Origin of the sequence: Neisseria sp. Marseille-Q1983 (assembly GCF_018224585.1) — a bacterium.
Taxonomy (GTDB): domain Bacteria; phylum Pseudomonadota; class Gammaproteobacteria; order Burkholderiales; family Neisseriaceae; genus Neisseria; species Neisseria polysaccharea.
In genome coordinates this window covers 1-47,438 of sequence record NZ_JAGTUI010000003.1, presented here as the reverse complement: position 1 = coordinate 47,438, position 47,438 = coordinate 1, and the positions used below count along the sequence as shown (strand labels likewise).

The 47,438-nt window shown below is 52.6% G+C and carries 42 protein-coding genes, 2 tRNA genes and 1 pseudogene; 36 read left to right on the top strand and 9 right to left on the bottom strand.

All coding sequences use genetic code 11. The features are described from left to right. Positions 1-1,210, top strand: a 1,210-nt coding sequence (locus tag KEM39_RS01335; RefSeq protein ID WP_249182557.1) for a toprim domain-containing protein, incomplete at its 5' end; no start/stop codon positions are given. Positions 1,211-1,471: 261 nt separating this feature from the next. After that, positions 1,472-2,089: pseudogene (locus tag KEM39_RS01330) on the top strand (serine dehydratase beta chain); the annotation flags it as partial. Positions 2,090-2,173: 84 nt separating this feature from the next. Here the strand turns inward: KEM39_RS01330 and KEM39_RS01325 are convergent. Further along, positions 2,174-2,605 (bottom strand): EamA family transporter, encoded by a 432-nt coding sequence (locus tag KEM39_RS01325; RefSeq protein WP_118997974.1) that lies wholly within the window; start codon positions 2,603-2,605, stop codon positions 2,174-2,176. Between the two features lie 174 nt (positions 2,606-2,779). On the opposite strand from KEM39_RS01325, the gene KEM39_RS01320 reads away from it, so the two are divergent. Together KEM39_RS01320 and ychF are read left to right on the top strand one after the other, a co-directional pair. Then, a complete protein-coding gene (locus KEM39_RS01320; RefSeq protein WP_118997975.1) occupies positions 2,780-4,456 on the top strand; it encodes a formate--tetrahydrofolate ligase in 1,677 nt (558 codons plus the stop codon). A gap of 113 nt (positions 4,457-4,569) precedes the next feature. Further along, positions 4,570-5,661, top strand: coding sequence for a redox-regulated ATPase YchF (ychF, locus tag KEM39_RS01315; protein WP_002225667.1), 1,092 nt, complete (start codon positions 4,570-4,572; stop codon positions 5,659-5,661). A gap of 14 nt (positions 5,662-5,675) precedes the next feature. Here ychF and KEM39_RS01310 read toward each other — a convergent pair whose 3' ends face one another. Further along, complete coding sequence (locus tag KEM39_RS01310; protein WP_170314416.1) at positions 5,676-5,954, bottom strand: hypothetical protein; 279 nt, start codon at positions 5,952-5,954, stop codon at positions 5,676-5,678. A gap of 255 nt (positions 5,955-6,209) precedes the next feature. Between KEM39_RS01310 and tyrS the strand changes: the two genes are divergently transcribed. From tyrS to porB, 6 genes are all read left to right on the top strand, one after another. Beyond that, positions 6,210-7,505, top strand: a complete 1,296-nt coding sequence (tyrS, locus tag KEM39_RS01305) for a tyrosine--tRNA ligase (RefSeq protein WP_211709496.1) — start codon at positions 6,210-6,212, stop codon at positions 7,503-7,505. A 16-nt stretch (positions 7,506-7,521) separates the two neighbouring features. Next, positions 7,522-7,653, top strand: a complete 132-nt coding sequence (locus KEM39_RS11805; protein ID WP_265094121.1) for a hypothetical protein — start codon at positions 7,522-7,524, stop codon at positions 7,651-7,653. 317 nt (positions 7,654-7,970) lie between these two features. After that, the gene (gene truA / locus KEM39_RS01300) at positions 7,971-8,774 is read left to right on the top strand and encodes a tRNA pseudouridine(38-40) synthase TruA (protein ID WP_211709495.1); all 804 of its coding nucleotides are present in this window, start codon (positions 7,971-7,973) and stop codon (positions 8,772-8,774) included. Positions 8,775-8,896: 122 nt separating this feature from the next. Next, positions 8,897-9,136 carry a hypothetical protein gene (locus KEM39_RS01295; RefSeq protein ID WP_002218169.1) on the top strand — a complete coding sequence of 80 codons (240 nt, stop codon included), beginning with the start codon at positions 8,897-8,899 and terminating at the stop codon, positions 9,134-9,136. Beyond that, entirely contained in the window at positions 9,124-9,447 is a 324-nt protein-coding gene (locus KEM39_RS01290) for a type II toxin-antitoxin system PemK/MazF family toxin (RefSeq protein WP_002234378.1), read from the top strand. Before KEM39_RS01295 ends, KEM39_RS01290 begins: the two co-directional genes overlap by 13 nt. A 532-nt stretch (positions 9,448-9,979) precedes the next feature. Then, complete coding sequence (gene porB, locus KEM39_RS01285) at positions 9,980-11,047, top strand: trimeric porin PorB (protein WP_211709494.1); 1,068 nt, start codon at positions 9,980-9,982, stop codon at positions 11,045-11,047. Between the two features lie 559 nt (positions 11,048-11,606). Here porB and putA read toward each other — a convergent pair. From putA to KEM39_RS01270, 3 genes are all read right to left on the bottom strand, one after another. Next, complete coding sequence (putA, locus tag KEM39_RS01280) at positions 11,607-15,212, bottom strand: bifunctional proline dehydrogenase/L-glutamate gamma-semialdehyde dehydrogenase PutA (RefSeq protein WP_118997676.1); 3,606 nt, start codon at positions 15,210-15,212, stop codon at positions 11,607-11,609. Positions 15,213-15,462: 250 nt separating this feature from the next. Beyond that, complete coding sequence (gene putP / locus KEM39_RS01275) at positions 15,463-16,989, bottom strand: sodium/proline symporter PutP (RefSeq protein WP_002222020.1); 1,527 nt, start codon at positions 16,987-16,989, stop codon at positions 15,463-15,465. 158 nt (positions 16,990-17,147) lie between these two features. Further along, positions 17,148-17,417: a hypothetical protein gene (locus tag KEM39_RS01270; RefSeq protein ID WP_249182556.1), complete on the bottom strand. Its 270-nt coding sequence runs from the start codon at positions 17,415-17,417 to the stop codon at positions 17,148-17,150. Between the two features lie 54 nt (positions 17,418-17,471). Here KEM39_RS01270 and KEM39_RS01265 point away from each other — a divergent pair, with 54 nt between their 5' ends. From KEM39_RS01265 to KEM39_RS01240, 6 genes are all read left to right on the top strand, one after another. After that, entirely contained in the window at positions 17,472-17,792 is a 321-nt protein-coding gene (locus tag KEM39_RS01265) for an accessory factor UbiK family protein (protein WP_115119588.1), read from the top strand. Between the two features lie 13 nt (positions 17,793-17,805). After that, complete coding sequence (locus KEM39_RS01260; RefSeq protein ID WP_211709493.1) at positions 17,806-19,302, top strand: YifB family Mg chelatase-like AAA ATPase; 1,497 nt, start codon at positions 17,806-17,808, stop codon at positions 19,300-19,302. 110 nt (positions 19,303-19,412) lie between these two features. After that, positions 19,413-20,276, top strand: a complete 864-nt coding sequence (gene ftsN / locus KEM39_RS01255; RefSeq protein WP_192886329.1) for a cell division protein FtsN — start codon at positions 19,413-19,415, stop codon at positions 20,274-20,276. 2 nt (positions 20,277-20,278) lie between these two features. Next, complete coding sequence (locus KEM39_RS01250; protein WP_118997666.1) at positions 20,279-20,923, top strand: thiol:disulfide interchange protein DsbA/DsbL; 645 nt, start codon at positions 20,279-20,281, stop codon at positions 20,921-20,923. Positions 20,924-20,955: 32 nt separating this feature from the next. Then, complete coding sequence (locus tag KEM39_RS01245) at positions 20,956-21,777, top strand: undecaprenyl-diphosphate phosphatase (RefSeq protein WP_118997665.1); 822 nt, start codon at positions 20,956-20,958, stop codon at positions 21,775-21,777. A 234-nt stretch (positions 21,778-22,011) separates the two neighbouring features. Further along, on the top strand, positions 22,012-22,278 hold the full coding sequence (locus KEM39_RS01240; protein WP_118997675.1) for a hypothetical protein: 267 nt from the start codon (positions 22,012-22,014) through the stop codon (positions 22,276-22,278). Between the two features lie 357 nt (positions 22,279-22,635). Here the strand turns inward: KEM39_RS01240 and KEM39_RS01235 are convergent. From KEM39_RS01235 to KEM39_RS01225, 3 genes are all read right to left on the bottom strand, one after another. Next, positions 22,636-22,711 (bottom strand) — tRNA-Ala (locus KEM39_RS01235). 6 nt (positions 22,712-22,717) lie between these two features. Beyond that, a tRNA-Met gene (locus KEM39_RS01230) sits at positions 22,718-22,794 on the bottom strand. 131 nt (positions 22,795-22,925) lie between these two features. Further along, positions 22,926-24,074 carry a class I SAM-dependent methyltransferase gene (locus tag KEM39_RS01225; RefSeq protein ID WP_211709492.1) on the bottom strand — a complete coding sequence of 383 codons (1,149 nt, stop codon included), beginning with the start codon at positions 24,072-24,074 and terminating at the stop codon, positions 22,926-22,928. A gap of 349 nt (positions 24,075-24,423) precedes the next feature. On the opposite strand from KEM39_RS01225, the gene mraZ reads away from it, so the two are divergent. From mraZ to KEM39_RS01125, 20 genes are all read left to right on the top strand, one after another. Next, positions 24,424-24,879 (top strand): division/cell wall cluster transcriptional repressor MraZ, encoded by a 456-nt coding sequence (gene mraZ, locus KEM39_RS01220; protein ID WP_211709491.1) that lies wholly within the window; start codon positions 24,424-24,426, stop codon positions 24,877-24,879. Next, positions 24,876-25,835: a 16S rRNA (cytosine(1402)-N(4))-methyltransferase RsmH gene (rsmH, locus tag KEM39_RS01215; protein WP_118997663.1), complete on the top strand. Its 960-nt coding sequence runs from the start codon at positions 24,876-24,878 to the stop codon at positions 25,833-25,835. Before mraZ ends, rsmH begins: the two co-directional genes overlap by 4 nt. Positions 25,836-25,858: 23 nt before the next feature. Continuing rightward, positions 25,859-26,122 carry a cell division protein FtsL gene (gene ftsL / locus KEM39_RS01210; protein ID WP_002220363.1) on the top strand — a complete coding sequence of 88 codons (264 nt, stop codon included), beginning with the start codon at positions 25,859-25,861 and terminating at the stop codon, positions 26,120-26,122. Between the two features lie 60 nt (positions 26,123-26,182). Beyond that, positions 26,183-27,928 carry a peptidoglycan D,D-transpeptidase FtsI family protein gene (locus KEM39_RS01205; RefSeq protein ID WP_211709490.1) on the top strand — a complete coding sequence of 582 codons (1,746 nt, stop codon included), beginning with the start codon at positions 26,183-26,185 and terminating at the stop codon, positions 27,926-27,928. 24 nt (positions 27,929-27,952) lie between these two features. Then, the gene (locus tag KEM39_RS01200; RefSeq protein ID WP_211709489.1) at positions 27,953-29,431 is read left to right on the top strand and encodes a UDP-N-acetylmuramoyl-L-alanyl-D-glutamate--2,6-diaminopimelate ligase; all 1,479 of its coding nucleotides are present in this window, start codon (positions 27,953-27,955) and stop codon (positions 29,429-29,431) included. Positions 29,432-29,527: 96 nt separating this feature from the next. Further along, the gene (locus KEM39_RS01195; RefSeq protein ID WP_211709488.1) at positions 29,528-30,541 is read left to right on the top strand and encodes a hypothetical protein; all 1,014 of its coding nucleotides are present in this window, start codon (positions 29,528-29,530) and stop codon (positions 30,539-30,541) included. A 30-nt stretch (positions 30,542-30,571) separates the two neighbouring features. Then, entirely contained in the window at positions 30,572-31,930 is a 1,359-nt protein-coding gene (locus tag KEM39_RS01190) for a UDP-N-acetylmuramoyl-tripeptide--D-alanyl-D-alanine ligase (protein ID WP_211709487.1), read from the top strand. 2 nt (positions 31,931-31,932) lie between these two features. Further along, positions 31,933-32,109, top strand: a complete 177-nt coding sequence (locus KEM39_RS01185) for a hypothetical protein (protein WP_211709486.1) — start codon at positions 31,933-31,935, stop codon at positions 32,107-32,109. A 93-nt stretch (positions 32,110-32,202) separates the two neighbouring features. Further along, positions 32,203-33,285, top strand: coding sequence for a phospho-N-acetylmuramoyl-pentapeptide-transferase (mraY, locus tag KEM39_RS01180; protein ID WP_003689450.1), 1,083 nt, complete (start codon positions 32,203-32,205; stop codon positions 33,283-33,285). Positions 33,286-33,410: 125 nt separating this feature from the next. Further along, the gene (locus KEM39_RS01175) at positions 33,411-34,223 is read left to right on the top strand and encodes a tetratricopeptide repeat protein (protein ID WP_118997657.1); all 813 of its coding nucleotides are present in this window, start codon (positions 33,411-33,413) and stop codon (positions 34,221-34,223) included. Between the two features lie 85 nt (positions 34,224-34,308). After that, on the top strand, positions 34,309-35,646 hold the full coding sequence (murD, locus tag KEM39_RS01170; RefSeq protein ID WP_118997656.1) for a UDP-N-acetylmuramoyl-L-alanine--D-glutamate ligase: 1,338 nt from the start codon (positions 34,309-34,311) through the stop codon (positions 35,644-35,646). Positions 35,647-35,825: 179 nt separating this feature from the next. Then, positions 35,826-37,097: a putative lipid II flippase FtsW gene (ftsW, locus tag KEM39_RS01165; protein ID WP_192886332.1), complete on the top strand. Its 1,272-nt coding sequence runs from the start codon at positions 35,826-35,828 to the stop codon at positions 37,095-37,097. A gap of 3 nt (positions 37,098-37,100) precedes the next feature. After that, the gene (murG, locus tag KEM39_RS01160; protein ID WP_118997653.1) at positions 37,101-38,168 is read left to right on the top strand and encodes an undecaprenyldiphospho-muramoylpentapeptide beta-N-acetylglucosaminyltransferase; all 1,068 of its coding nucleotides are present in this window, start codon (positions 37,101-37,103) and stop codon (positions 38,166-38,168) included. 154 nt (positions 38,169-38,322) lie between these two features. Beyond that, positions 38,323-39,732 carry a UDP-N-acetylmuramate--L-alanine ligase gene (murC, locus tag KEM39_RS01155; protein WP_192886326.1) on the top strand — a complete coding sequence of 470 codons (1,410 nt, stop codon included), beginning with the start codon at positions 38,323-38,325 and terminating at the stop codon, positions 39,730-39,732. A 147-nt stretch (positions 39,733-39,879) separates the two neighbouring features. Beyond that, entirely contained in the window at positions 39,880-40,794 is a 915-nt protein-coding gene (locus KEM39_RS01150; RefSeq protein WP_118997651.1) for a D-alanine--D-alanine ligase, read from the top strand. Continuing rightward, positions 40,784-41,512 (top strand): cell division protein FtsQ/DivIB, encoded by a 729-nt coding sequence (locus KEM39_RS01145; protein WP_211709485.1) that lies wholly within the window; start codon positions 40,784-40,786, stop codon positions 41,510-41,512. The genes KEM39_RS01150 and KEM39_RS01145 overlap by 11 nt, the downstream gene beginning before the upstream one ends. A gap of 85 nt (positions 41,513-41,597) precedes the next feature. Beyond that, positions 41,598-42,842: a cell division protein FtsA gene (gene ftsA / locus KEM39_RS01140; protein WP_107863061.1), complete on the top strand. Its 1,245-nt coding sequence runs from the start codon at positions 41,598-41,600 to the stop codon at positions 42,840-42,842. 118 nt (positions 42,843-42,960) lie between these two features. Continuing rightward, entirely contained in the window at positions 42,961-44,139 is a 1,179-nt protein-coding gene (gene ftsZ / locus KEM39_RS01135) for a cell division protein FtsZ (RefSeq protein ID WP_118997649.1), read from the top strand. Positions 44,140-44,274: 135 nt separating this feature from the next. Then, positions 44,275-45,585, top strand: coding sequence for an NCS2 family permease (locus tag KEM39_RS01130; protein WP_118997648.1), 1,311 nt, complete (start codon positions 44,275-44,277; stop codon positions 45,583-45,585). Positions 45,586-45,683: 98 nt separating this feature from the next. Further along, entirely contained in the window at positions 45,684-46,304 is a 621-nt protein-coding gene (locus tag KEM39_RS01125) for an L-threonylcarbamoyladenylate synthase (RefSeq protein WP_118997647.1), read from the top strand. Between the two features lie 171 nt (positions 46,305-46,475). On the opposite strand, the gene purH is transcribed toward KEM39_RS01125, so the two are convergent. Continuing rightward, a partial coding sequence (gene purH / locus KEM39_RS01120) for a bifunctional phosphoribosylaminoimidazolecarboxamide formyltransferase/IMP cyclohydrolase (RefSeq protein WP_211709484.1) occupies positions 46,476-47,438 on the bottom strand: 963 nt, incomplete at its 5' end.

Genomic DNA, 47,438 nt, shown 5'->3' with positions numbered 1-47,438 from the left:
TACCCGCCGCAAAGGCGTGATGGACGGCTTGGGACTGCCCGGCAAACTCGCCGACTGCCAAGAAAAAGACCCTGCCTTGTCAGAACTTTATCTGGTCGAGGGCGATTCCGCAGGCGGTTCTGCCAAACAAGGCCGCGACCGCAAATTCCAAGCCATTTTGCCGCTCAAAGGCAAAATTTTGAACGTCGAAAAAGCCCGTTTTGAAAAAATGCTCGCCAGCCAAGAGGTCGCCACCCTGATTACCGCGCTGGGTGCAGGCATCGGCAAAGAAGAGTTCAACCCTGAAAAACTGCGCTACCACCGCATCATCATCATGACCGATGCCGACGTGGACGGTGCACACATCCGCACTCTGCTCCTGACCTTCTTCTACCGCCAAATGCCCGAACTGGTCGAGCGCGGCTACATCTATATCGCCCAGCCGCCTTTGTATAAAGCGAAATACGGCAAACAGGAACGTTACCTCAAGGACGAGTTGGAAAAAGACCAATGGCTGCTCGGTCTTGCCTTGGAAAAAGCCAAAATCGTTTCAGACGGCCGCACCATCGAAGGCGCAGAACTTGCCGACACCGCCAAACAATTCCTGTTGGCGAAAACCGTCATCGAACAGGAAAGCCGCTTCGTGGACGAACTCGTCCTGCGTGCCATGCTGCACGCGTCGCCCATCGATTTGACGTCGTCTGAAAACGCCGATAAAGCCGTTGCCGAACTTTCCGGTTTGCTTGACGAAAAAGAAGTCGCCCTCGAACGCATCGAAGGTCATGAAGGACACCAGTTCATCAAAATCACGCGCAAGCTGCACGGCAACGTCATGGTCAGCTACATCGAACCCAAGTTCCTCAACAGCAAAGCCTACCAAACCCTTACCCAAACCGCCGCCGCGCTCAAAGGCATGGTCGGCGATGGTGCCAAGCTTTACAAAGGCGAAAACGGGTACGACGTGGACAGCTTTGAAGCCGCTTTGGACATCTTGATGAGCGTTGCCCAAAAAGGTATGTCCATCCAACGATACAAAGGCTTGGGCGAGATGAACCCCGAGCAGCTTTGGGAAACCACGATGGATCCCGCCGTGCGCCGCCTGTTGAAAGTGCGCATCGAAGATGCCATCGCCGCCGACGAAGTATTCGTTACGCTGATGGGCGACGAGGTCGAACCGCGTCGCGCCTTTATCGAAAACAACGCGCTGATTGCCCAAAATATCGACGCATAAGTGCCGTTTTAAAAAGGAGACGGGCAGCTTGCCGCGTCTCCTTTTGGTTTGTCAAACGGAAGCCATGCCGTCTGAAACCGCCTTTCGGAGCAAAACCATGATCAGCATTTTTGATATAGTGGATTAAATTTAAATCAGGACAAGGCGACGAAGCCGCAGACAGTACAAATAGTACGGAACCGATTCACTTGGTGCTTGAGCACCTTAGAGAATCGTTCTCTTTGAGCTAAGGCGAGGCAACGCTGTACTGGTTTAAATTTAATCCACTATATTTTCAAAATCGGTATCGGCCCTTCTAGTTCGCATACGGTCGGCCCGATGAAGGCCGCCGCCGCCTTTGCCGCAGGCTTGGACGCGCAAACCGCCCACATCGCCATCGACATTTACGGCTCGCTCGCACTGACGGGGCGAGGGCACGGTACGTTTGACGCGCTGATGCTCGGTTTGGAAGGCAGCCTGCCGCACGACATCCCGCTTGCCGGCATTCCCGACCGCCTCGGACGCATCCGCACGCAGCACATCCTCTGCCTCAACGGGCAAGAAATCCGCTTCATCCCCGACCGCGACCTGAACATACTCGGCAATCAAGTGCTGCCCAAACACCCCAACGGCCTGCGATTTACCGCCTATGCTTCAGACGGCACGGTATTGAAGGAACAGGTTTATTATTCGGTCGGCGGTGGATTTGTCGTTACCGAAGAAGATTTCGAGCGGCAGTCGGAAACGGAAAAAGCCGTTCCTTATCCTTACAACAGTTGTGTCGAGCTGCTTGCCCGATGCCGTCTGAACTGGCTCGACATCTCCGAAGTCGTGTTGGCAAACGAAGCCGCGTTTGCCGGACTCGCTGCCACGCTCCGGAAAAAAGCCGTCCCCGTATCCGTGTCGAGTGCTGAGGATGGACAGAAACGGAAATGCCGTCTGAAAACAGTTTTTCAGACGGTATTTCATTTATTTCTTGCGGCTTTACCGTTTCAGTGCCAGCGTCAACACGCCCGCCGTTACCAGCCCCAAGCCTACCCATTCCTGCGTACTGGGGCGTTCGTCGAGGAAGACTACTGCCATCAGGGCGACCAGAACCAGGCTGAATTTATCGACGGGGGCGACTTGCGAGGCGTCACCCAGTTGCAGGGCTTTGAAGTAGGCGAGCCAAGATGCGCCGGTAGCAAGGCCGGATAGGATGAGGAATGTCCAGTTGCGCCCCGTAAAGCCGTTCACACCCTGCCATTTGCCGGTGTAGGTTAAAAACAATATCAAAGCGGCGAGGATGACCAAGGTGCGGATAAAGGTGGCGAAATCCGAATCTATACCCTGTAAACCCATTTTGGCGAAAATGGCGGTCAATGAGGCGAAGCCTGCCGATGCCAATGCCCAAAACAGCCATGCGTTGCTGCCCATGTTTTCTCCTTGGATTGTGAACAATATGAACGGTATTTTTGTTGCTGCGTCAAAAATTTCACTGCGGGTTTGGTGTGGATAACGTTATAATATGCCTGATATTATTTTCAATCCACCTGTTTGTCGCCTGATGCTTTCAGACGGCATCTCCCTCCTCATTTCTAAAGGAAAATCATGAGCTTCAAAACCGATGCCGAAATCGCCCAGTCTTCCACCATGCGCCCGATTGGCGAAATTGCCGCCAAGCTGGGTCTGAACGCCGACAACATTGAGCCTTACGGTCATTACAAAGCCAAAATCAATCCTGCCGAAGCGTTCAAGCTGCCGCAAAAACAAGGCAGGCTGATTTTGGTAACCGCCATCAACCCGACTCCTGCCGGCGAAGGCAAAACCACCGTAACCATCGGTTTGGCGGACGCGTTGCGCCACATCGGCAAAGATGCCGTGATTGCCCTGCGCGAACCTTCTTTAGGGCCGGTGTTCGGCGTGAAAGGCGGCGCGGCAGGCGGCGGCTATGCCCAAGTTTTGCCGATGGAAGACATCAATCTGCACTTTACCGGCGACTTCCACGCCATCGGTGCGGCGAATAACCTGCTCGCCGCCATGCTCGATAACCATATCTACCAAGGCAACGAGTTGAACATCGATCCGAAACGTGTGCTGTGGCGTCGCGTGGTCGATATGAACGACCGCCAGTTGCGCAACATCATCGACGGCATGGGCAAGCCTGTTGACGGCGTGATGCGTCCTGACGGTTTCGACATCACCGTCGCCTCCGAAGTGATGGCGGTATTCTGTCTTGCCAAAGACATCAGCGATTTGAAAGAGCGGTTGGGCAACATCCTTGTCGCCTATGCCAAAGACGGCAGTCCTGTTTACGCCAAAGATTTGAAAGCGAATGGCGCGATGGCGGCATTGCTTAAAGATGCAATTAAGCCTAACTTAGTGCAAACCATCGAAGGCACTCCGGCCTTTGTACACGGCGGCCCGTTCGCCAACATCGCCCACGGCTGCAACTCCGTTACCGCCACACGTTTGGCGAAACACCTTGCCGATTATGCCGTAACCGAAGCAGGCTTCGGCGCAGATTTGGGCGCGGAAAAATTCTGCGACATCAAATGCCGTCTAGCGGATTTGAAACCTGATGCGGCTGTTGTCGTCGCCACCGTCCGCGCTTTGAAATACAACGGCGGCGTGGAGCGTGCCAACCTCGGCGAAGAAAACCTCGACGCTTTGGCAAAAGGCCTGCCTAATCTGCTGAAACACATTTCCAACCTGAAAAACGTATTCGGCCTGCCTGTGGTGGTTGCCATCAATCGCTTTGTGTCCGACTCCGATGCCGAGTTGGCGATGATTGAAAAAGCCTGTGCGGAACACGGCGTTGAAGTTTCCCTGACCGAAGTGTGGGGCAAAGGCGGCGCGGGCGGCGCGGATTTGGCGCGCAAAGTCGTCAATGCCATTGAAAATCAAACCAATAACTTCGGTTTCGCCTACGATGTCGAGTTGTCCGTCAAAGACAAAATCCGTGCGATTGCCCAAAAAGTGTACGGCGCGGAAGATGTCGATTTCAGCGCGGAAGCGTCCGCCGAAATCGCCTCTCTGGAAAAACTGGGCTTGGACAAAATGCCGATCTGCATGGCGAAAACCCAATACTCTTTGAGCGACAACGCCAAACTGTTGGGCTGCCCCGAAGGCTTCCGCATTACCGTGCGCGGCATCACTGTTTCTTCCGGTGCGGGCTTCATCGTCGCGTTGTGCGGCAATATGATGAAGATGCCGGGTCTGCCGAAAGTTCCGGCTGCCGAGAAAATCGATGTGGACGCAGAAGGCGTGATTCACGGCTTGTTCTGAACGGTTTTTGAAACCGGATGCCGTCTGAAGCCGTTTCAGACGGCATTTTTTCGGAACGCGGACGGCGGTATGCTATAATCCGCCGTTAAATTTCTCTATTTTCAGGAAAAAACATGAGTTTGAAATGCGGCATCGTCGGTTTGCCCAACGTCGGCAAATCCACCCTCTTTAACGCGCTGACCCAATCGGGTATCGAAGCGGCAAACTATCCTTTCTGTACCATCGAACCCAACGTCGGCATCGTCGAAGTGCCCGACCCGCGTATGGCCGAATTGGCGAAAATCGTTAATCCGCAAAAAATGCAGCCCGCCATCGTCGAGTTCGTCGATATTGCCGGCTTGGTTGCAGGCGCGAGCAAAGGCGAAGGCTTGGGCAACCAGTTCCTTGCCAACATCCGCGAGACTGACGCGATTGTTAACGTTGTACGTTGCTTTGACGACGACAACATCGTTCACGTTGCAGGCCGCGTCGATCCGATTGCCGACATCGAAACCATCGGTACAGAGTTGGCACTTGCCGACTTGGCAAGTGTGGAAAAAGCCATCGTCCGCGAAGAAAAACGCGCCCGTTCCGGCGACAAAGACGCGCAAAAACTGGTCGATTTGTGTAAAAAACTGCTGCCGCATCTGGACGAAGGCAAACCCGTGCGTTCCTTCGGTTTGGACGCGGAAGAACGCGCGATGCTCAAGCCGCTGTTCCTGCTGACAGCCAAACCTGCGATGTATGTGGGCAACGTCGCCGAAGACGGTTTTGAAAACAATCCGCACCTCGACCGCCTGAAAGAATTGGCGGCAAAAGAAAACGCCCCCGTCGTCGCCGTATGCGCCGCGATGGAAAGCGAAATCGCCGAATTGGAAGACGACGAAAAAGCCGAATTCCTCGCAGAAATGGGTTTGGAAGAACCCGGCCTGAACCGCCTCATCCGCGCGGGTTACGACCTCTTGGGGCTGCAAACCTACTTCACCGCCGGCGTGAAAGAAGTCCGCGCGTGGACGATACACAAAGGCGATACCGCCCCGCAAGCCGCCGGCGTGATTCACACCGACTTTGAACGCGGCTTCATCCGCGCCCAAGTCATTTCTTACGACGACTTTGTCTCGCTCGGCGGCGAAGCCAAAGCCAAAGAAGCCGGCAAAATGCGTGTGGAAGGTAAGGAATATGTCGTGCAGGATGGGGATGTGATGCACTTTTTGTTTAACGTGTAAACCATGCCAAGCAGTTACATAGTATATTCTTTGCTAATATTCATTGGTTTATCATTATTATTCATATTGATTTCTTTGGCTTTTTTAGCAATCTCAAGCCATAAATCATTTAGAGAAATAAAATCAACATCCTTATGGATGTTGATTGGCTCATTTTTATTAATAACCATTGAGCTCATGCTAAGTTTGACTGACGACTCCTTACAATTTCTTTCAAAACCATGTATAGGAGCACAACTTGGGATTTTCTTTTGCTTATTAATAAATTGCGGCCTATTAATATACTGTTTCAATAAGTATCAGAATAATAAAAAATATGCTTCTTTGAATGAATCTGTGCTTATACTAGGCATTATGCAAGTTACTATTTGCATGCGTATTACTTCTGCCTTCCAAAATGCAATCTTTATTTTACAAATAGCAGCAGACTCTGTTTATTTGTTGTTACCCGCTTTGGTAATCTATGAATTTAGTAAAACATCTTCCATCTCCCCAAAAGGGAAATATTTACTGAATCAAGCGAAAAAGAGAAAGGACAAAGATTTCTAATGAGCGTCATCCAAGACCTGCAATCGCGCGGCCTTATCGCGCAAACTACCGACATCGAAGCCTTAGACGCTTTGTTAAACGAACAAAAAATCGCTCTCTACTGCGGTTTCGACCCGACTGCCGACAGCCTGCACATCGGACACCTGCTGCCCGTATTGGCATTGCGCCGCTTCCAACAGGCGGGGCATACGCCGATTGCACTGGTGGGCGGCGCGACCGGTATGATTGGCGATCCCAGTTTCAAAGCCGCCGAACGCAGCTTGAATTCCGCCGAAACTGTTGCCGGCTGGGTAGAAAGCATCCGCAGCCAATTAACCCCTTTCTTGAGCTTTGAAGGCGGAAACGCCGCCATTATGGCGAACAACGCCGACTGGTTCGGCAAAATGAACTGCCTCGACTTCCTGCGCGACATCGGCAAGCATTTCTCCGTCAACGCCATGCTGAACAAAGAATCCGTCAAACAGCGCATCGAGCGCGACGGCGCAGGCATTTCCTTCACCGAGTTCGCCTATTCCCTGCTGCAAGGCTACGACTTCGCCGAGTTGAACAAACGCCACGGCGCGGTTTTGGAAATCGGCGGTTCCGACCAATGGGGCAACATCACTGCCGGTATCGACCTGACCCGCCGCCTGCACCAAAAACAAGTGTTCGGACTGACCCTGCCTTTGGTAACCAAATCAGACGGCACCAAATTCGGCAAAACCGAAGGCGGCGCGGTATGGTTGAACGCGAAGAAAACTTCTCCGTATCAGTTCTACCAATTCTGGCTGAAAGTGGCCGATGCCGATGTGTATAAATTCCTGAAATACTTTACCTTCCTGTCGGTTGAAGAAATCGATGCCATCGAAGCCAAAGACAAGGCAAGCGGCAGCAAGCCCGAAGCGCAACGCATCCTCGCCGAAGAAATGACCTGTCTGATTCACGGCGAAGCCGCCCTGCAAGCCGCACAGCGCATTTCCGAAAGCCTGTTTGCCGAAGACCAAAGCAGCCTGACCGAAAGCGACTTCGAGCAGCTCGCCCTCGACGGCCTGCCCGCATTTGAAGTTTCAGACGGCATCAATGTCGTCGAAACCTTGGTAAAAACCGGTTTGGCATCCTCCAATAAAGAAGCGCGCGGCTTTGTGAACAGCAAAGCGGTTTTGCTCAACGGCAAACCTGCCGAAGCCAACAACCCCAACCACGCCGCCGAACGCCCCGACGATGCCTATCTGCTGACCGACGAACACAAACGTTTCGGCAAATACACCATCCTTCGGCGCGGCAAACGCAACCACGCGCTTTTGGTTTGGAAATAATCCGATTGCCGCAGAAATGCCGTCTGAAGCCTTCAGACGGCATTTTTATCAAATGCAAAACACCCTGCGCCTGCTGATATGCCGTCATTTCCACGCAGGCGGGAATCCGGAATTGTCCATACAGCAAGCCCACCATGCGGATTGCTGACCCTACCAATCCTACACCGTTCTCATAGACTCAAATCAATACGGAAACTGATATGTCGTCATTCCCGCGCAGGCGGGAATCTAGACTTGTCGGCACAGAAACTTATCGGATAAAACGGTTTCTTTAGATTCCGCATCCTAGATTCCCGCCTGCGCGGGAATGACGATGCAGGTATTTCTGATGATTCGGCAAACTGTAGCAACTGTATTTTTCACCCCGAACATCTCCCCAAACAACGCCGCGAGCCCCGGGCGTTTGCCGTTTCCCTGCAAAATCTGCGATACAATGCCGTCTGAAACCCACCGGCAGAATCCGCAATGAACACACAACCCCCCGACACGCAACGCTGGGCACTGACCCTATCTTACGACGGCAGCCGTTTTTACGGCTGGCAGAAACAGGCAGGCGGCGTACCGACCGTTCAGACGGCATTGGAAACCGCGCTTGCCCAAATCGCAGGAGAATCTGTCGCCACCACCGTTGCTGGCAGGACCGACACCGGCGTGCACGCCACCGCCCAAGTCGTCCACTTCGACACAACTGCCGTCCGTCCCCAACAGGCATGGGTGCGCGGCGTGAACGCCAACCTGCCCGAAGGCATTGCTGTTTTGCACGCCCGACAGGTCGCCCCCGAATTTCACGCCCGCTTCGACGCATACGGACGGCACTACCGCTACCTGCTCGAATCCTCCCCCGTCCGTTCCCCCCTGCTCAAAAACAGGGCAGGCTGGACACACCTCAAACTCGACATCGAACCGATGCGGCAGGCTGCCGCCTATTTGATTGGCGAACAAGACTTCTCCAGCTTCCGCGCCGCCGAATGCCAAGCAAAATCCCCCGTCAAAACCATCTACCGCGCCGACCTTACCCAAAGCGCAGGACTCGTCCGCCTCGATTTGCACGGCAACGCCTTTTTGCACCACATGGTACGCAACATCATGGGCGCGCTCGTTTATGTCGGCAGCGGCAGACTCAGCGTCGAAGGCTTCGCCGCACTGATTCAAGAACGCAGCCGCCTCAAAGCCCCACCGACCTTCATGCCCGACGGGCTTTACCTGACCGGCGTCGACTATCCCGAGGCATACGGCATCATCCGCCCCCAAATCCCCGAATGGCTTTAAAACATTCTTGTCGCGGAGATTTTGAAATCGGACAAACTGTCAGGCAATCTTTTTCAATGTTGACACTACCTCATCAAGGTAATAACATTGTTATTACATAAACTGGTAAATAGGGTACGTATATGATTCTCAACATACGCAAAATGGGAAACTCGCAAGGAGTGATTCTGCCCAAATCATTATTGGGTCAAATAGGGGCAGTGGACAGCTTGGCTGTTACAGTTGAAAAGGGCAATATTATTTTAAGCTGTCCTACCGTTCGCAGGGGATGGGCAGAAGCTGCCGCAATGCTTGTCGAAACCGAGCAGGAGCATTTTTTTTCCGAAATTGAAAACGAAGCGGATAAAGAATGGATATGGTAGTACGCGGCGGAATCTATCTGGTCTCCTTAGACCCGACCGTAGGAAGCGAAATCAAAAAGACACGTCCTTGTGTCGTAGTATCTCCTCCTGAAATACACAACTATCTCAAGACTGTGCTGATCGTTCCTATGACGAGCGGAAGCCGTCCTGCCCCGTTCCGCGTCAATGTCCGCTTTCAGGATAAAGACGGTTTGCTTTTGCCCGAACAGATTAGGGCTGTGGATAAAGCCAGATTGGTCAAACATCTTGGAAATTTAGACAACAGTACGGCTGAAAAACTGTTTGCAGTATTGCAGGAAATGTTTGCCTGATTGAATAGTCTGAATGGATTGTGTTCATTATCCTGCCGCAGGGTCGGGTTTTACACTCGCCCGCAATCTTTTCCTCTTTTCAGACGGCATTCAAAACGGAAAACCTTGCTGCCGCCATTTTTACCGGCAGGAGTCTGAACCTGTCGGTTCAGACGGCATTTTATTGTAGGGGCGGATTTCACATCCGCCCGTTCCGAAAGAAACCGTGTGTGTGCGGTTTTTGCTGTCTTTATAACCCCCGGTTTGCAATGCCCTCCAATGCCTTCCCAAGTAAGTGTTGTAAAAATGCAAATCTTAAAAATTTTAAATAACCATATGTTATAAAACAAAAAATACCCATAATATCTCTATCCGCCCTTCAAAATGCACATCGGATTCCACACAAAAACAGGCAGAAGTTTGTTTTTTCAGACAGGAACATTTATAGTTTCAGACATGAAATCGCCGAACCCCTCGGCGGTAGGTGTAAAGCCTAAGCGGATTGGAAAGTTAGGTCTGCTTAAATTTCTTAACTACGAAAAGGAATACAGCAATGAAAAAATCTCTGATTGCTCTGACTTTGGCAGCTCTGCCTGTTGCAGCGATGGCTGACGTTAGCCTGTACGGTACAGTTAAAGCAGGTGTAGAAGTTTCTCGCGTAAAAGAACACGGCGAAAAATCCAAAACTGCAACCCAAATTGCCGACTTCGGTTCTAAAATCGGTTTCAAAGGTCAAGAAGACCTCGGCAACGGCATGAAAGCCATTTGGCAGTTGGAACAAAAAGCCTCCATCGCCGGCACTGACAGCGGCTGGGGTAACCGCCAATCCTTCATCGGCTTGAAAGGCGACTTCGGTACCGTCCGCGCCGGTAATCTGAACACCGTATTGAAAGACAGCGGCGACAATGTCAATGCTTGGGAATCTGGTTCTAACACCGAAGATGTACTGCAACTGGGTACTATCGGTCGTGTAGAAAGCCGTAAAATCTCCGTACGCTACGACTCTCCCGTATTTGCAGGCTTCAGCGGCAGCGTACAATACGTTCCGCGCGACAATGCGAATGATGAGGATAAATACAAACATGTGAAGTCCAGCCGTGAGTCTTACCACGCCGGTCTGAAATACGAAAATGCCGGTTTCTTCGGTCAATACGCAGGCTCTTTTGCCAAATATGCTGATTTGGACAATAATGCAAAAGTTGTTAAAGTAGGTACGGAAAATCCTGTTAAGGATTACCAAGTACACCGCGTAGTTGCCGGTTACGATGCCAATGACCTGTACGTTTCTGTTGCCGGTCAGTATGAAGCTGCTAAAAACAACGAGGTTGGTTCTCCCACTATTGGTAAAAAACACGAGCAAACTCAAGTTGCCGCTACTGCCGCTTACCGTTTTGGCAACGTAACGCCTCGCGTTTCTTACGCTCACGGCTTCAAAGCTAAAGTGAATGGTGAGAAAGTAGCGGATAATAAATACCAATACGACCAAGTTATTGTTGGTGCCGACTACGACTTCTCCAAACGCACTTCCGCTCTGGTTTCTGCCGGTTGGTTGAAACAAGGCAAAGGCGCGGAAAAAGTCGAAAAAACTGCCAGCATGGTTGGTCTGCGTCACAAATTCTAATCTGAAAAGATTGGTATCAACAAAAAGCCTGTCGTCAGACAGGCTTTTTTATTTGAAATGATTCGTTTGCTATTTAATACGGCAGCCTTCATTTTCACGAGAGTGGGCATTTATCGGGAAAGCAGAAACTTCTCCGCCGTCATTCCCGCGCAGGCGAGAATCTAGGATGCGGAATCTCAAGAAACCGTTATACCCGATAAGTTTCCGCACTGACAGACCTAGATTCCCGCCTGCGCGGGAATGACGAATCCATCCGCACGGAAACCTGCACCACGTCATTCCCACAAACCTACATTCCGTCATTCCCACGAAAGTGGGAATCCAGAACGTAAAATCTTAAGAAACCGTTTTATCCGATAAGTTTCCGCACCGACAGACCTAGATTCCCGCCTGCGCGGGAATGACGAGTTTCAAGATGACGGTGTTATCGGGAATGACGGTTCGGGTATTTTCTTACGCCCGCCCTGCGCCTGTAAACGGTAAGTGCATCAAAAATGCCGTCTGAAAGGTTTTCAGACGGCATTTGTTCATGGGCCGCGCCCGGGCGGTTTTGGCAAAATCAGTCGGCAACAGCCATCAGACTGGCGTTGCCGCCGGCGGCTGTGGTGTTGACGCTGCAAGAGATTTCTTCAAACACTTGCAGGATATCCAAGCCTTGTTCGGACGGGAGGATGCGGATGAGTGCGCCGTCGTGGGCGGCAAGTTCCTGTTTGCGTGCGCTGTCCAAAGGCGACAGGGCAGCAACGTGGCTGATGCCGGCGGTTTCGGGTTTGCCGTTGACCAGCAGCAGACCTTCCAAGTCGGCAGTGTAGGAAGCCAGCGGGCTGTCGGGTTCGACCACTGCCTGTACGCCGGAGGCGGCAAGTTCGGTCAGTGCGGCAAAGGCTTGAACCGTGCTGCCGCCGTGTATCCAAACGCGTTTTGGCGCGTGCCATGAGATGCTGTTGCGCTCGCCGGTCGGGCCGGTAAGGACGGTTTCGGCACGGCGCAGGGTGCGGATGCGGGCGTGTCCCAAAGCGGCCGCTGCGGCTTTTTTCTCTTCGGCGTTGAACGGCAGTTTGTGAACCAGTGCTTCGAGGCGTTTGAGCGCGGCTTCGTCTGCCTGTCCGATTTGGCTCAGGGTCGGGGCAACCCATTCAGGGATGCGGGTCAGTTTTTGCAGGTAGAACGAACCGCCTGCTTTGGGACCTGTGCCGGACAGACCGTGTCCGCCGAAGGGCTGTACGCCGACGACTGCGCCGACGATGTTGCGGTTGACGTAAACGTTGCCGGCTTCGATGCGGCTGCGGATGTGGCGTACCGTGCCTTCGATGCGGCTGTGTACGCCGTGGGTCAGGGCGTAGCCTTTGCTGTTGATTTGGTCGATGACGCTGTCGAGTTCGTCGGCACGGTAGCGGACGACGTGCAGGACGGGACCGAAGACTTCGCGTTGCAGTTCGTTGAGGTTATTCAATTCAAACAGGATGGGGCGAACGAACGTGGATTTTTCGGAATCGACATCGGCGGCGGTTTTGACTTCGTGGTAAGACTTGGCAACGCCTTTCATTTTGTTGATGTGGTTCAACAGGTTTTGCTGCGCTTCGGCATCGATGACGGGGCCGACATCGGTGGTGAGCTGAATCGGTTTGCCGACGACGAGTTCGTCCATCGCGCCTTTGATCATGTCGAGCATACGGTCGGCAACGTCTTCTTGGACGCACAAGATACGCAGGGCGGAGCAGCGTTGTCCCGCGCTGTCGAAGGCGGAGTTCAATACGTCGGCGCAGACTTGTTCGGCAAGTGCGGTGGAATCGACAATCATGGCGTTTTGTCCGCCGGTTTCGGCAATCAGGACGGGATTGTCGTTGCGTTTGGCAAGGGCTTTGTTGATCAGGCGCGCCACTTCGGTCGAGCCGGTGAAAATTACGCCGCCGATGCGGGCATCGTTGGTCAATGCCGCACCCACGTCGCCTGCGCCGAGGACGAGTTGCAGGGAGGAAGTCGGGATGCCGGCTTCGTGCATGAGGGAAACGGCATAACCGGCAATCAGGCTGGTTTGTTCGGCGGGTTTGGCGATAACGGTGTTGCCTGCCGCCAATGCGGACACGACTTCGCCGGTAAAGATGGCGAGCGGGAAGTTCCACGGGCTGATGGCGACAATCGCGCCGACGGCTTTTGCGTCTTGAGGCAGGGTGTGTTCGGCTTCGTTTGCGTAGTAGCGGCAGAAATCGACGGCTTCGCGCACTTCGGCAATGGCGTTGTTCAGCGTTTTGCCCGCTTCGCGCACGGCAAGCATCATCAGCGCGGGGGTGTGCTGTTCGAGCAGGTCGGCGAAACGGCGCAGGCAGGCGGCGCGTTCGGCGGCAGGTGTCGCACTCCATTCGGGGAACGCGGCAACGGCTGCGCCAACCGCTTCTTGGGCAAGCGCGGCATCGGCAAAGCTGACCGTACCGACAACATCGCCGTGGTCGGCAGGGTTTTTAATCGGTTGCGCTTCGCCGACATCGCGGGCTTTGCCGTTGACGATGGATGCGGCATGGAAGTCTTGCGCGGCGGCTTTGTTCATCTGTTCTTGAAGCTGCTGCAATACGTTTTCGTTGCTCAAGTCCACGCCTTGCGAGTTCAGACGGCATTTGCCGTACAAATCGCGCGGCAGCGGCAGGGCGTTGTGCAGGTGGATGCCTTGTTCGGCGATGGTGTCGAACGGGCTCTTAATCAGGCGGTCGATACTGATGTTTTCATCAACGATTTGGTTGACGAAAGACGAGTTCGCGCCGTTTTCCAACAGGCGGCGCACCAAGTAGGCGAGCAGGGTTTCGTGCGTACCGACCGGGGCGTACACGCGCACGCGGCGGCCTAAGTTTTGCGGGCCGACGACTTGGTCGTACAGGGTTTCGCCCATACCGTGCAGGCATTGGTGTTCAAAGTCTTTGCCTTTGCCCATTTGGTAAATCGCGCCCAAAGTGTAGGCGTTGTGCGTGGCAAATTGCGGGAATACCGCGTCTTGCGCGGAAAGCAGTTTGCGCGCGCAGGCGAGGTAGGAGATGTCGGTGTGGACTTTGCGGGTGTAGGTCGGATAGCCGTTCAAGCCGTCCACTTGCGCCCATTTGATTTCGCTGTCCCAATACGCGCCTTTGACGAGGCGGATCATCAGTTTTTGGTTGTTGCGGCGGGCAAGGTCGATCAGGTAGTCGATAACGAACGGACAACGTTTTTGGTAGGCTTGAACAACGAAACCGATACCTTTGTAGCCGGCCAAGTCAGGGTCTGAAACCAAAGCTTCCATCAAGTCCAAAGACAATTCGAGACGGTTGGCTTCTTCGGCGTCGATGTTGATACCGATATCGTATTTTTTACCTAAAAGGAACAATTCTTTCAGGCGGGGTAAGAGTTCACTCATCACGCGTCCGTGTTGGGCGCGCGAGTAGCGAGGGTGGATGGCGGAGAGTTTGACGGAAATACCGTTGCCTTCGTAAACGCCTTGTCCTGCCGCATCTTTGCCGATGGCGTGGATGGCTTCGACATAGTCGCGGTAGTAGCGGTCGGCATCGGCTTGGGTGTAGGCGGCTTCGCCCAACATATCGAAGGAGAAGCGGTAGCCCATTTTTTCGCGTTCTTTGCCGTTTTGCAGGGCTTCTTCAATGGTCTGTCCGGTGACGAACTGTTTGCCCAGAAGCCGCATGGCGTAATTTACGCCTTGGCGGATGAGCGGTGCGCCGCCTTTGCTGATCAGGCGGCTGAGTGCGGAACTCATTTGTTTGTCGTTCGTGGCGGTCAGTTTGCCGGTAATCAGCAGGCCCCAGGCGGCGGCGTTGACGAAGAGGGAAGGGCTGTTGTTCAAATGGCTTTTCCAGTTGCCGTCTGAAATCTTGTCGGCAATCAGGCGGTCGCGCGTGGCGTTGTCGGGGATACGCAGCAGGGCTTCTGCCAGACACATCAGCGCGATGCCTTCTTCGCTGGAGAGTGAAAACTCGTGCATCAGCGCATCCACGCCGCCGGCTTTGGTGCGGCCGGCGCGGACTTGGGTAACCAAACGGCGGGCAAGCTCGGAGGCGGCGTTGCGCTCTTCGTCACTCATCTGTGCACGTTGCAACATATCCTGTACGGCTTCGATTTCATTACGGCGGTAGGCATCGGTTATCGCTTGGCGCAGGGCAGTTTGTGCCGGAAATGCAAAATGAAACATTTTTTGGATTCTCCAAAGTTTTTCGGGGGGTTCAGACGGCATCGGTGCGGCCTGAATACGGTAATATCGTAATAAATCCGCAGATGAAATACAAGGCTTCAAATGCGGGTAGGTTTGGTGCTTCCGTTTCTTTGAAAATGAAACGGGTAAAACACAAATAAGGCCTGTATGCAGGCAAGGTTTATTTGTGTTTGACCCGGAAACGGGTTCAGACGGCACGAACCGGGATGCCGTGCCGTCTGAAAGGGGTTTATCGGGCGGCGCGGTAGTCTGCGTCGGCTTTTTCAAAACGTTCTTGGGTTTCTCGGGAAGGTTCTTTGTTGAACAGGGAAACCAACACGGCAATGATTAAGCAGACAATAAAGCCCGGCACGATTTCGTACATCGTCAACAAGCCGCTTTCGCCTGCCGCTTGAGCCGGTTTTTTCACCCATTCCGCCCACACGACAACGGTTAACGCGCCTGCAACCATACCCGACAACGCGCCGTAGGCAGTGATGCGTTTCCACAATACGGACAGAATCACAATCGGGCCGAACGCCGCGCCGAAACCTGCCCACGCATAAGACACCAGTCCCAATACTTTGCTGTTCGGATCGGAAGCAATCAGGATGGAAATCACGGCAATCGCCAAGACCATCAGGCGGCCGACCCATACCAATTCCGACTGTTGCGCGTTTTTACGCAAAAAGCCTTTGTAGAAGTCTTCGGTAATCGCGCTGGAGCAAACCAAAAGCTGGCAGGACAGGGTGGACATCACCGCCGCCAAAATCGCGCTCAAAATAATGCCGGCAATCCAAGGGTTGAACAGCAGGGTGGAAAGCGCGATGAAGATGCGTTCGTGGTTGCCGCTCATAGAAGAAACTTTGTCGGGATTTGCACCGAAATACGCAATGCCGAAATAACCGACCGCTACCGCGCCCGCAAGGCACAACGCCATCCAAGTCATACCGATGCGGCGTGCGGATACCAGCGATTTCGCGCTTTCGGCGGCCATAAAGCGCGCCAAAATGTGCGGCTGTCCGAAATAGCCCAAGCCCCAGGCGGCGGTGGAAATGATGCCGATGACGGTCGTACCGGCAAACAGGCTGCCGTATTCCTTACCCGTGCCTGCGGCGACGCTTTGAATCGCGGCAGACATCTGTTCCGCGCCGCCCAAGCCCAGATAGACCATTACCGGCGTTAAAATCAGGGCGAAAATCATCAAAGAAGCCTGCAGCGTATCCGTCCAGCTGACCGCCAAGAAACCGCCCAAGAAGGTATAGGCGATGGTCGCGCCCGCGCCCAGCCACATTGCCTGATTGTAAGTCATACCTTCAAACAGGCTTTGGAACAGGGTTGCGCCCGCAACAATGCCCGAGGCGCAATAAATCGTGAAGAAAAATAAGATAATCAGTGCGGAAACCACTTTCATCAAGTGTCCGCCCGCACCGAAGCGGTGGAAGAAATAATCCGGCAGCGTCAGCGCATTGTTGGCATATTCGGTATGCACGCGCAGGCGGCCCGCCACCAAAAGCCAGTTGAAATACGCGCCGACCAAGAGGCCGATGGCAATCCAGGCTTCGTTTAAACCGCTCAAATAAATCGCGCCCGGCAGACCCATCAAAAGCCAGCCCGACATATCGGACGCGCCGGCCGACATCGCCGTAACAAACGGGCCCAGGCTGCGGCCACCCAAAATGTAATCGTCGAAATTGCGCGTAGAAAAATAGGCGGCAAGCCCGATGAGAAGGACTGCAACCAGATAGATTGCAAAAGTGATGTACATGGGATTCATGTGCTATTCCTCGTCTAAAACTTCAGAATTACAGGCTTTGAAATTGCAAGCAACTTGCGCCTGAAATGTTTTTCTAATAAAAGTACAACGGAAAATCCGGACATCTGAAAGGGGATTCGGATAAATTATCTTCAATCACAATAAGATATGTAATGAAACTATATGAAATTGTAAATAATTTGATTCAGCATAACCCAATTTCTGTTGTTTGCAAAGCACTTATGGCTCAAAAATCCGGGTTTGAAACGATGCGCGGCGGAAAAATCATTTAAAACAGCATATTGTTTTGTAGTGTCTTGTAACCGGGCGTTGCGCGGAATATGAAATCCGTTTTCAGGCGGCAGGTGTCTTGAAGTGTAATTTAGCAACCGCAAAGGGAGTGCGCGGTATGTTTTGCCGATTATCCGCCGCCCGTTTTCAGACGGCATTTTTCCTTATACAATAGCCGCTTGAATTTGATATGTTCAGGAAGGATACAGATTATGTTCGGCAAGCAGCTTTTTGAAGAAGTCGGCTCGAAAATCAGCGAAACCATCGCCAACAGCCCTGCCAAAGATGTGGAAAAAAATATTAAGGCGATGCTGGGCGGCGCGTTCAACCGTATGGATTTGGTTACGCGCGAAGAATTCGACATCCAGCAGCAGGTTTTAATCAAAACCCGTACCAAACTGGCGGCTTTGGAAGCGCGTTTGGCGAAACTCGAAGCCGCGCAAAATCCCGAACGGGCAGCATTGGAAGCGGCTGAAGCCGATGCCGAAGAAGCTGTCGCCGAAACCGCCCCGCAAGCCGCAGCCGGCGAATAAGGCCGTCTGAAATATGTCGCTTGCCTTGGTTTACAGCCGCGCCTTGAGCGGTATGAATGCGCCGTTGGTCGAAGTGGAAGCCCACCTTGCCAACGGCCTGCCGCATTTCAACATCGTCGGACTGCCCGATACGGAAGTAAAGGAAAGCCGCGACCGCGTCCGTGCCGCCATCATCCAAAGCGGCTTCGAGTTTCCCGCCAAAAAAATCACCGTCAACCTCGCCCCCGCCGACCTGCCCAAAGAGTCGGGGCGTTTCGACCTGCCGATTGCAATCGGCATCCTTGCCGCATCGGGGCAGGTTGCGCCCGAAAAGCTGGCAGAATACGAGTTTGCGGGGGAATTGGCACTGTCGGGGCTGTTGCGCCCCGTGCGCGGCGCGTTGGCAATGGCGTGGCAGGGTATGCAGGCAAAACGTGCATTTGTTTTGCCTGAAGAAAACGCAGGACAAGCCGCCGTGATGCGCGGCATTACCGTTTACGGCGCGCGCTCTTTGGGCGAAGTCGCCGCCCATTTGAACGGCATCGAACCTTTGGCGCAAACCGAATGCCAAGTTCCTCAAATGCCGTCTGAACATGGCGGACAACCTGATTTGTGTGATGTGAAAGGTCAGCACACTGCCCGCCTTGCTTTGGAAATCGCTGCCGCAGGCGGACACAGCCTTTTGATGATGGGTCCGCCGGGAACGGGCAAGTCTATGCTCTCCCAACGGCTGCCCGGCATCCTGCCGCCGCTGACCGAAGACGAATTGGTCGAAGTGTGGGCATTGCGTTCGCTCCTGCCCAACCACCAACAACAACTCGACAGCAACCGTCCTTTCCGCAGTCCGCACCACAGCGCCAGCGCGGCGGCTATGGTCGGCGGCGGTTCGGATCCGCGTCCGGGCGAGATTTCATTGGCACATCACGGCGTTTTGTTTTTGGACGAATTGCCCGAGTTCGACCGCAAAGTTTTGGAAGTGTTGCGCGAACCTTTGGAAAACGGTGAAATCCACATTTCCCGCGCGGCGCGCCAAGCCGTCTATCCCGCCAAATTCCAGCTTGTCGCCGCCATGAACCCCTGCCCGTGCGGTTATCTCGGGCATCCCGTCAAACCCTGCCGCTGCACGCCCGAAAGTGTCGCGCGTTACCGCAGCAAGATTTCCGGCCCGCTGCTTGACCGCATCGATTTGACCATCGAAGTCCCCAGCCTGTCCGCCGCCGAACTGATGCAGCAGGAAGCAGGGGAAAGCAGTGCAAACGTTTTGGAACGCGTCATCGCCGCCCGTGACAAACAATACGCACGGCAGGGCAAAGTGAATGCCGCCTTGAGCGTCAGCGAACTCGACACGTCCGCCCGCATCCAAAAAGAAGCGCAGGAAGCCTTGGGCGGACTGTTGGAAAAACTCTCCCTCTCCGCCCGCAGTTTCCACCGCATTATGCGCGTGGCGCGTACGCTGGCGGATCTGTCGGGCGACGAAGAAGTCGGCAGAAGCCATGTTTTGAAAGCCATAGGTTTCCGCCGCGCTTTATGACTTTATAAAAGGCATCGGGGCGGGTTTTGCCCAAATATGGCAATATTGTTAGAATATCCGTCCGCACGCAAACGGCGTTAATGCCGTCTGAAATACATTAAGGTATGTTTATGAACAAATTTTCCCAATCCGGAAAAGGTCTGTCCGGTTTTTTCTTCGGTTTGATACTGGCGACGGTCATTATTGCCGGTATTTTGTTTTATCTGAACCAGAGCGGTCAAAATGCGTTCAAAATCCCGATTCCGTCGAAGCAGCCTGCAGAAACGGAAATCCTGAAACCGAAAAACCAGCCTAAGGAAGACATCCAACCTGAACCGGCCGATCAAAACGCCTTGTCCGAACTGGATGCTGCGAAAGAGGCAGAGCAGTCGGATGCGGAAAAAGCTGCCGACAAGCAGCCCGTTGCCGACAAAGCCGACGAGGTTGAGGAAAAGGCGGGCGAGTCGGAGCGGGAAAAGTCGGACGGACAGGCAGTGCGCAAGAAAGCACTGACGGAAGAGCGTGAACAAACCGTTGGGGAAAAAGCGCAGAAGAAAGATGCCGAAACGGTTAAAAAACAAGCGGTAAAACCGTCTAAAGAAACAGAGAAAAAAGCTTCAAAAGAAGAGAAAAAGGCGGAAAAGGAAAAAGTTGCACCCAAACCGACCCCGGAACAAATCCTCAACAGCGGCAGCATCGAAAAAGCGCGCAGTGCCGCCGCCAAAGAAGGGCAGAAGCCGAACACGCCCGCCAAGGCGGAAGCAACGCATTATCTGCAAATGGGCGCGTATGCCGACCGTCAGAGCGCGGAAGGGCAGCGTGCCAGACTGGCAATTTTGGGCGTGCCTTCCAAAGTGGTCGGCTATCAGGCGGGACATAAAACGCTTTACCGGGTGCAAAGCGGCAATATGTCTGCCGATGCGGTGAAAAAAATGCAGGACGATTTGAAAAAGCACGGGGTTGCCAGCCTGATCCGTGCTATTGAAGGCAAATAATTATGAAGCTCAAACATCTGTTGCCGCTGTTGCTGTCGGCAGTGTTGTCCGCACAGGCATATGCCCTGACGGAGGGGGAAGACTATATTGTTTTGGATAAGCATGTCCCGCAGCAACAATCGGGAAAAATCGAAGTTTTGGAATTTTTCGGCTATTTTTGCGTACATTGCCATCATTTCGACCCCTTGTTATTGAAGCTGGGCAAGGCATTGCCGTCTGATGCCTATTTGAGGACGGAACACGTGGTTTGGCGGCCTGAAATGCTCGGATTGGCCAGAATGGCGGCCGCCGTCAATTTGTCAGGTTTGAAATATCAGGCAAACCCTGCCGTGTTTAAAGCAGTTTACGAACAAAAAATCCGCTTGGAAAACAGGTCGGTTGCCGGAAAATGGGCTTTGTCTCAAAAAGGCTTTGACGGCAAAAAACTGATGCGCGCCTACGACTCTCCTGCGGCAGCGGCTGCTGCATCAAAAATGCAGCAATTGACGGAACAGTACCGCATCGACAGTACGCCGACCGTTGTCGTCGGCGGAAAATACCGCGTTATCTTCAATAATGGCTTTGACGGCGGTGTTCATACGATTAAAGAATTGGTTGCCAAAGTCAGGGAAGAACGCAAGCGTCAGACCCCTGCTGTACAGAAATAGCCGAACTCCCGTATCCGAAAGAAGCGCAAGCAATGGATTTTCTGATTGTCCTGAAAGCCCTGATGATGGGCTTGGTAGAAGGTTTTACCGAATTTTTACCGATTTCCAGCACCGGACATTTGATTGTGTTCGGCAATCTGATTGATTTTCACAGCAATCACAAGGTTTTTGAAATTACCATCCAGCTCGGTGCGGTTTTGGCGGTAGTGTTTGAATACCGGCAGCGTTTCAGCAATGTGTTGCATGGCGTGGGAAAAGACCGGAAAGCCAACCGCTTCGTCCTCAATCTTGCCATTGCTTTTATACCGGCTGCCGTGATGGGGCTGTTGTTCGGCAAACAAATCAAAGAGTATCTGTTTAACCCCTTGAGTGTTGCAGTCATGCTGGTTTTGGGCGGTTTTTTTATTTTGTGGGTGGAGAAACGCCAAAGCCGAGCAGAGCCTAAAATTGTCGATGTTGATGCATTGCGTCCGATTGATGCGTTGATGATCGGCGTTGCCCAAGTGTTTGCACTGGTTCCAGGTACGTCCCGTTCGGGCAGTACGATTATGGGCGGGATGCTTTGGGGAATCGAGCGGAAAACGGCAACGGAGTTTTCATTTTTCTTGGCCGTTCCGATGATGGTTGCAGCAACGGCTTATGATGTCCTGAAGCATTACCGGTTTTTCACCCTGTATGATGTCGGTTTGATTCTGATAGGCTTTATTGCCGCTTTTGTTTCCGGTTTAGTAGCGGTCAAAGCACTGCTGAAGTTTGTTTCCAAAAAAAACTATATCCCGTTTGCCTATTACCGTATTGTTTTTGGTATTGCCATCATTATATTGTGGCTGTCAGGCTGGATAAGTTGGGAATAAAGTCATGTATCCGGTTTGAGAATATATTTTCGGGTCGGATTTATGTCGGACGGCAGAGAGATGATGTTAGATTAATCAGTACCCTGATTTGTTTCAGAGTTTAAAAGAAAATACTTTCTATTGCACTAACTAATCAATGTTACCGCAGTTGCATCGTTACAGCGGCTTTGAACTGGAGAAGCCGCCTCGAAATGGCTTTGATGGGCATTTAAACGCAATATGCCGGAGAGAATCATGGAATTTATCCAACTGATCCAACTGCTTGCGAACAGGTTGACAGTAAACCGCAAATGGCATGCCTACCTGTACTGCCTGCCGTTTACCGCCTATTGGGTATCGGCGGACAAAGAGATTGTCCGAACGCTCGTTATGGGAGACGGGTTTTTTGTTTTGATACTTTGTACGGCATTATTCGGTATGTGGTTCTTCTGCCGCCGGCAGCGGTGGTTGTGGGTTCTCCCCTATCTCTGCATATTCAAGATTTTATTGTCCCTTATCTAGCCTGTACCGCCCCGCCTCGGGGCGGTTTTTTACTGCCTCCGGCAAACATCTGCCGAAATAAGTTTTAAACCCGATTAAAAGCCGTTTCAGACGGCATTTGCCACAATAACCTCATCCAATTAAGCCTGTTTGCCGGTTTATCAAGGATTGAAAATAAAAGGCTGTGTTTTAATATTCCGTTGATGTAGCTCTAATTAGCCGTACAAATGCCATGTTATTTAATGGGGTCGATTTCTGCACAAACGGAAATACGGCTTTCCCTTGCAAAGGGATGGAATCGGGCGGGTATTCAAACACAGCCGAAATAAAAAACAAAATAAAAAAGCACATACCTTTTATGGTGTGTGCTTTTTTATTTGGTGGAGGTAAGCGGGATCGAACCGCTGACCTCTTGCATGCCATGCAAGCGCTCTACCAACTGAGCTATACCCCCAAAATATGGTGGCGAATCAGGGATTCGAACCCCGGACACAAGGATTATGATTCCTCTGCTCTAACCGACTGAGCTAATTCGCCGTTTCGTGAAGTCGCTATTATATGTTTTTTTGTTTTTTTGACAAGCCGTATTTTCTAATTTTAAATTAGTGCACTGTTTTTAAATATTAAAAATTTTATGCCGTCTGAAAATGGTTAAGACGGCATGAGGATTAGAGTTTGTGGCAGATGTCGCCAAAACAAAATCCTGTCCAATCGATATTGATATTTTTACCGAATGCGATGACTTTAAACAACTCTCCCATTTCATGTTGGTTGATTAGTTTTTGAACAGCGGCGGCTTCACGGATATAGGCTGCCGAATCCGTTTTCCCCGTCTGTGCCAATAGCTCGGTAATGCCCAGGTTCAATAAGAAATGGGATTGGGGAAGGTAACCTATCAAATCTAATCCGGCATCCGTCCCTGCTTGTGCAATGTCGGTAAAGTTGACATGTGCGGTCAGATCGGCCAATCCGATGAAGTCAAAAGGATTGTGGATAACGTGATGTCGGTAGTGTCCGATCAGAGTACCTTGATTGCGTTGAGGGTGGTAATACTGCGCTGCATCAAAACCGTAGTCGATGAATATCATACAGCCGTGTTCGAGTCTTGAGGCAAGGGTGCGGATAAAGGCATATTGTTGCGGATGTAGTTCGCTGGTATAGGGGGAAGTTATTTTTGGGAAGTAGAGGGAAGCCAAGGCAGATAGCTGCAAGTCGTGCAGCGGTCGTGCCGAATAGGTAAAACGGTCATTATCTAGGCAAACGCCGACATGCTCGAATGAGCCGCCTTCATCTTTACGGATGATTTCGACAGGCATGGCATCGAGTACTTCGTTACCGATGATGATGCCGTCAAATGTTTCCGGAAGTGCAGATAAGTGGACAATTTTTTGGGCAGCTTGAGGTGCGAGGGTCTGAATCAGGTCTTTCTGGCGAGCAGCCAGCTCCGGCGATACTTCAATAATATAGTAACGGTTAATGCCGTCTGAAAGGTTGTTTAACAAATCGGCGGCGAGTTGACCGGTCCCTGCACCGAATTCATAGATATTGCCTGCGGTTTGGGGTAGGAGTTCTTGAAGTTGGCGCGCCAGTGTTCGGGCGAACAGGGGGGTAAGGGTCGGGGCGGTAATAAAATCCCCGTCGTTACCGATTTTATGGCTGCCTCCGGTGTAATAGCCGTATTGCGGGGCGTATAAAACCAGCTCCATAAAACGTGAAAATGGAATCCAATTTCTATGCTTTTTGATTTCTTCGGCAAGGAGGGTTTGAAGGTTGGCTGAGGATTGTTGCGCGGCAGGGGAGGGTAGGGGGAGGGTCATGATAAGTGTTATCTTTTGTAAATTTATTGAATTTCCGTACATGGTACACGTTGGTACGGTTACTGTCATGGTTTTATTTTAATACTATATATTGTAGTTAATTTATTAAATTTCTATTATATAGTAATTTATTTCTTTGGTTACTCTATACTGTGTATAACTTCCTGTTATTGGTGTTTTTTTATCTTATTGTTTTAAAAGGAGTTTAAAATTTCAGATATGTTAATGAAGTTTTCTGTCTTGATTTGACCGAGTGTTTAAAATTTCTTATAGTGTCGATTAGTGGGAGAATGTGGGTCAAAGTGTCTTCTTTGCCCTTATTTAATTTTAACTTCAACTTGGGACATCTATGTTCGGCGGCGCACATGAATTGAGTATCGACAGTAAAGGGCGGTTGGCGGTTCCTGCCAAATTCCGCGATATTCTGTCGCGCCTCTATACGCCTGCCGTGGTAGTAACGCTTGAGTCGAAGCATAAGCTGTTGATGTATCCTGTTGCAGAGTGGGAAAAGGTCGCGGCGCAACTTTTGAACTTAAAAGTGGCGGATAACCCTGTTTTACGACGGTTTCAAAATCTTCTGCTGCATAACGCGGAAATTTTGGAATGGGATAGTGCCGGTCGGGTATTGGTTCCTGCTGGGCTGAGGAAGAGGGTGGTTTTTGACCGTGAAGTTGTTCTGGTTGGGCGGGCCAACCGTTTGGAGCTTTGGGGTCGTGAGCAGTGGGAGGCCGAAATGGTTCAGGCTTTGGATGACGATCCTGACGAACTTGCCTTCCAGTTGAGTCAGACGGATTTGCAATTGTGAGTGGAGCAGAAAGTTACCGGCATATCACGGTCTTGCTGAATGAGGCGGTAGATGCGCTTGCCGTGCGCGAAGACGGTGTCTATGTGGACGGTACGTTCGGCAGGGGAGGGCATTCCCGGCTGATTTTGTCGCGTTTGGGCGATGCGGGGCGGTTGATTGTTTTCGACAAAGACCCGCAGGCGATTGCTGTGGCAGAAGAGCTGGCGCGTTCGGACAAACGGGTCGGTGTCGTGCATGGCGGTTTTGCTTCGTTTCAGACGGCATTGGACGGTTTGGGTATCGGCAAGGTGGACGGTGCGTTGTTTGATTTGGGGATTTCGTCTCCGCAAATCGATGACGGCAGCCGCGGTTTCAGCTTCCGTTTCGATGCCCCTTTGGATATGCGTATGGATACGACGCGCGGTATGTCTGCCGCAGAGTGGATAGCGGTTGCGTCGGAACAGGATTTGCACGAGGTAATCAAGAATTATGGTGAAGAGCGGTTTAGCCGCCAGATTGCGCGCGCCATTGTTGCGCAACGGGCGGAAAGTCCAATCGATACAACCCGCAAGCTGGCGCAGATCGTGGCACAAAACGTCCGTACTCGTGAGCGGGGGCAAGATCCTGCAACACGTACTTTCCAGGCGGTCCGCATCTTTATTAACCGCGAGCTTGAAGAAGTAGGGGCAGTATTGCCGCAGGTCATGTGTCGTCTGAAACAGGGCGGACGTTTGGCGGTCATTGCTTTCCATTCGTTGGAAGACCGCATTGTGAAGCAGTTTGTCAAAAAATATTCGCAACACGCGCCCCTACCGCGCTGGGCGGCGGTCAGGGAAGCGGATTTGCCCGAGCCGCCCCTGAAAATCGTGGGCAGGGCATTAAAGCCGGGTGAGGCGGAAATTGCCGCCAATCCGAGGGCGAGAAGTGCGGTTTTGCGTGTGGCGGAGCGGACTGCCGGTCCGATACCGGAACAATAACAGAGAAAAACGTCTGAACGGCAATGAACAAATTGAATTTCCTTCTGCTGCTTGCGGTGTGTGTTTCCGCTTTTTCCGTTGTGATGCAGCAAAACCAGTACAGGCTCAACTTCACAGCTTTGGACAAGGCGAAAAAACAGGAAATCGCCTTGGAGCAGGATTATGCGCAAATGAGGCTGCAACAGGCGCGTTTGGCGAACCACGAAGCGATCAGGGCGGCGGCAGAAAAACAAAACCTCCATCCGCCGGTTTCGGGCAATACCTTTATGGTGGAACATCAAAGATAGAAGCAGCCTGTGTGCCGGAATCGGATTCCTGCGTCAGGATAATAATAACGAGAAGTAAAAATGTTGATTAAGAGCGAATATAAGCCCCGGATGCTGCCCAAAGAAGAGCAGGTCAAAAAGCCGATGACCAGTAACGGACGGATCAGCTTCGTCCTGATGGCAATGGCGGTCTTGTTTGCCGGTTTGATTGCCCGCGGACTGTATCTGCAGACGGTAACGTATGAATTTTTGAAAGAACAGGGCGACAACCGGATTGTGCGGACTCAAACATTGCCGGCTACACGCGGTACGGTTTCGGACCGGAACGGTGCGGTTTTGGCGTTGAGCGCGCCGACGGAGTCCCTGTTTGCCGTGCCTAAAGATATGAAGGAAATGCCGTCTGCCGCACAATTGGAACGCCTGTCCGAGCTTGTCGATGTGCCGGTTGATGTTTTGAGGAACAAGCTCGAACAGAAAGGCAAGTCGTTTATCTGGATCAAGCGGCAGCTCGATCCCAAGGTTGCCGAAGAGGTCAAAGCCTTGGGTTTGGAAAACTTTGTATTTGAAAAAGAATTAAAACGCCATTACCCGATGGGCAACCTGTTTGCACACGTCATCGGATTTACCGATATTGACGGCAAAGGTCAGGAAGGTTTGGAACTTTCGCTTGAAGACAGCCTGCATGGCGAAGACGGCGCGGAAGTCGTATTGCGGGATCGGGAAGGCAATATTGTGGACAGTTTGGATTCTCCGCGTAATAAAGCCCCGCAAAACGGCAAAGACATTATTCTTTCTCTGGATCAGAGGATTCAGACTTTGGCTTATGAAGAGTTGAATAAGGCAGTCGAATACCATCAGGCAAAAGCCGGAACGGTGGTGGTGTTGGATGCCCGTACTGGGGAAATCCTCGCATTGGTCAATACGCCTGCCTATGAGCCCAACAAACCCGGTCAGGCAGACAGCGAACAGAGGCGCAACCGCGCCGTAACCGATATGATTGAACCCGGTTCTGCCATGAAGCCGTTTACCATTGCCAAAGCATTGGATTCAGGCAAAGTGGATGCAACCGATACGTTCAATACCCTGCCTTACAAAATCGGTCCGGCTACCGTACAAGATACCCATGTTTATCCTACTTTGGATGTGCGCGGCATTATGCAAAAATCTTCCAACGTCGGTACCAGTAAACTTTCTGCCATGTTTACGCCTAAAGAAATGTACGATTTCTATCACGATTTAGGTGTGGGCGTGCGTATGCATTCAGGCTTTCCCGGCGAGACTGCAGGTTTGTTGAGAAGCTGGCGCAGATGGCAAAAAATCGAACAGGCAACCATGTCTTTCGGTTATGGCCTGCAATTAAGCTTATTGCAATTGGCGCGTGCCTATACTGTCTTGACCCATGACGGTGAATTGTTGCCGGTCAGCTTTGAAAAACAAGCGGTTGCACCTAAAGGCAAGCGTGTTATCAAAGCCTCTACTGCGAAAAAAGTGCGCGAGTTGATGGTTTCCGTTACTGAACCCGGCGGTACGGGTACGGCGGGTGCGGTAGATGGTTTCGACGTCGGCGCAAAAACCGGTACGGCGCGTAAGTTGGTCAACGGGCGTTACGTCGATAACAAACACGTTGCCACTTTCATCGGTTTTGCACCTGCCAAAAATCCCCGTGTGATTGTGGCGGTAACCATCGACGAACCGACTGCAAACGGTTACTACGGCGGCGTAGTGACAGGGCCGCCCTTCAAAAAAATTATGGGTGGTAGCCTGAACATCTTGGGCGTTTCTCCGACCAAGCCCCTGACCGCCGCAGCCGTCAAAACACCGTCTTAATCCAAGTATCAACGAGATTGTTTTATGTTCAGCAAGTTAACCCCTTTGGCTGAAACCGGCATTCCGCCCCTGTCGTGTGCAAACGCGGCAGGGCGTTTGTTGCATTCAGACAGCCGCCAAATCAAACAAGGCGATATTTTCGTTGCCTGTCTGGGCGAATATGCCGACGGTCGCAGTTATATCCCCGCCGCCGTTGCCAACGGCGCGGCTTTTGTTTTTTGGGACGACGACGGCAAATTTGCGTGGAATCCGGAATGGAAAGTCCCCAATCAAGGCATCAAAGATTTGAAACACCGCGCCGGCATATTGGCGGCACAGGTTTACGGCAACGTTTCAGACGGCCTCAAAGTCTGGGGCGTAACCGGTACCAACGGCAAAACCTCCATTACGCAATGGCTGGCGCAGGCCGCCGATTTGTTGGGCGAAAAAACCGCCATTATCGGCACGGTCGGCAACGGCTTTTGGGGCGCGTTGGAAGAAACCACGCACACCACCCCCGCCCCCGTCGATGTCCAAACCCTGCTCTACCGTTTCCGTCAACAAGGCGCAACCGCCGCCGCGATGGAAGTCTCCAGCCACGGTCTTGACCAGTCGCGCGTCAACGGTGTGCCGTTTCGCAGCGCAATCTTTACCAACCTCACCCGAGACCACCTCGACTACCACGGCACGATGGAAGCCTACGGTGCCATCAAGTCGCGCCTGTTTTACTGGCATGGCTTGAAACACGCCGTCATCAACGTAGATGATGAATACGGCGCGGAACTCGTATGCCGTCTGAAAAAAGACTGTCCCGATTTAGCCGTTTACAGTTACGGCTTCAGCGAGCAAGCCGATATCCGCATTACCGATTTCACCGCTTCTTCAGACGGCATAGCAGCCGTATTCCAAACCCCGTGGGGCGAAGGTCGTTGCCGCACCCGCCTGCTCGGACGGTTCAACGCGCAAAACCTCGCCGCCTGCATCGCCTTGCTTTGTGCCAACGGTTATCCGCTGGATAAAGTATTGGATGTGCTGGCAACAATCCGTCCCGCTTCAGGGCGCATGGACTGCATCATGAACAGCGGCAAGCCCTTGGTCGTCGTCGATTACGCCCACACGCCCGACGCATTGGAAAAAGCACTCTCCACCTTGCAGGAAATCAAACCGCAGGGCGCGGCTTTGTGGTGCGTATTCGGCTGCGGCGGTAACCGCGACCGAGGCAAACGCCCACTGATGGGTGCGGCAGCCGTACAGGGTGCGGATAAAGTTGTCGTCACCAGCGACAACCCGCGTTTGGAAAATCCGCACGACATCATCAACGACATCCTGCCTGCCGTTCCCGCGCCCGAATGCGTCGAAGCCGACCGCGCCGCCGCCATCCGTTATGCAGTCGAACGCGCCGCTGCAAACGACATCATTCTGATTGCCGGCAAAGGACACGAAAACTATCAGGATGTACAAGGCGTGAAGCACCATTTCTCTGATTTTGAAGTTGCAGAAAAAGCATTGGCGGGGCGGGGCTAAAATAGGCGGTACAAAGTTTTCAGACGACCTGACCGGCAAGAGGCCGTCTGAAACATTATGAATCTTGATTTATATAATTTGAATCTAAGGAAAAAAATGGGTATTTACCGCTGCAATAAATGCGGTTGCATGAATGAGCATTACTACGAATCCGGAATGAGTGAAATTGCTTGTCCAAAATGCACGGCTCCGGTTAAGGTTTACGACACTTTATTTTTTGTCAGTAAATTGTTGGAACGTTATTTCTCGGTAAACCGGGAATTGCAGGCTTTGAAGCAACAGGAAGACGGCGGTGAGGAAAATGCACAACAAGATACCGGTTCGGAAAACCAGAATTATAATCTGCTGACAGGCGTTAATTTATCGGAAACCGACATTTTGGCTACTGAAAAACAGCATGAACCGATACGCCAATGGTTTGCCCGGGCCAATATTGTGCCGATGTTTAACTTGCAGGCGGTAAATATGAGCGGTTTTTTTGATGAGGCTGCCGCTAAATTGGGCAGCAATTATCAGATTACTAAAAATATGTTGGGTCAGATCAGTTGGGCATATAGCCACAACCATACAAGCATTAGTTTGGATGTCGGCAAAATGTCGCAAAAAGATGGGCAAACAATGAATAATCTATGCCGACAATTTTATAGCCATACTCTGTTTTCTAAGTATTTTTATCAGAAACAGGAAAAAATTGTCCGCTTGAATCTGCAACGTGCCACTGCCATCAAACACTTTTTTTGTGGTGGTTGGCTTGAATGGTTTGCGTTGGGCAAAATGCTTGAAGAAGCAAAACAAAAAGGCAAGGGTTATGCTTTTTCTTGCGCCAGAAATATAAAAATCGAATTCGACAATGAAGATAAACAGGAGTTGGATGTCGTATTTTTACCGATGGGTAAAGAGCCGATTGTGGTGGAATGTAAATCAGGGGAATTCAGACGGGACATTGAAAAATATGTACGTTTGAAAAAACGATTGAATTTGCCGGATGACCGTTTTGTGATATTGGCTGCCGATTTAGAGGAAAACCAGGCAGTAGCATTAGGCAGTATGTACGGTTTAACTTTTGTTACACCTAAATCTATGATGAAACATTTACGGATGGTTATGTAAGGCCGTCTGAAAAAACAAACGAAAGAAACCATGAAACCACTAGACCTAAACTTTATCAGCCAAACCCTCAATCTTCCGCTGCCGTCTGAAAACAAACCCGTTTCGCGTGTCGTAACCGACAGCCGCGACATACGCGCGGGTGATGTGTTTTTCGCATTGGCGGGCGAGCGGTTTGACGCGCATGATTTTGTTGAAGACGTATTGGCTGCGGGTGCGGCGGCGGTTGTGGTTTCGCGTGAAGATTGCGCTGCTTTGGATGGCGCGTTGAAAGTTGATGACACACTTGCCGCCTTGCAAACGCTGGCAAAGGTGTGGCGTGAAAATGTGAATCCGTTTGTGTTCGGCATTACCGGTTCGGTCGGCAAGACGACGGTAAAGGAAATGCTGGCTGCGGTATTGCGCCGCCGTTTCGGCAATGATGCCGTTTTGGCGACGGCGGGCAATTTCAACAACCATATCGGATTGCCGCTTACTTTGTTGAAATTAAACGAAAAACACCGATATGCCGTGATTGAAATGGGCATGAACCATTTTGGCGAACTGGCGGTTTTGACGCAAATCGCCAAACCCGATGCCGCCTTGGTCAACAATGCCCTGCGCGCCCATGTCGGTTGCGGTTTCGACGGAGTGGGCGATATTGCCAAAGCGAAAAGCGAGATTTACCAAGGTTTATGTTCAGACGGCATTGCACTGATTCCTCAAGAAGATGTCAATATGGCTGTCTTCAAAACGGCAACGCTTAATTTGAATACGCGCACTTTCGGCATCGATAGCGGCGATGTTCACGCGGAAAATATCGTGCTGAAACCGTTGTCGTGCGAATTTGATTTGGTGTGCGGCGACGAACGCGCAGCCGTGGTGCTGCCTGTTCCCGGCCGCCACAATGTCCACAATGCCGCCGCTGCCGCCGCGCTGGCTTTGGCTGCGGGTTTGAGTTTGAACGATGTGGCGGAAGGTTTGAAAGGCTTCAGCAACATCAAAGGCCGTCTGAACGTCAAAGCCGGCATCAAAGGCGCGACCCTGATTGACGATACTTATAATGCGAACCCCGACAGCATGAGGGCAGCAATTGACGTGTTGGCGCGTATGCCTGCGCCGCGTATTTTCGTAATGGGTGATATGGGCGAACTGGGCGAGGACGAAGCCGCCGCCATGCACGCCGAAGTCGGCGCGTATGCTCGCGACCAAGGCATCGAAGCGGCTTATTTTGTCGGCGACAATAGCGTCGAAGCGGCGGAAACGTTTGGCGCGGACGGTTTGTGGTTCGCCGCCAAAGACCCGTTGATTCAAGTGTTGAGCCACGATTTGCCCGAACGCGCCACCGTATTGGTGAAAGGTTCGCGCTTTATGCAGATGGAAGAAGTGGTCGAGGCATTGGAGGATAAGTGAAAATGAAAAGCCGACGTTTTTTTAAAGCCTTATTGCTGATTGCCTCGCTGGTCGGCACGTTTTATGCCGGAATGCGGACGCAGGCGTATCTTTATGAAGATTTATGTTTAGACTTGGGCGGCGGTAAAAATCCGGGGAGTTACCCGATTTGCGTGATTGAGAAAGTCCCTGCACGTTAATCTGCAAAAACCGTCCGAAACCTTGCCGGGCGGCAAGCCAACCTCAAACGGGCGCAAGCCCATGTAACGACAAAAACAAAAAAAGGAAGCCCCATGTTTTTATGGCTCGCACATTTCAGCAACTGGTTAACCGGTCTGAATATTTTTCAATACACCACATTCCGCGCCGTCATGGCAGCGTTGACCGCCTTGGCGTTTTCCCTGATGTTCGGCCCGTGGACGATACGCAGGCTGACCGCGCTCAAATGCGGGCAGGCAGTGCGTACCGACGGCCCGCAAACCCACCTCGTCAAAAATGGCACGCCGACGATGGGCGGTTCGCTGATTCTGACTGCCATTACCGTGTCCACCCTGTTGTGGGGCAACTGGGCGAACCCGTATATCTGGATTCTCTTGGGCGTACTGCTTGCCACCGGTGCGCTCGGTTTTTACGACGACTGGCGCAAAGTCGTCTATAAAGACCCCAACGGCGTGTCCGCCAAATTCAAAATGGTGTGGCAGTCAAGCGTTGCCGTTATCGCCGGTTTGGCATTGTTTTACCTTGCCGCCAATTCCGCCAACAATATTTTGATTGTCCCGTTCTTCAAACAAATCGCCCTGCCGCTGGGCGTGGTCGGCTTTTTGGTGTTGTCTTACCTGACCATCGTCGGCACATCCAATGCCGTCAACCTCACCGACGGCTTGGACGGCCTGGCCGCCTTCCCTGTCGTCCTCGTTGCCGCCGGACTTGCCATTTTCGCCTACGTCAGCGGACACTACCAATTTTCCCAATACCTCCAGCTTCCCTATGTCGCCGGTGCGAACGAAGTCGCTATATTCTGCACCGCCATGTGCGGCGCGTGCCTCGGTTTCTTGTGGTTTAACGCCTATCCCGCGCAAGTCTTTATGGGCGATGTCGGCGCGCTGGCATTGGGTGCAGCACTCGGTACCGTCGCCGTCATCGTCCGCCAAGAGTTTGTTTTAGTGATTATGGGCGGTCTGTTCGTCGTAGAAGCCGTGTCCGTTATGCTTCAGGTCGGCTGGTATAAGAAAACCAAAAAACGCATCTTCCTGATGGCGCCGATTCATCACCACTATGAACAAAAAGGCTGGAAAGAAACCCAAGTCGTCGTCCGTTTCTGGATTATCACCATCGTATTGGTATTGATCGGCTTGAGTACCCTCAAAATCCGCTGAACCTATGCCGTCTGAACATCTTTCAGACGGCATTTGAACGCGCAATAAACCTGCGGCGGCAATCCGCCTCGCCCTATTGTTAACGGCGGCTGAAACCTGCCTTATACTGAAACAGGAGTAAAACCATGAAACAGACAGTCAAATGGCTTGCCGCCGCCCTGATTGCCTTGGGCTTGAACCAAGCAGTGTGGGCGGATAATATGCCGGATTTTCAGAAAACGCTTCAAGCTGCGGAGCAAGGGAATGCTAAAGCCCAATTGTATTTGGGTTGGATGTATGACAACGGGCAAGGAGTCCGTCAAGACGATGCACAGGCAGTGCGGTGGTATCGCAAGGCTGCAGAACAAGGGGATGACAGTGCCCAAAATAATTTGGGTATGATGTATGCCAACGGGCAAGGAGTCCGTCAAGACGATGCACAGGCGGTGCAGTGGTTTCGCAAGGCTGCAGAACAAGGGAATGCCCAAGCCCAATTAAATTTGGGTGTGATGTATTACAAAGGGCGAGGCGTCCGTCAAGACGATGCACAGGCAGAGCTGTGGACTCGTAAGGCGGCGGAACAAGGGGGTGCCAATGCCCAAAATAATTTGGGTGCGATGTATGCACAAGGGCTAGGAGTCCGTCAAGACTATGCACAGGCGGTGCAGTGGTATCGCAAGGTGGCAGAACAAGGGGATGCAGAAGCCCAATATAATTTGGGTGTGATGTATTACAATGGGCAAGGAGTCCGTCAAGACTATACACAGGCAGTGCAGTGGTATCGCAAGGCGGCAGAACAAGGGGATGCAGAAGCCCAATATAATTTGGGTCTGATGTATTACAAAGGCGAAGGAGTCCGTCAAGACCTTGCGCTCGCTCAAGAATGGTTTGGCAAGGCTTGTCAAAACGGAAACCAAAACGGCTGCGACAATTACCAACGCCTGAAGGCGGGTTATTGAACAGCTCGCGATGCCGTCTGAAAGCGGCTTGGGCAGGAGCGGACATCTTCCTGCCCAATATGATTTGTTTTAGGACAAAACCAAAATGACTTTCCAAAACAAAAAAATCCTCGTTGCCGGACTCGGCGGTACGGGTATTTCCATGATTGCCTATCTGCGCAAAAACGGCGCGGAGGTTGCCGCTTATGATGCGGAGCTGAAGCCGGAGCGCGTGTCGCAAATCGGCAAGATGTTTGACGGGCTGGTGTTTTACACGGGTCGTCTGAAGGATGCGCTGGACAACGGTTTCGATATTCTGGCGCTCAGTCCCGGCATCAGCGAGCGTCAGCCGGATATCGAGGCGTTCAAGCAAAACGGCGGGCGCGTGTTGGGCGACATTGAATTGCTGGCGGACATTGTGAACCGTCGCGGCGACAAGGTGATTGCGATTACGGGCAGCAACGGCAAAACGACGGTAACGAGCCTGGTCGGCTATCTCTGCATCAAGTGCGGGCTGGATACCGTTATCGCGGGCAATATCGGCACGCCGGTTTTGGAGGCGGAATTGCAGCGCGAAGGCAAAAAGGCGGATGTGTGGGTGTTGGAGCTTTCCAGCTTCCAACTGGAAAATACCGAAAGCCTGCGCCCGACTGCGGCGACGGTGCTGAACATCTCCGAAGACCATCTCGACCGCTACGACGACTTACTCGACTATGCGCATACCAAAGCCAAGATTTTCCGTGGCGACGGCGTGCAGGTTTTGAATGCGGACGATGCGTTCTGCCGCGCGATGAAACGCGCCGGGCGCGAGGTGAAATGGTTTTCGTTGGAACACGAAGCCGATTTTTGGTTGGAACGCGAGACAGGCCGCCTGAAACAAGGCAATGAAGATTTGATTGCCACGCAAGACATCCCGCTGCAAGGCTTGCACAACGCCGCCAACGTCATGGCTGCCGTCGCCTTGTGCGAAGCCGTCGGTTTGTCGCGAAACGAGTTGCTCGAGCACGTTAAAACCTTCCAAGGTCTGCCACACCGCGTGGAAAAAATCGGCGAGAAAAACGGCGTGGTGTTCATCGACGACAGCAAAGGCACGAACGTTGGCGCAACCGCCGCCGCGATTGCCGGTTTGCAAAATCCGCTCTTCGTGATTTTGGGCGGTATGGGCAAAGGGCAGGACTTCACGCCCCTGCGCGACGCGTTGAAGGATAAGGCAAAAGGCGTGTTCTTAATTGGTGTCGATGCACCGCAAATCCGCCGCGATTTGGACGGCTGCGGTTTGAACATGACCGACTGCGCCACTTTGGAAGAAGCCGTTCAGACGGCATACGCCCAAGCCGAAGCGGGTGATATCATGCTGCTCAGCCCCGCCTGCGCGAGCTTCGATATGTTTAAAGGCTATGCGCACCGTTCGGAAGTGTTTATTGAAGCGTTTAAGGCTTTGTGATGCCGTCTGAAACGCAAACGCCGTCATTGTTGGGCGGGAAGTAAAGATTTAGAATATTGATTTGGGATGTATCGCATGTTCGGACGGCATTATCTGCCGTCTGAAATTTTTGCCCTTTGCGGCAGATGCAAACAGAATGACAGGTGGTTTTTTTGAAGATTTCGGACATATTGGTAAAGGTGGGGAGCGGCATTCACACCGTGCTGCTCGACAGGCAGATTGTGCGCGACGGCAGGAAATTCGACACGTCGCTTTTGTGGATGCTGGTGTTGATGACGGCGTTCAGCCTGCTGATGATTTATTCGGCTTCTGTGTATTTGGCATCGAAGGAAGGCGGCAATCAGTTTTTCTATTTGACCAGACAGGCGGGGTTCGTCGTTGCCGGCCTTATAGCGAGCGGTTTTTTATGGTTTCTTTGCAGGATGAGGACATGGCGGCGGCTTGTGCCGTGGATTTTTGCCTTATCCGGCCTGTTGCTGGTAGTCGTATTGATTGCCGGGCGCGAAATCAATGGCGCGACCCGTTGGATACCTTTGGGTCCGTTGAATTTCCAGCCGACCGAGCTGTTCAAGCTGGCGGTCATCCTTTATTTGGCAAGCCTGTTCACGCGCCGTGAAGAAGTGTTGCGCAGCATGGAAAGTTTGGGTTGGCAGTCGATTTGGCGGGGGACGGCCAATCTGATCATGTCCGCCACCAATCCGCAGGCACGTCGTGAAACATTAGAAATGTACGGCCGTTTCCGGGCGATCATCCTGCCGATTATGCTGGTGGCGTTCGGTTTGGTGCTGATAATGGTACAGCCGGATTTCGGTTCGTTTGTCGTCATTACCGTCATTACCGTTGGAATGCTGTTTCTGGCAGGATTGCCGTGGAAATATTTTTTCGTCCTGGTAGGCAGCGTCTTGGGCGGGATGGTGCTGATGATTACCGCCGCTCCCTACCGTGTGCAGCGGGTAGTGGCATTTTTGGACCCGTGGAAAGACCCGCAGGGTGCCGGCTACCAGCTTACCCACTCTCTGATGGCAATCGGGCGCGGAGAGTGGTTCGGTATGGGTTTGGGTGCGAGTTTGAGCAAACGCGGCTTTCTGCCGGAAGCGCATACCGATTTTATTTTTGCCATCATCGCCGAAGAATTCGGCTTCTTCGGGATGTGCGTGCTGATATTCTGTTACGGCTGGCTGGTGGTGCGGGCGTTTTCCATCGGCAAGCAGTCGCGCGATTTGGGTTTGACTTTCAACGCCTATATCGCTTCGGGTATCGGCATTTGGATCGGTATCCAAAGTTTCTTCAATATCGGTGTGAACATCGGTGCTTTGCCGACCAAAGGTCTGACGCTGCCGTTGATGTCCTATGGCGGTTCGTCAGTCTTTTTCATGCTGATCAGTATGATGCTGCTGTTGCGTATAGATTATGAAAACCGCCAGAAAATGCGCGGTTACCGGGTGGAGTAAATCATGGGCGGTAAAACCTTTATGCTGATGGCGGGCGGAACGGGCGGACATATTTTCCCCGCGCTGGCGGTGGCGGATTCATTGCGCGCGCGCGGCCATCATGTAATTTGGCTGGGCAGCAAGGATTCGATGGAAGAGCGCATCGTGCCGCAATACGACATCCTGCTCGAAACGCTGGCGATTAAAGGCGTGCGCGGCAACGGCATCAAACGCAAGCTGATGCTGCCGTTTACTTTGTATCAAACCGTCCGCGAAGCGCAGCAGATTATCCGCAAACACCGTGTCGAGTGCGTCATCGGCTTCGGCGGCTTCGTTACCTTTCCCGGCGGTCTGGCGGCGAAACTCTTGGACGTGCCGATTGTGATTCACGAGCAAAACGCCGTGGCAGGCTTGTCCAACCGCCACCTGTCGCGCTGGGCGAAACGGGTGTTGTACGCTTTTCCGAAAGCGTTCAGCCACGAAGGCGGTTTGGTCGGCAACCCCGTCCGCGCCGATATTGCCGGGCTGCCCGCGCCTGACGAACGCTTCCAAGGGCGCGAAGGCCGTCTGAAAATTTTGGTGGTCGGCGGCAGTTTGGGCGCGGACGTTTTGAACAAAACCGTACCGCAGGCATTGGCTTTGCTGCCCGACGATGTGCGCCCGCAGATGTATCACCAGTCGGGGCGCAACAAGCTGGGCAATCTTCAGGCGGATTACGACGCGCTGGGCGTGCAAGCGGAATGCGTGGAATTTATTACCGACATGGTGTCCGCCTACCGCGATGCCGATTTGGTGATTTGCCGCGCCGGCGCGCTGACAATTGCCGAGTTGACTGCGGCAGGGTTGGGCGCGTTGTTAGTGCCGTATCCTCACGCCGTTGACGACCATCAAACCGCCAACGCGCGTTTTATGGTGCAGGCAGAAGCAGGACTGCTGTTGCCGCAAACCCAGTTGACGGCGGAAAAACTCGCCGAAATCCTCGGCAGCCTGAACCGCGAAAAATGTCTCAAATGGGCAGAGAACGCCCGTACTTTGGCATTGCCGCACAGCGCGGACGACGTTGCCGAAGCCGCGATTGCGTGTGCGGCGTAAACTGCCGAACCATGCCGTCTGAAAAGCCGTTCAGACGGCATGGATGTTTTTTATTTCAATCCGCTATATATTTGTCAGAAAACTATGGCGCGCAAACGGTCAGCACTTTAAAATAACGCCTTTACGCACTAAAAACCAACCGGAACGCAACGTTATGATGAAAAATCGAGTTACCAACATCCATTTTGTCGGTATCGGCGGCGTCGGCATGAGCGGTATTGCCGAAGTCTTGCACAATTTGGGCTTTAAAGTTTCCGGTTCGGATCAGGCGCGAAATGCCGCTACCGAGCATTTGAGCAGCTTGGGCATTCAAGTTTATCCCGGCCATACCGCAGAACACGTTAATGGTGCGGATGTTGTCGTTACCTCTACCGCCGTCAAAAAAGAAAATCCCGAAGTCGTCGCTGCGCTGGAGCAGCAAATCCCCGTCATTCCGCGCGCCTTGATGCTGGCGGAACTGATGCGCTTTCGTGACGGCATCGCCATCGCCGGTACGCATGGCAAAACTACGACCACCAGCCTGACCGCTTCCATCCTCGCTGCGGCAGGTCTCGACCCCACTTTCGTTATCGGCGGCAAACTCAATGCCGCAGGTACCAACGCTCGTTTGGGCAAAGGCGAATACATCGTTGCTGAAGCCGACGAGTCGGATGCATCCTTTCTGCACCTGACACCGATTATGTCCGTCGTTACCAATATCGACGAAGACCATATGGATACCTACGGACACAGCGTCGAAAAACTGCATCAGGCGTTTATCGATTTCATCCACCGTATGCCCTTCTACGGCAAAGCCTTTTTGTGTATTGACAGCGAACACGTCCGCGCGATTTTGCCCAAAGTGAGCAAACCCTACGCCACCTACGGTTTGGACGATACCGCCGACATCTACGCCACCGACATCGAAAACGTCGGCGCGCAAATGAAATTCACCGTCCATGTTCAAATGAAAGGACATGAGCAGGAGTCGTTTGAAGTTGTTTTGAATATGCCCGGCAGACACAACGTGCTGAACGCATTGGCAGCCATCGGCGTGGCGCTGGAAGTCGGCGCATTGGTTGAAGCGATCCAAAAAGGGCTGCTTGAATTTGAAGGCGTCGGTCGCCGCTTCCAAAAATACGGCGACATCAAGTTGCCAAACGGCGGGACCGCGCTCTTGGTGGACGACTACGGACACCACCCCGTCGAAATGGCGGCAACCCTCGCCGCCGCACGCGGCGCGTATCCCGACAAACGCCTGGTGCTCGCCTTCCAACCGCACCGCTATACCCGCACGCGCGATTTGTTTGAAGACTTTACCAAAGTACTCAATACCGTTGACGCGCTGGTGCTGACCGAAGTTTATGCCGCCGGCGAAGAACCGGTTGCCGCCGCCGACTCCCGCGCCCTTGCCCGCGCCATCCGCGTGTTGGGCAAACTCGAGCCGATTTACTGCGAAAACGTCGCCTACCTGCCCGAAATGCTGATGAATGTTTTGCAGGACGGCGACATCGTGTTGAATATGGGCGCGGGCAGCATCAACCGCGTGCCTGCCGCGCTGCTGGAGCTGTCGGAGAAAGCCTGAACGCCGTTTATCGTGATGCTGCGACAGCCGCCCGATGAAGCAATGTTCCATCAGGCGGGGCAAACAAGATTAAGGCCGTCTGAACACCCGGTTTGCTTTCAGACGGCCTGTATCAAAAAATAAAGCAATCAAGAAAGAACAAACACAATGCAGGATTTTGGCAAAGTAGCCGTGTTGATGGGCGGCTTTTCCAGCGAACGAGAAATCTCGCTGGACAGCGGCACCGCCATTTTGAACGCCTTAAAAAGCAAAGGCATAGACGCACACGCCTTCGATCCTAAAGAAACGCCCTTATCCGAACTGAAGGAGCGGGGATTTCAGACGGCATTCAACACCCTCCACGGCGTTTACGGCGAAGACGGGGCAGTTCAAGGCGCGTTGGAACTGTTGGGCATTCCTTACACCGGCAGCGGTGTCGCCGCCTCCGCCATCGGGATGGACAAATACCGCTGCAAACTGATTTGGCAAGCCTTGGGACTGCCCGTTCCCGAGTTTGCCGTCTTACACGACGACTCCGATTTCGATGCCGTCGAAGAAAAATTGGGCCTGCCGATGTTTGTGAAACCGGCAGCCGAAGGCAGCAGCGTCGGCGTGGTGAAAGTCAAAGAAAAAGGCCGTCTGAAAAGCGTTTACGAAGAATTGAAACACCTCCAGGGCGAAATCATTGCCGAGCGGTTTATCGGCGGCGGCGAATATTCCTGCCCCGTGTTGAACGGCAAAGGACTGCCGAGCATACACATCATCCCGGCGACCGAGTTCTACGACTACGAAGCCAAATACAACCGCGACGACACGGTTTATCAATGCCCGGCCGAAGACTTGGGCGAGGCTGAAGAAACCCTGATGCGCTCCCTGGCGGTACGGGGGGCGCAGGCAATCGGCGCGGCGGGCTGCGTGCGCGTCGATTTCCTCAAAGATACCGACGGCAAACTCTATCTGTTGGAAATCAACACCCTGCCCGGTATGACGAGCCATAGTTTAGTACCGAAATCCGCTGCCGTTACGGGCGTGGGTTTTGCCGATTTATGTATTGAAATTTTGAAGACCGCACATGTGGGATAATGCCGAAGCGATGGAACGGCTGACGCGCTGGCTGCTTGTCATGATGGCGATGCTGCTTGCTGCGTCCGGGCTGGTTTGGTTTTACAATTCGAATCATCTGCCCGTCAAGCAGGTGTCGCTGAAGGGCAACCTGGTTTATTCCGATAAGAAGGCATTGGGCAGTTTGGCGAAAGAATACATCCATGGGAATATTTTGAGGGCGGACATCAATGGTGCACAGGAGGCCTACCGCCGGTATCCGTGGATTGCGTCGGTCATGGTGCGCCGCCGTTTTCCCGATACGGTTGAGGTTGTCCTGACCGAGCGCAAGCCGGTCGCGCGTTGGGGCGGCAATGCCTTGGTGGATGGCGAGGGAAATGTCTTTAAGGCACATTTAAACAGGCCAGGCCTGCCGGTATTCAGGGGCGCGGAAGGAACGTCTGCCGAAATGCTCCGCCGTTATGACGAATTTTCGACTGTTTTGGCAAAACAGGGTTTGGGCATCAAAGAGATGACCTATACTGCACGTTCGGCGTGGAATGTCGTTTTGGACAACGGCATCACCGTCAGGCTCGGACGGGAAAACGAGATGAAACGCCTCCGGCTTTTTACCGAAGCGTGGCAGCATCTGTTGCGTAAAAATAAAAATCGGTTATCCTATGTGGATATGAGGTATAAGGACGGATTTTCAGTCCGCTATGCTTCTGACGGTTTACCCGAAAAAGAATCCGAAGAATAGTGGGAACAGGTATCGGACAGATTACGGTCGTGCCGTCTGAAACGGTGCGACGCAAATTTCAATCAGTTTTAAGAGCAGACGAACAATGGAACAGCAGAAAAGATACATCAGCGTACTGGATATCGGTACGTCTAAAGTCCTCGCACTGATCGGGGAAGTTCAAGATGACGACAAAATCAACATCGTCGGTTTGGGGCAGGCTCCTTCACGGGGCTTGCGCGCGGGCATGGTAACCAATATCGATGCCACCGTCCAAGCCATCAGGCAGGCGGTCAATGATGCCGAGCTGATGGCGGATACCAAAATTACTCACGTTACCACAGGTATCGCAGGCAACCACATCCGCAGTCTTAATTCGCAAGGTGTGGTTAAAATTAAAGACGGGGAAGTCACGCAGGCAGACATCGATCGCGCCATTGAAACGGCAAAGGCAATCAATATCCCGCCCGATCAAAAAATTCTCGATGCCGTGGTTCAAGACTACATTATTGACACCCAACTTGGCGTGAGGGAGCCCATCGGTATGAGCGGTGTGCGTCTGGATACGCGGGTACATATCATTACCGGTGCAAGTACGGCAGTGCAGAATGTCCAAAAATGTATCGAGCGGTGCGGCTTGAAAAGCGATCAAATCATGCTTCAGCCGTTGGCAAGCGGGCAGGCGGTGCTGACTGAAGATGAAAAAGACCTCGGCGTATGCGTCATCGACATTGGTGGCGGAACGACCGATATTGCCGTTTATATGAACGGCGCCATCCGCCATACGTCCGTCATTCCGGCCGGTGGTAATCTGATTACCAAAGATTTGTCCAAATCGTTGAGAACACCTCTCGATGCCGCCGAGTACATTAAAATCCATTATGGCGTGGCATCATGCGATACGGAAGGCTTGGATGAGATGATTGAAGTTCCGGGCGTGGGTGACCGGACATCGCGTCAGGTTTCCAGTAAGGTTTTGGCAGCAATCATCAGTGCACGTATTCAGGAGATTTTTGGCGTAGTGCTGGGCGAGCTGCAAAAATCGGGTTTCCCCAAAGAAGTGCTGAATGCGGGTATCGTTCTGACCGGCGGTGTGTCCATGATGACCGGGATTGTGGAATTTGCCGAAAAAATCTTCGATCTGCCTGTACGCACCGGTGCACCCCAAGAAATGGGCGGTTTGTCCGACCGCGTCCGCACACCGCGCTTTTCTACCGCTATCGGGCTGCTTCATGCAGCATGCAAGCTGGAAGGAAACTTGCCGCAGCTGGAAAAAGGTGCAGTGCAAGAGAGGGAAGAGGGCGGCGGTTTGTTGGCAAGATTGAAGCGGTGGATTGAAAACAACCTCTGAACAGTTGGATTGCCGTTTGACAGGTGAGAAGTATTTTGCCAGCAGCAAGATACTTCTTATATAATAAATAATAATTTATTTAAACCGTCCTCTGAACGGGGCGAGCAGGAGTTTTTGAATGGAATTTGTTTACGACGTGGCAGAATCGGCAGTCAGCCCTGCGGTAATTAAAGTAATCGGCTTGGGCGGCGGCGGTTGCAATGCAATCAATAACATGGTTGCCAACAATGTGCGCGGTGTGGAGTTTATCAGTGCCAATACGGATGCGCAGTCTCTGGCAAAAAACCATGCGGCGAAGAGAATCCAGTTGGGTACGAATCTGACACGCGGTTTGGGCGCGGGCGCGAATCCCGATATCGGCCGTGCGGCAGCCCAGGAAGACCGGGAAGCCATTGAAGAAGCCATTCGCGGTGCAAATATGCTCTTTATTACGACCGGTATGGGCGGCGGTACCGGTACCGGTTCGGCGCCGGTTGTTGCTGAGATTGCCAAGTCTTTGGGCATTCTGACCGTTGCCGTGGTTACCCGCCCGTTCGCATATGAAGGCAAACGCGTCCATGTGGCACAGGCAGGGTTGGAACAGTTGAAAGAACACGTCGATTCGCTGATCATCATCCCGAACGACAAACTGATGACCGCCTTGGGTGAAGACGTAACGATGCGCGAAGCCTTCCGTGCCGCCGATAATGTATTGCGCGATGCGGTCGCAGGTATTTCCGAAGTCGTTACCTGTCCGAGCGAAATCATCAACCTCGACTTTGCCGACGTGAAAACCGTGATGAGCAACCGCGGTATCGCCATGATGGGTTCTGGTTATGCCCAAGGTATCGACCGTGCGCGTATGGCAACTGATCAGGCCATTTCCAGCCCTCTGTTGGATGATGTAACCTTGGACGGAGCACGCGGTGTGCTGGTCAATATTACGACTGCTCCGGGTTGCCTGAAAATGTCCGAGTTGTCTGAAGTCATGAAAATCGTCAACCAAAGCGCGCATCCCGATTTGGAATGCAAATTCGGTGCTGCTGAAGACGAGACCATGAGCGAAGATGCCATCCGGATTACCATTATCGCTACCGGTCTGAAAGAAAAAGGCGCGGTCGATCCTACTCCGGCAAGGGAGGTAGAACCGGTTGCCCCGTCCAAACAGGAGCAAAGCCACAATGTCGAAGGTATGATCCGCACCAATCGCGGTATCCGCACCATGAATCTGACAGCTGCGGATTTCGACAATCAGTCCGTACTTGACGACTTTGAAATCCCTGCGATTTTGCGCCGTCAGTACAATTCAGACAAATAATGCTCCGTGTGCCGTAAACCTGCTGCCTCCCGAACCGGTTTTCCTGGTTTGGGAGGTATGTTTTTCAAGATGTTGCAATTTCGTACGGTTTGCGGTCGGCGGATTCAGATTTTTCCACTATACAGACTTTCAGATATGGACACTTCAAAACAAACACTGTTGGACGGGATTTTTAAGCTGAAGGCAAACGGTACGACGGTGCGTACGGAGTTGATGGCGGGTTTGACGACCTTTTTGACGATGTGCTACATCGTTATCGTCAACCCCCTGATTTTGGGCGAGACCGGAATGGATATGGGGGCGGTATTCGTCGCCACCTGTATCGCATCCGCCATCGGCTGCTTTGTTATGGGTTTTGTCGGCAACTATCCGATTGCGCTTGCACCGGGTATGGGTTTGAACGCGTATTTTACCTTTGCGGTCGTTAAAGGTATGGGTGTGCCTTGGCAGGTGGCTTTGGGTGCGGTCTTTATTTCAGGTTTGATTTTCATCCTGTTTAGCTTTTTCAAAGTCAGGGAAATGCTGGTCAACGCACTGCCTATGGGTTTGAAAATGTCGATTGCCGCCGGTATCGGTTTGTTTTTGGCACTGATTTCTCTGAAAGGCGCGGGTATTATCGTTGCCAATCCGGCAACCTTGGTCGGCTTGGGCGATATTCATCAGCCGTCCGCGTTGTTGGCGTTGTTCGGTTTTGCCATGGTGGTCGTATTGGGGCATTTCCGCGTTCAAGGCGCAATCATCATCACCATTTTGACGATTACCGTCATTGCTGGCCTGATGGGTTTGAACGAGTTTCACGGCATCATCGGCGAAGTGCCGAGCATTGCGCCGACTTTTATGCAGATGGATTTTAAAGGTCTGTTTACCGTCAGCATGGTCAGTGTGATTTTCGTCTTTTTCCTGGTCGATCTGTTCGACAGTACCGGAACACTGGTCGGTGTATCGCATCGTGCCGGACTTCTGGTGGACGGTAAGCTGCCGCGTTTGAAGCGCGCACTGTTGGCCGATTCAACCGCTATTGTGGCGGGTGCTGCTTTGGGTACTTCTTCGACGACACCCTATGTGGAAAGTGCGGCGGGCGTATCGGCAGGAGGCCGGACAGGCCTGACGGCGGTTACCGTCGGCGTATTGATGCTCGCCTGCCTGATGTTTTCACCGTTGGCGAAAAGTGTTCCGGCATTTGCCACTGCACCCGCCCTGCTGTATGTTGGTACGCAAATGCTCCGCAGTGCCCGGGATATTGATTGGGACGATATGACGGAAGCCGCGCCTGCGTTCCTGACCATTGTTTTCATGCCGTTTACTTATTCGATTGCAGACGGCATTGCTTTCGGCTTCATTAGTTATGCCGTAGTCAAACTTTTGTGTCGCCGAACCGAGGATGTTCCGCCTATGGTATGGGTTGTTGCCGTATTGTGGGCATTGAAATTCTGGTATTTGGGTTGATGGTTGTAAGCATCAAATGCCGTCTGAAATTTTCAGACGGCATTTTGTTTGGATTTTGGGCGTACAATACGGAAAACATGACGATAAGGATACAAACTATGGCACAGTTTTTCGCCGTTCATCCCGACAATCCCCAAGAACGCCTCATCAAGCAGGCAGTCGAAATCATCAATCAAGGCGGCGTGGTGGTTTATCCGACCGATTCGTGTTACGCCTTGGGTTGCAAACTTGGCGATAAGGCGGCGATGGAACGCATACTCTCTATCCGCAAAATCGATCAGAAACACCATCTAACACTGGTCTGTTCCGATTTGAGCGAGTTGGGTTCATATGCCAAAATCGACAACGTACAGTTTCGTCAGCTTAAAGCCGCTACACCCGGGCCTTATACTTTTATTTTACAGGCGACGAAGGATGTGCCGGCGCGCACCCTGCACCCGAAACGCAAAACCATCGGGCTGCGTATTCCCGATAATGCCATTGCACAAGCCCTGCTGGAGGAGTTGGGCGAACCGCTTTTAAGCTGCACCCTGATGCTGCCCGAAGACGGCGAGCCGCTGACCGACCCTTATGAAATACGCGACCGTTTGGAGCATGCCGTCGATTTGGTGATTGACGGCGGTTGGTGCGGAACCGATCCGACTACCGTCATCGACATGACCGACGGTACGGAATTGGTGCGCCGGGGTTGCGGCGATACGGCGGTGTTCGGTTTGTAGGGAAACCGATGCCGTCTGAAGCATCAGCCGTCCGAACGTATCGGGTGTTTTGCCGTTTACGGAAGTTCGAAATGCCGCCGCACATTTTGTTTCAGGCGGATTGTCTGTTCGGAACATCAAACAAAATGCCGTCTGAAAGCCCTTCAGACGGCATTACCTTGTTTATTTGCATTAATGGCGGAAATGGCGGATGCCAGTTACCACCATGGCGATGCCGTGTTCGTCCGCCGCGTCAAAGACTTCTTGATCGCGCATCGAACCTGCCGGATGGATGATGGCTTTAATGCCCTGTTCTGCAATCACGTCCACGCCGTCGCGGAATGGGAAGAAGGCATCGGAAGCGGCACATGCGCCGTGTAAGTCCAAACCTGCGTCTTGCGCTTTGCGGGCGGCGATGCGGGTGCTGTCCACACGGCTCATTTGGCCTGCGCCGATGCCGTAGGTTTGGCCGCCTTTGCCGAAGACGATGGCGTTGGATTTGACGTATTTTGCGACGTTCCAGACGAACAGCAAATCGTTCCATTCCTGCTCGGTCGGTTGGCGTTTGGAGACGACTTTCAAATCGGCGCGGCTGATGCGGTGAATATCAGGGGTTTGTACCAACAGTCCGCCACCGACGCGTTTGAGTTCAAAGCGGTTGGCACCTGCTTCGAGCGGGGTTGTTAGAGAAATTTGCAATACGCGCACGTTTTTCTTGGCGGCGGCGATTTCGAGGGCTTCGGCGGTAAACTTCGGTGCCATCAGGACTTCCATAAATTGGTTGTCGGTAATTTGTTTGACGGTTGCGCCGTCCACTTCGCGGTTGAAGGCGATGATGCCGCCGAACGCGCTGGTGGTGTCGGTGGCGTAGGCGAGTTTGTAGGCGGTTAAGGTATCGGCTGCAACGGCAACGCCGCACGGATTGGCGTGCTTCACAATCACGCAGGCGGGCGCGTCGAAGGATTTGACGGCTTCCCAAGCGGCATCGGCATCGGCGATGTTGTTGTAGGACAATTCTTTGCCTTGAAGCTGTTTATAAGCGGAAAGGCTGCCTGCGGCGGGGTCAATATCGCGGTAGAACGCGGCGCGTTGGTGCGGGTTTTCGCCGTAGCGCATGTCTTGCACTTTGATCCAGCTTTGGTTGAACTGGCTTGG

Coding starts and splice junctions, on each gene's coding strand:
- KEM39_RS01325 (WP_118997974.1), bottom strand. CDS start 2,605: ATGGGCAGCAACGCATGGCTGTTTTGGGCATTGGCATCGGCAGGCTTC.
- KEM39_RS01320 (WP_118997975.1), top strand. CDS start 2,780: ATGAGCTTCAAAACCGATGCCGAAATCGCCCAGTCTTCCACCATGCGC.
- ychF (WP_002225667.1), top strand. CDS start 4,570: ATGAGTTTGAAATGCGGCATCGTCGGTTTGCCCAACGTCGGCAAATCC.
- tyrS (WP_211709496.1), top strand. CDS start 6,210: ATGAGCGTCATCCAAGACCTGCAATCGCGCGGCCTTATCGCGCAAACT.
- KEM39_RS11805 (WP_265094121.1), top strand. CDS start 7,522: ATGCCGTCTGAAGCCTTCAGACGGCATTTTTATCAAATGCAAAACACC.
- truA (WP_211709495.1), top strand. CDS start 7,971: ATGAACACACAACCCCCCGACACGCAACGCTGGGCACTGACCCTATCT.
- KEM39_RS01295 (WP_002218169.1), top strand. CDS start 8,897: ATGATTCTCAACATACGCAAAATGGGAAACTCGCAAGGAGTGATTCTG.
- KEM39_RS01290 (WP_002234378.1), top strand. CDS start 9,124: ATGGATATGGTAGTACGCGGCGGAATCTATCTGGTCTCCTTAGACCCG.
- porB (WP_211709494.1), top strand. CDS start 9,980: ATGAAAAAATCTCTGATTGCTCTGACTTTGGCAGCTCTGCCTGTTGCA.
- putA (WP_118997676.1), bottom strand. CDS start 15,212: ATGTTTCATTTTGCATTTCCGGCACAAACTGCCCTGCGCCAAGCGATA.
- putP (WP_002222020.1), bottom strand. CDS start 16,989: ATGAATCCCATGTACATCACTTTTGCAATCTATCTGGTTGCAGTCCTT.
- KEM39_RS01270 (WP_249182556.1), bottom strand. CDS start 17,417: ATGCCGTCTGAAAACGGGCGGCGGATAATCGGCAAAACATACCGCGCA.
- KEM39_RS01265 (WP_115119588.1), top strand. CDS start 17,472: ATGTTCGGCAAGCAGCTTTTTGAAGAAGTCGGCTCGAAAATCAGCGAA.
- KEM39_RS01260 (WP_211709493.1), top strand. CDS start 17,806: ATGTCGCTTGCCTTGGTTTACAGCCGCGCCTTGAGCGGTATGAATGCG.
- ftsN (WP_192886329.1), top strand. CDS start 19,413: ATGAACAAATTTTCCCAATCCGGAAAAGGTCTGTCCGGTTTTTTCTTC.
- KEM39_RS01250 (WP_118997666.1), top strand. CDS start 20,279: ATGAAGCTCAAACATCTGTTGCCGCTGTTGCTGTCGGCAGTGTTGTCC.
- KEM39_RS01245 (WP_118997665.1), top strand. CDS start 20,956: ATGGATTTTCTGATTGTCCTGAAAGCCCTGATGATGGGCTTGGTAGAA.
- KEM39_RS01240 (WP_118997675.1), top strand. CDS start 22,012: ATGGAATTTATCCAACTGATCCAACTGCTTGCGAACAGGTTGACAGTA.
- KEM39_RS01225 (WP_211709492.1), bottom strand. CDS start 24,074: ATGACCCTCCCCCTACCCTCCCCTGCCGCGCAACAATCCTCAGCCAAC.
- mraZ (WP_211709491.1), top strand. CDS start 24,424: ATGTTCGGCGGCGCACATGAATTGAGTATCGACAGTAAAGGGCGGTTG.
- ftsL (WP_002220363.1), top strand. CDS start 25,859: ATGAACAAATTGAATTTCCTTCTGCTGCTTGCGGTGTGTGTTTCCGCT.
- KEM39_RS01205 (WP_211709490.1), top strand. CDS start 26,183: ATGTTGATTAAGAGCGAATATAAGCCCCGGATGCTGCCCAAAGAAGAG.
- KEM39_RS01200 (WP_211709489.1), top strand. CDS start 27,953: ATGTTCAGCAAGTTAACCCCTTTGGCTGAAACCGGCATTCCGCCCCTG.
- KEM39_RS01195 (WP_211709488.1), top strand. CDS start 29,528: ATGGGTATTTACCGCTGCAATAAATGCGGTTGCATGAATGAGCATTAC.
- KEM39_RS01190 (WP_211709487.1), top strand. CDS start 30,572: ATGAAACCACTAGACCTAAACTTTATCAGCCAAACCCTCAATCTTCCG.
- KEM39_RS01185 (WP_211709486.1), top strand. CDS start 31,933: ATGAAAAGCCGACGTTTTTTTAAAGCCTTATTGCTGATTGCCTCGCTG.
- mraY (WP_003689450.1), top strand. CDS start 32,203: ATGTTTTTATGGCTCGCACATTTCAGCAACTGGTTAACCGGTCTGAAT.
- KEM39_RS01175 (WP_118997657.1), top strand. CDS start 33,411: ATGAAACAGACAGTCAAATGGCTTGCCGCCGCCCTGATTGCCTTGGGC.
- murD (WP_118997656.1), top strand. CDS start 34,309: ATGACTTTCCAAAACAAAAAAATCCTCGTTGCCGGACTCGGCGGTACG.
- murG (WP_118997653.1), top strand. CDS start 37,101: ATGGGCGGTAAAACCTTTATGCTGATGGCGGGCGGAACGGGCGGACAT.
- murC (WP_192886326.1), top strand. CDS start 38,323: ATGATGAAAAATCGAGTTACCAACATCCATTTTGTCGGTATCGGCGGC.
- KEM39_RS01150 (WP_118997651.1), top strand. CDS start 39,880: ATGCAGGATTTTGGCAAAGTAGCCGTGTTGATGGGCGGCTTTTCCAGC.
- KEM39_RS01145 (WP_211709485.1), top strand. CDS start 40,784: ATGTGGGATAATGCCGAAGCGATGGAACGGCTGACGCGCTGGCTGCTT.
- ftsA (WP_107863061.1), top strand. CDS start 41,598: ATGGAACAGCAGAAAAGATACATCAGCGTACTGGATATCGGTACGTCT.
- ftsZ (WP_118997649.1), top strand. CDS start 42,961: ATGGAATTTGTTTACGACGTGGCAGAATCGGCAGTCAGCCCTGCGGTA.
- KEM39_RS01130 (WP_118997648.1), top strand. CDS start 44,275: ATGGACACTTCAAAACAAACACTGTTGGACGGGATTTTTAAGCTGAAG.
- KEM39_RS01125 (WP_118997647.1), top strand. CDS start 45,684: ATGGCACAGTTTTTCGCCGTTCATCCCGACAATCCCCAAGAACGCCTC.